Origin of the sequence: Bradyrhizobium sp. 147 (assembly GCF_023073935.1) — a bacterium.
Lineage (GTDB): Bacteria > Pseudomonadota > Alphaproteobacteria > Rhizobiales > Xanthobacteraceae > Bradyrhizobium.
This window is the reverse complement of sequence record NZ_JADPKL010000117.1, coordinates 1-55,837: the sequence shown is the minus strand read 5'-3', so window position 1 is coordinate 55,837 and position 55,837 is coordinate 1. Positions and strand designations below refer to the sequence as shown.

At 64.6% G+C, this 55,837-nt stretch carries 52 protein-coding genes and 2 pseudogenes (1 of these 54 cut by a window edge); 28 read left to right on the top strand and 26 right to left on the bottom strand.

The features are described from left to right. Positions 1-175, bottom strand: the 5' portion of a protein-coding gene (locus IVA87_RS28640; protein WP_247336244.1) for a hypothetical protein. 44 nt of this gene lie to the left of the window's left edge; 175 of the gene's 219 nt are visible here — the first part of the coding sequence; its start codon is at positions 173-175; its stop codon lies off the left edge, out of view. Positions 176-393: 218 nt separating this feature from the next. On the opposite strand from IVA87_RS28640, the gene glmS reads away from it, so the two are divergent. From glmS to IVA87_RS28625, 3 genes are all read left to right on the top strand, one after another. Then, on the top strand, positions 394-2,220 hold the full coding sequence (glmS, locus tag IVA87_RS28635) for a glutamine--fructose-6-phosphate transaminase (isomerizing) (RefSeq protein WP_247336242.1): 1,827 nt from the start codon (positions 394-396) through the stop codon (positions 2,218-2,220). 84 nt (positions 2,221-2,304) lie between these two features. After that, on the top strand, positions 2,305-3,069 hold the full coding sequence (locus tag IVA87_RS28630; protein ID WP_247295140.1) for a DUF502 domain-containing protein: 765 nt from the start codon (positions 2,305-2,307) through the stop codon (positions 3,067-3,069). 103 nt (positions 3,070-3,172) lie between these two features. Further along, positions 3,173-4,027: an NAD(P)-dependent oxidoreductase gene (locus IVA87_RS28625; protein ID WP_247336237.1), complete on the top strand. Its 855-nt coding sequence runs from the start codon at positions 3,173-3,175 to the stop codon at positions 4,025-4,027. A 28-nt stretch (positions 4,028-4,055) separates the two neighbouring features. Here the strand turns inward: IVA87_RS28625 and IVA87_RS28620 are convergent, their stop codons facing one another. The 3 genes from IVA87_RS28620 to recG form a co-directional block, all read right to left on the bottom strand. Next, positions 4,056-4,205, bottom strand: a complete 150-nt coding sequence (locus tag IVA87_RS28620; protein ID WP_247336235.1) for a hypothetical protein — start codon at positions 4,203-4,205, stop codon at positions 4,056-4,058. Further along, positions 4,205-4,576: a hypothetical protein gene (locus tag IVA87_RS28615; RefSeq protein ID WP_247336232.1), complete on the bottom strand. Its 372-nt coding sequence runs from the start codon at positions 4,574-4,576 to the stop codon at positions 4,205-4,207. The genes IVA87_RS28620 and IVA87_RS28615 overlap by 1 nt, the downstream gene beginning before the upstream one ends. A 150-nt stretch (positions 4,577-4,726) precedes the next feature. Then, positions 4,727-6,835: an ATP-dependent DNA helicase RecG gene (recG, locus tag IVA87_RS28610; protein ID WP_247336230.1), complete on the bottom strand. Its 2,109-nt coding sequence runs from the start codon at positions 6,833-6,835 to the stop codon at positions 4,727-4,729. A 192-nt stretch (positions 6,836-7,027) separates the two neighbouring features. On the opposite strand from recG, the gene IVA87_RS28605 reads away from it, so the two are divergent. Then, complete coding sequence (locus IVA87_RS28605) at positions 7,028-7,318, top strand: succinate dehydrogenase assembly factor 2 (RefSeq protein ID WP_247295132.1); 291 nt, start codon at positions 7,028-7,030, stop codon at positions 7,316-7,318. Beyond that, positions 7,315-10,833, top strand: a complete 3,519-nt coding sequence (gene mfd, locus IVA87_RS28600) for a transcription-repair coupling factor (protein ID WP_247336228.1) — start codon at positions 7,315-7,317, stop codon at positions 10,831-10,833. Before IVA87_RS28605 ends, mfd begins: the two co-directional genes overlap by 4 nt. A 151-nt stretch (positions 10,834-10,984) precedes the next feature. Here mfd and IVA87_RS28595 read toward each other — a convergent pair. The 3 genes and pseudogenes from IVA87_RS28595 to IVA87_RS28585 all read right to left on the bottom strand — a co-directional run bounded on the left by IVA87_RS28595 (position 10,985) and on the right by IVA87_RS28585 (position 15,648). After that, a pseudogene (locus IVA87_RS28595) lies at positions 10,985-12,207 on the bottom strand (GGDEF domain-containing protein). A gap of 83 nt (positions 12,208-12,290) precedes the next feature. Continuing rightward, positions 12,291-13,793 carry a class I adenylate-forming enzyme family protein gene (locus IVA87_RS28590; protein ID WP_247295125.1) on the bottom strand — a complete coding sequence of 501 codons (1,503 nt, stop codon included), beginning with the start codon at positions 13,791-13,793 and terminating at the stop codon, positions 12,291-12,293. A 4-nt stretch (positions 13,794-13,797) separates the two neighbouring features. Next, complete coding sequence (locus IVA87_RS28585) at positions 13,798-15,648, bottom strand: extracellular solute-binding protein (protein WP_247336226.1); 1,851 nt, start codon at positions 15,646-15,648, stop codon at positions 13,798-13,800. Between IVA87_RS28585 and IVA87_RS28580 the strand changes: the two genes are divergently transcribed. Beyond that, a complete protein-coding gene (locus tag IVA87_RS28580) occupies positions 15,532-15,831 on the top strand; it encodes a hypothetical protein (protein WP_247295422.1) in 300 nt (99 codons plus the stop codon). The two genes, IVA87_RS28585 and IVA87_RS28580, sit on opposite strands and share 117 nt — an antisense overlap. 84 nt (positions 15,832-15,915) lie before the next feature. Beyond that, entirely contained in the window at positions 15,916-16,737 is an 822-nt protein-coding gene (locus IVA87_RS28575; RefSeq protein ID WP_247295120.1) for an invasion associated locus B family protein, read from the top strand. A gap of 76 nt (positions 16,738-16,813) precedes the next feature. Here IVA87_RS28575 and hspQ read toward each other — a convergent pair whose 3' ends face one another. Beyond that, complete coding sequence (gene hspQ / locus IVA87_RS28570) at positions 16,814-17,146, bottom strand: heat shock protein HspQ (RefSeq protein WP_008564941.1); 333 nt, start codon at positions 17,144-17,146, stop codon at positions 16,814-16,816. Positions 17,147-17,251: 105 nt separating this feature from the next. Here hspQ and IVA87_RS28565 point away from each other — a divergent pair, with 105 nt between their 5' ends. Then, positions 17,252-18,205 (top strand): AEC family transporter, encoded by a 954-nt coding sequence (locus tag IVA87_RS28565; RefSeq protein ID WP_247295118.1) that lies wholly within the window; start codon positions 17,252-17,254, stop codon positions 18,203-18,205. Between the two features lie 6 nt (positions 18,206-18,211). Here the strand turns inward: IVA87_RS28565 and IVA87_RS28560 are convergent, their stop codons facing one another. Continuing rightward, the gene (locus IVA87_RS28560) at positions 18,212-19,396 is read right to left on the bottom strand and encodes a UbiH/UbiF family hydroxylase (protein WP_247295116.1); all 1,185 of its coding nucleotides are present in this window, start codon (positions 19,394-19,396) and stop codon (positions 18,212-18,214) included. A gap of 86 nt (positions 19,397-19,482) precedes the next feature. On the opposite strand from IVA87_RS28560, the gene pcsA reads away from it, so the two are divergent. The 3 genes from pcsA (at position 19,483) to IVA87_RS28545 (ending at position 22,031) form a co-directional block, all read left to right on the top strand. After that, positions 19,483-20,250, top strand: a complete 768-nt coding sequence (gene pcsA / locus IVA87_RS28555) for a phosphatidylcholine synthase (RefSeq protein ID WP_247336222.1) — start codon at positions 19,483-19,485, stop codon at positions 20,248-20,250. Next, a complete protein-coding gene (locus IVA87_RS28550; RefSeq protein WP_247295112.1) occupies positions 20,247-20,981 on the top strand; it encodes a TerC family protein in 735 nt (244 codons plus the stop codon). The genes pcsA and IVA87_RS28550 overlap by 4 nt, the downstream gene beginning before the upstream one ends. A 75-nt stretch (positions 20,982-21,056) precedes the next feature. Next, positions 21,057-22,031, top strand: a complete 975-nt coding sequence (locus IVA87_RS28545) for a quinone oxidoreductase (protein ID WP_247275650.1) — start codon at positions 21,057-21,059, stop codon at positions 22,029-22,031. Between the two features lie 167 nt (positions 22,032-22,198). Here the strand turns inward: IVA87_RS28545 and IVA87_RS28540 are convergent, their stop codons facing one another. Further along, positions 22,199-23,395, bottom strand: a complete 1,197-nt coding sequence (locus IVA87_RS28540) for an acetylornithine transaminase (RefSeq protein WP_247336219.1) — start codon at positions 23,393-23,395, stop codon at positions 22,199-22,201. Positions 23,396-23,724: 329 nt separating this feature from the next. Next, a pseudogene (rimO, locus tag IVA87_RS28535) lies at positions 23,725-25,043 on the bottom strand (30S ribosomal protein S12 methylthiotransferase RimO). Between the two features lie 115 nt (positions 25,044-25,158). On the opposite strand from rimO, the gene IVA87_RS28530 reads away from it, so the two are divergent. The 6 genes from IVA87_RS28530 to IVA87_RS28505 all read left to right on the top strand — a co-directional run bounded on the left by IVA87_RS28530 (position 25,159) and on the right by IVA87_RS28505 (position 31,765). Further along, a complete protein-coding gene (locus tag IVA87_RS28530; protein WP_247336216.1) occupies positions 25,159-25,692 on the top strand; it encodes an Imm21 family immunity protein in 534 nt (177 codons plus the stop codon). 183 nt (positions 25,693-25,875) lie between these two features. Further along, complete coding sequence (locus IVA87_RS28525) at positions 25,876-26,466, top strand: ANTAR domain-containing protein (protein WP_008564898.1); 591 nt, start codon at positions 25,876-25,878, stop codon at positions 26,464-26,466. Further along, on the top strand, positions 26,463-27,626 hold the full coding sequence (locus tag IVA87_RS28520) for a CmpA/NrtA family ABC transporter substrate-binding protein (RefSeq protein ID WP_247295104.1): 1,164 nt from the start codon (positions 26,463-26,465) through the stop codon (positions 27,624-27,626). The genes IVA87_RS28525 and IVA87_RS28520 overlap by 4 nt, the downstream gene beginning before the upstream one ends. Before the next feature lie 337 nt (positions 27,627-27,963). Continuing rightward, a complete protein-coding gene (locus tag IVA87_RS28515; protein ID WP_247295102.1) occupies positions 27,964-29,745 on the top strand; it encodes a NirA family protein in 1,782 nt (593 codons plus the stop codon). After that, positions 29,742-31,352, top strand: coding sequence for a sulfite reductase subunit alpha (locus IVA87_RS28510; RefSeq protein ID WP_247336211.1), 1,611 nt, complete (start codon positions 29,742-29,744; stop codon positions 31,350-31,352). The genes IVA87_RS28515 and IVA87_RS28510 overlap by 4 nt, the downstream gene beginning before the upstream one ends. Positions 31,353-31,612: 260 nt before the next feature. Next, a complete protein-coding gene (locus tag IVA87_RS28505) occupies positions 31,613-31,765 on the top strand; it encodes a hypothetical protein (RefSeq protein ID WP_247295099.1) in 153 nt (50 codons plus the stop codon). Here IVA87_RS28505 and IVA87_RS28500 read toward each other — a convergent pair whose 3' ends face one another. The 3 genes from IVA87_RS28500 to pxpB are packed head-to-tail and all read right to left on the bottom strand — an operon-like array spanning position 31,766 to position 34,334. Next, on the bottom strand, positions 31,766-32,536 hold the full coding sequence (locus tag IVA87_RS28500; protein WP_247295097.1) for a 5-oxoprolinase subunit PxpA: 771 nt from the start codon (positions 32,534-32,536) through the stop codon (positions 31,766-31,768). Positions 32,537-32,568: 32 nt separating this feature from the next. After that, entirely contained in the window at positions 32,569-33,606 is a 1,038-nt protein-coding gene (locus IVA87_RS28495; protein ID WP_247336209.1) for a biotin-dependent carboxyltransferase family protein, read from the bottom strand. Further along, a complete protein-coding gene (gene pxpB / locus IVA87_RS28490; RefSeq protein WP_247295093.1) occupies positions 33,603-34,334 on the bottom strand; it encodes a 5-oxoprolinase subunit PxpB in 732 nt (243 codons plus the stop codon). The genes IVA87_RS28495 and pxpB overlap by 4 nt, the downstream gene beginning before the upstream one ends. Before the next feature lie 248 nt (positions 34,335-34,582). Here pxpB and IVA87_RS28485 point away from each other — a divergent pair, with 248 nt between their 5' ends. Together IVA87_RS28485 and IVA87_RS28480 are read left to right on the top strand one after the other, a co-directional pair. Continuing rightward, a complete protein-coding gene (locus IVA87_RS28485; protein WP_036012452.1) occupies positions 34,583-35,281 on the top strand; it encodes a ribonuclease activity regulator RraA in 699 nt (232 codons plus the stop codon). A 23-nt stretch (positions 35,282-35,304) separates the two neighbouring features. Continuing rightward, positions 35,305-35,709, top strand: a complete 405-nt coding sequence (locus IVA87_RS28480) for a cupin domain-containing protein (protein ID WP_027573427.1) — start codon at positions 35,305-35,307, stop codon at positions 35,707-35,709. A gap of 159 nt (positions 35,710-35,868) precedes the next feature. Here IVA87_RS28480 and IVA87_RS28475 read toward each other — a convergent pair whose 3' ends face one another. Both IVA87_RS28475 and IVA87_RS28470 read right to left on the bottom strand, forming a co-directional pair. After that, positions 35,869-36,225 (bottom strand): hypothetical protein, encoded by a 357-nt coding sequence (locus tag IVA87_RS28475; RefSeq protein ID WP_247336206.1) that lies wholly within the window; start codon positions 36,223-36,225, stop codon positions 35,869-35,871. 174 nt (positions 36,226-36,399) lie between these two features. Then, a complete protein-coding gene (locus tag IVA87_RS28470; RefSeq protein ID WP_247336203.1) occupies positions 36,400-37,272 on the bottom strand; it encodes a DUF2147 domain-containing protein in 873 nt (290 codons plus the stop codon). A gap of 226 nt (positions 37,273-37,498) precedes the next feature. Between IVA87_RS28470 and IVA87_RS28465 the strand changes: the two genes are divergently transcribed. Further along, positions 37,499-38,485, top strand: coding sequence for a dienelactone hydrolase (locus IVA87_RS28465; protein ID WP_247336200.1), 987 nt, complete (start codon positions 37,499-37,501; stop codon positions 38,483-38,485). A 35-nt stretch (positions 38,486-38,520) separates the two neighbouring features. Here the strand turns inward: IVA87_RS28465 and IVA87_RS28460 are convergent, their stop codons facing one another. Beyond that, on the bottom strand, positions 38,521-39,300 hold the full coding sequence (locus IVA87_RS28460; RefSeq protein ID WP_247295084.1) for a transporter substrate-binding domain-containing protein: 780 nt from the start codon (positions 39,298-39,300) through the stop codon (positions 38,521-38,523). 105 nt (positions 39,301-39,405) lie between these two features. On the opposite strand from IVA87_RS28460, the gene IVA87_RS28455 reads away from it, so the two are divergent. Continuing rightward, positions 39,406-39,903 (top strand): DUF1993 domain-containing protein, encoded by a 498-nt coding sequence (locus IVA87_RS28455; protein ID WP_247295410.1) that lies wholly within the window; start codon positions 39,406-39,408, stop codon positions 39,901-39,903. 64 nt (positions 39,904-39,967) lie between these two features. On the opposite strand, the gene IVA87_RS28450 is transcribed toward IVA87_RS28455, so the two are convergent. The 6 genes from IVA87_RS28450 to IVA87_RS28425 form a co-directional block, all read right to left on the bottom strand. Next, positions 39,968-40,441: a hypothetical protein gene (locus IVA87_RS28450; RefSeq protein ID WP_247336198.1), complete on the bottom strand. Its 474-nt coding sequence runs from the start codon at positions 40,439-40,441 to the stop codon at positions 39,968-39,970. Positions 40,442-40,609: 168 nt separating this feature from the next. Then, positions 40,610-41,599 (bottom strand): hydroxyacid dehydrogenase, encoded by a 990-nt coding sequence (locus IVA87_RS28445; RefSeq protein ID WP_247295080.1) that lies wholly within the window; start codon positions 41,597-41,599, stop codon positions 40,610-40,612. Positions 41,600-41,633: 34 nt separating this feature from the next. After that, positions 41,634-42,734, bottom strand: coding sequence for a sn-glycerol-3-phosphate ABC transporter ATP-binding protein UgpC (gene ugpC / locus IVA87_RS28440; RefSeq protein WP_247275634.1), 1,101 nt, complete (start codon positions 42,732-42,734; stop codon positions 41,634-41,636). A 20-nt stretch (positions 42,735-42,754) separates the two neighbouring features. Beyond that, positions 42,755-43,666, bottom strand: a complete 912-nt coding sequence (locus IVA87_RS28435; RefSeq protein ID WP_247295077.1) for a carbohydrate ABC transporter permease — start codon at positions 43,664-43,666, stop codon at positions 42,755-42,757. Next, complete coding sequence (locus tag IVA87_RS28430; RefSeq protein ID WP_247295076.1) at positions 43,666-44,604, bottom strand: sugar ABC transporter permease; 939 nt, start codon at positions 44,602-44,604, stop codon at positions 43,666-43,668. Before IVA87_RS28430 ends, IVA87_RS28435 begins: the two co-directional genes overlap by 1 nt. Before the next feature lie 148 nt (positions 44,605-44,752). After that, the gene (locus tag IVA87_RS28425) at positions 44,753-46,093 is read right to left on the bottom strand and encodes an extracellular solute-binding protein (protein WP_247295074.1); all 1,341 of its coding nucleotides are present in this window, start codon (positions 46,091-46,093) and stop codon (positions 44,753-44,755) included. A gap of 481 nt (positions 46,094-46,574) precedes the next feature. On the opposite strand from IVA87_RS28425, the gene IVA87_RS28420 reads away from it, so the two are divergent. After that, positions 46,575-47,375, top strand: a complete 801-nt coding sequence (locus IVA87_RS28420; RefSeq protein ID WP_247295072.1) for a Spy/CpxP family protein refolding chaperone — start codon at positions 46,575-46,577, stop codon at positions 47,373-47,375. Between the two features lie 112 nt (positions 47,376-47,487). Then, on the top strand, positions 47,488-47,865 hold the full coding sequence (locus tag IVA87_RS28415; protein ID WP_247275629.1) for a response regulator: 378 nt from the start codon (positions 47,488-47,490) through the stop codon (positions 47,863-47,865). Between the two features lie 109 nt (positions 47,866-47,974). Here IVA87_RS28415 and IVA87_RS28410 read toward each other — a convergent pair whose 3' ends face one another. The 3 genes from IVA87_RS28410 to glk form a co-directional block, all read right to left on the bottom strand. Next, complete coding sequence (locus tag IVA87_RS28410; RefSeq protein WP_247336195.1) at positions 47,975-48,130, bottom strand: hypothetical protein; 156 nt, start codon at positions 48,128-48,130, stop codon at positions 47,975-47,977. 149 nt (positions 48,131-48,279) lie between these two features. Further along, positions 48,280-48,483, bottom strand: coding sequence for a hypothetical protein (locus IVA87_RS28405; protein WP_247295068.1), 204 nt, complete (start codon positions 48,481-48,483; stop codon positions 48,280-48,282). 99 nt (positions 48,484-48,582) lie between these two features. Beyond that, positions 48,583-49,620, bottom strand: coding sequence for a glucokinase (gene glk / locus IVA87_RS28400; protein ID WP_247336338.1), 1,038 nt, complete (start codon positions 49,618-49,620; stop codon positions 48,583-48,585). Positions 49,621-49,887: 267 nt separating this feature from the next. On the opposite strand from glk, the gene pncA reads away from it, so the two are divergent. The 5 genes from pncA (at position 49,888) to IVA87_RS28375 (ending at position 55,585) form a co-directional block, all read left to right on the top strand. Further along, a complete protein-coding gene (gene pncA, locus IVA87_RS28395) occupies positions 49,888-50,472 on the top strand; it encodes a bifunctional nicotinamidase/pyrazinamidase (RefSeq protein ID WP_247336192.1) in 585 nt (194 codons plus the stop codon). 33 nt (positions 50,473-50,505) lie between these two features. Then, entirely contained in the window at positions 50,506-51,621 is a 1,116-nt protein-coding gene (locus IVA87_RS28390; protein ID WP_247336189.1) for an alpha/beta fold hydrolase, read from the top strand. Positions 51,622-51,782: 161 nt separating this feature from the next. Continuing rightward, positions 51,783-53,816: an NAD(+) synthase gene (locus tag IVA87_RS28385; RefSeq protein ID WP_247295062.1), complete on the top strand. Its 2,034-nt coding sequence runs from the start codon at positions 51,783-51,785 to the stop codon at positions 53,814-53,816. 35 nt (positions 53,817-53,851) lie between these two features. Continuing rightward, positions 53,852-54,229, top strand: a complete 378-nt coding sequence (locus IVA87_RS28380; protein WP_247275624.1) for a GrlR family regulatory protein — start codon at positions 53,852-53,854, stop codon at positions 54,227-54,229. A gap of 132 nt (positions 54,230-54,361) precedes the next feature. After that, positions 54,362-55,585: a DUF1236 domain-containing protein gene (locus tag IVA87_RS28375; protein WP_247295059.1), complete on the top strand. Its 1,224-nt coding sequence runs from the start codon at positions 54,362-54,364 to the stop codon at positions 55,583-55,585. Positions 55,586-55,837 lie beyond the last annotated feature (252 nt).

The window sequence follows — 55,837 nt, the reverse complement described above, 5'->3', positions numbered from 1 at the left end:
GCCAGCCGCGCGGCTTGGCGCGCTTGGCCGGCTCGCCCTCGGGATGCTTGATGAAAAGCGGCTTGTTCTCCTTGCCGCGCAGCGGCGGCGGCCAATGCGCAAGGTGCGTGCCCGAGGTCTCGCTGGCGCGCAGATACATCGACGACCGGCCTTTGCGGCCGGATGAGCTTCTCATGGCCGTCTCTCCCGGGCGGGAATCGTTGGCCAAACATGTTGACAGTGAGTTAACGTGCGAGGTTAAAGGCCGGCCAAATCGACGCCGGCGGGGGCTCGGTGTGATCGGTGCTGTCTCAATCAGCAATAATTATTGAGTACCTGGTTCCGTAGGAGTTTCGCTAAAACGAACCGCGTCGTTTAGGCGATTTTTCGGCGATTTGGGGGATAGTGATCCGCATGTGCGGGATTGTCGGCATTCTCGGGCGCGAACCGGTTGCAGAGCAATTGGTGGATTCGCTCAAACGTCTCGAATATCGCGGCTATGATTCCGCGGGCGTCGCCACACTCGAAGGCAAGCACCTGGAGCGCCGCCGCGCCGAGGGCAAGCTGAAGAACCTGGAGAAGCGGCTCGAGGCGGAGCCGTTGCAGGGTACCACCGGCATCGGTCACACCCGCTGGGCCACCCATGGCAAGCCGACCGTCAACAACGCGCATCCGCACGCGACGGAACGCGTCGCCGTCGTTCACAACGGCATCATCGAGAATTTCCGCGAGCTGCGCGAGGAGCTCGAGACGAAGGGCACGGTATTCCACACCGAGACCGACACCGAGATCGTGGTGCACCTCGTCGACGATCTGCTCGCGCGCGGCAACAAGCCGGTCGAGGCGGTCAAGCTGACGCTGGCGCGCTTACGCGGCGCCTTCGCCCTCGGCTTCATCTTCGCCGGCGACGACGACCTCATGATCGGCGCCCGCAACGGCCCGCCGCTTGCGATCGGCTATGGTGACGGCGAGATGTATCTCGGCTCCGACGCCATCGCGCTCGGCCCCTTCACCGACACGATCAGCTATCTCGAAGACGGCGACTGGGTCGTGCTCACACGTAACAGCGCGGATATCTTCGACAAGGACGGTCACCCCGTCCAGCGCGACAAGATCAGGCACGCGGCCTCGACCTCGCTGGTCGACAAGGCCAACTACCGCCACTTCATGGCGAAGGAGATCCACGAGCAGCCCGAAGTGGTTGGCCACACCCTCGCGCGCTATGTCGACATGGCAACCGAGCACGTCGCGCTGCCGGTCAAGCTGCCGTTCGACTTCAAATCGATCCAGCGCATCAACATCACGGCCTGCGGCACCGCGAGCTATGCCGGCTACGTTGCAAAGTACTGGTTCGAGCGTTTTGCGCGCGTGCCGGTCGAGGTCGATGTCGCCTCCGAATTCCGCTACCGCGAAGCGCCCTTGCGCAAGGGTGATCTCGCCATCTTCATCTCGCAATCCGGCGAGACTGCCGACACGCTGGCGGCGCTGCGCTATGCCAAGGCCGCGGGCGTGCACACGGTCGCCGTCGTCAACGTGGCGACCTCGACGATCGCGCGCGAGAGCGAGACCGTGCTGCAAACGCTTGCCGGTCCCGAGATTGGCGTCGCCTCGACCAAAGCCTTCACCTGCCAGTTGATGGTACTGGCAAACCTTGCCATTGCGGCCGGCAAGGCTCGCGGCGAATTGTCCGACGAGGACGAGACCAAGCTCGTCCATGGCCTCGTCGAGATCCCGCGCTTGATGTCGGATGCGCTCACCACCGAGGTGGAGATCGAGCGTCTGGCCCGCGAGATCGCAAAGTCGCGCGACGTGCTCTATCTCGGCCGCGGTACCAGTTTTCCCCTAGCGCTCGAAGGCGCGCTGAAGCTGAAAGAAATATCCTACATCCACGCCGAAGGCTACGCTGCCGGCGAGCTGAAGCACGGACCCATCGCGCTGATCGACGAAGCCATGCCCGTCGTCGTCATCGCGCCGTATGACCAGGTGTTCGAAAAGACCGTCTCGAACATGCAGGAGGTCGCCGCGCGCGGCGGCAAAATCATTCTGATGACCGACGCCAAGGGCGCGGCGGAGGCGACCGTCGATTCTCTCGTCACCATCGTCATGCCTGACATGGCGGCGGCGTTCACGCCGATGGTCTATGCCGTTCCGGTGCAGCTGCTCGCCTATCACACGGCCGTGGTGATGGGCACCGACGTGGACCAGCCGCGCAACCTCGCAAAATCGGTGACCGTGGAATAGGCACAAGGGATATCGGTTGGTCGCAGTCTTCCCAAACCTGCTAGAAGACCCTAGCTTGTGTGCTGCGACCTACCTGGAACCCGAATGACCCCCCGCGACGACGCGCCTGCGCCACTTGATCCCGTCCCGGAACCGCATACCGGCCTGATCGGCCGTTTCCGCAATTATTTTCTGACCGGCCTCGTCGTGACGGGGCCTATCGCGATCACGCTCTATCTGGTCTGGTGGTTCGTGACCTGGGTCGACGGCGTGGTGCGGCCGTTCGTGCCGCTAGCCTATCGGCCTGAAACATATCTGCCCTACGTCATTCCGGGCTGGGGACTGGTTGTCGCGTTTTTCACGCTGACGCTGGTCGGTTTCCTCGCGGCCAACCTGATCGGCCGGACGCTGGTCGATGTGGGCGAGACCTTTCTCGGCCGGATCCCGGCCGTGCGCGCCATCTACCGCGGCCTCAAGCAGGTGTTCGAGACACTGTTCTCGGGCAAGGGCTCGAGCTTCCGGAAAGTCGGCCTGGTCGAGTTTCCTTCGCCCGGCATGTGGTCGATCGTGCTGATCTCGCAATCGCCGAACGAAGACATTGCGCGCAGCCTGCCCGGACAGGAGGAACACGTCTCGGTATTCCTGCCGTGCTCGCCGAATCCGACCACCGGTTTCTTCTTCTATGTCCCCAAAAGCAAGATCATCGAGGTCGATCTCACCGCTGAGGACGCGGCCACGCTGATCATGTCGGCCGGCGTGGTTCAGCCGGGCTCGGCGCCAGATCCGAAGAAGGCCGCCGCGCTCGCGGGCGTCGCCAACGCCGCACGCATCGCGAATGCGTCTGCGCTCCAACCTGCGAAAGTGGAGTAGGGCCATTCCCGCGCGGGATGGCCACGTTCACGCAGGCATTCGCGTCCTCTGCTAGTGTCCCGTCGACTGAGCGTATCGTTCGGAATTCGACCTGGAGTGCATGATGTCCAAAACCATTGCGGTCCTCGCGCCGGGTGCCATGGGCAGTGCCGTAGCTCGCCGCCTCAGCGAGAATGGCGCACGCGTGCTGACGTCCCTGAAAGGGCGAAGTGAGGCCACACTGAAGCGCGCGGCGGATGCTGGCATGGTCGGCGCCGAGGACGACGCGCTTGCTGAAGCCGACATCGTCCTCTCGATTGTGCCTCCGGGCGAAGCAGTGGCGCTGGCTGAACGGCTGGCCGCGCTGATCGTCCGGCGCGAGAAGAAACCGGTTGTGGTCGACTGCAACGCCGTCAATGTCGACACCGTGCAAAGGATCGCGGAGATCATCGGCTCTGCGGGGGCGCCATTCGTCGATGCCGGGATCATCGGCTTTCCGCCGCAGCCGGGGGGCAAGAGCCCGGCGTTCTACATGTCCGGCGAGTACGCCAAGGACGTCACCGTTCTGAACGACCTTGGTCTCGACGTGCGGATCGTTGAAGGCCCGGTCGGCGCAGCCTCTGCGCTCAAGATGTCCTACGCCGGAATCGTCAAGGGTCTCGCCGGCATCGGCGCGGCCATGGTAATCGCGGCAACGAAAGCGGGCGCGGCCGAGGCGCTGCGCGACGAACTCGCGCTCAGCCAGCCCGCGATCCTGGCGCGGCTCGAGGTCGCGCTGCCCGACATGATCCCGAAAGCCTATCGCTGGGTCGCGGAAATGCGGGAGATTTCCGGATTCCTCGGCCCCGATCATCCGGCCAGCCAGATCTACGAGGGCTTTGCGCGGTGGTTCGAGCATCTCGCGGAGGACGCGAAGGGCGAGGCGGTTGATGCGGAGCTGATGAAGGCGCTCGCTGCGCGTATCGCGAAGAAATCCTGATCGCCTGATCTCACGTCACCACAATCATTCACTCGCCGTGCGCTGAAATGGATTCCAGAAAGCCCTGGATATCCCGGTCGCGTCTCAGGCGCACGACCGGGACATCAGCGCCATGTTGGATGCGCTCGGCCTCGATGGCGGGCACGCGCTCCGTGTTGTAGCGCCACGCCTCCTTCATCAGTGTCCAGTCGAACTGTTCCGGACATCCCTCGGGCAAATCGGGCCGTGCGGTAGCGCGGTCGAAAGCCGAGCGCCAGAGAATGCGCCATTGGCAAGCCAGCGCGGACGGTCGATAACGACCAGCGTATCGGCGCGCGCGAGCGTGAGATCGAAAGCCAGCCCCGAGAAGCTGCCGTCGACGACCCACGCATCGCCCGCGATTGCCTCAGCGACGCGCGAGCGAAAGCTTGCCTTGTCGGATGGCTTCCAGCCCGGCCGCCAGTAGAGCACGTCGAGATGGACCACCGGCAGATCGAGCTTTCGCCCGAGCTTCAGGGCGAGGCTCGTCTTTCCGCTTCCCTGGGAGCCAACGACGATGATCCGACGCATGGCCGAAGGGTTTCACGAAATCGCCCGCAACGAAAGATAGCACTCTTTGGCCGAGACCGAGGTGGCCGCATCCTTGGCTGCCGCGAGACGATTGGTCGAGATGCGCAGGTCTGTATCCATGACGGGGAGGAGGCGCGCCCCGGCTGTAGCTCAGCCCGCCCCGATCAGCGGAATCGCCTCGTCCCGCTCATACAGATACAGCAGGCACCGCAACGCTTCGCCGCGCTCGCCCTTCAGCTTCGGATCGTCCTTCAGGATGCGCAGCGCCTCGTCGCGCGCCTGGGTGATGAGCTGGCCGTGAACTTCCGAACGCGCGATGCGGTAGCCGGGCAGGCCGCTCTGGCGCACGCCCAGCACGTCGCCTTCGCCGCGCAGCTTTAAATCTTCCTCGGCAATGCGGAATCCGTCGGTGGTTTCGCGGATCACCTTCAGTCGCGCCTTCGACATCTCGCCGAGCGGCTCCGAATAGAGCAGCAGGCAGGTCGAGGCCTCCGAGCCGCGCCCGATCCGGCCGCGCAGCTGATGCAATTGGGCAAGACCAAATCGTTCCGCGTTCTCGATCACCATGATGGTCGCGGCCGGCACGTCGACGCCGACTTCGACCACGGTGGTCGCGACCAGAAGCCCGATCTCGTGGGCGGCGAACTGGCCCATCACACGGTCCTTCTCGGTGCCCTTCATCTGGCCGTGGACGAGGCCGACGCGCTCACCGAAGCGTTTTTGCAGGCTTTCGAAACGCTTCGTCGCATTGGTCAGGTGCTCGGTGCCCTCGGCCTCGGATTCCTCGACCAGCGGGCAGATCCAGTAGACCAGCTTGCCGGATTGGAGCGCGCGGCCGATGCCGTCCATGACCTCCTCGATTCGGCTCATCGGCACTGCGCGGGTGTCGATCGGCTGGCGGCCGGCCGGCTTTTCGCGCAGCTCGGAGATGTCCATGTCGCCGAAATAGGTCAGCACCAGCGTGCGCGGGATCGGCGTTGCACTCAGCACCAGCACATCGACGGATTCGCCCTTCGAGGTCAGCGCGAGGCGTTCGCGCACGCCAAAGCGGTGCTGCTCGTCGACGATGGCGAGCGCGAGGTCCTTGAAGATGACATCGTCCTGGATCAGCGCATGCGTGCCGACGAGGAGGTCGATCTCGCCGGCTTCAAGCTGCGCCAACAGCTCCCGACGCTCCTTGCCCTTTTCGCGGCCGGTGAGGATCGCAACCCGCATGCCGGCGCGCTCGGCGAGCGGGGCGATGGTCTTGATGTGCTGGCGCGCCAGGATCTCGGTCGGGGCCATCAGCGCGGCCTGTTTGCCGACCTCGGCGACCGCGGCGGCAGCTAACAGCGCCACCACGGTCTTGCCAGACCCGACGTCGCCCTGGAGCAGGCGCAGCATGCGCACGGGCTGTTTCAGGTCCTCGGCGATGGCCGCGGCGGCGCTGCGCTGCGAGGGCGTGAGCGCGTAGGGCAAGGCGTCGATGACGTTGTTGCGCAGGTGCCCGTCGCCGGCATTGCGCACGCCGGCGGGGCGGCGCAATTGCGCGCGGATCAGGCCGAGTGCGAGCTGGCCGGCGAGCAGTTCGTCGAAGGCGAGACGCGACCAGAACGGCTGGTCCGGCAGAACGTCCGTAAGCTCGACCGGCTGGTGCACGCGCGTGAGCGCCTCGGTGACCGGCGGAAAATTGCAGCGACGCATCACCTCCGGACTGATCCACTCCGGCAGGGCTGGCAGCTTTTGAAGGGCCTGCGCGATCGCGCGGCGCAGCGAGCCGAGCGCGAGGCCCTCGGTCAGCGGATACACCGGATCGATGCCAGAGAGCTTTGCAATCGCCTCTTCGTCGAGCACGCGATCGGGATGCACGATCTGCGGGATACCGTCATACATCTGCAGCGTGCCGGAGACGTAGCGCTTCTCGCCTACCGGCAGCAGCTTTTCGACATAGCCGGGCTTGGCGCGGAAGAAGGTCAGGACGACCTCGCCGGTGTCGTCGCTGGCGTAGACGAGATAGGGCGCGCGCGTGTTGCGCGGCGGGGGCGGGCGATGGCGGTCGACGGTGACCTCCAGCGTCACCATGGTTCCCTGGACGGCGTCGCGGATTTTTGGCCGGGCCCGGCGGTCGATAACGTGGCTCGGCAGGTGCAGCAGCAGATCGACAAGCCGCGGCGTCTCGTTGCGGCTGAGCAGGTACTGCAACAGCTTGTCCTGCTTCGGACCGACGCCGGGCAGGCTGGTCACGGGAGCAAACAGCGGATTGAGCAGGCTGGGGCGCATTCTCGCAACAATCGTCACGCGCGGGCTCAACCCGCGCATCCATGTATTCAAGAGGATGGATTGCCTGGTCAAGCCCGGCAATGACGACCACAAACAATTGCAACAACAAAGGGCTGACACGGCCGGTCCGAGTGGCTATATCCCCCCCCGCCCGGCACGTCCGGGCTTTCTGCGTTTGATTGGATTTGAGACATGACGGGAACGACACGATCGAGCAGCGGGCTGGACGACCGCCGCAAGCGGCTTCTGTTCCGCTGCTGGCACCGCGGCACGCGCGAGATGGACCTGATCCTCGGCCGCTTTGCGGATGCCGAGATCGGCAATTTGTCCGAGCCTGAATTGATCGAGCTCGAGCGCTTGCTCGAGGTCAACGATCCCGATCTCTATGCCGCGGTCACCGGCGACAAGGTGCTTCCGGCCGATGTCCCCGGCGCGCTGTTTGCCCGCATCAAGGCATTCCCGATCGCGGACCGCGACGCATGAAGCAGGGCATGAAATCACCGGCCGAGCTGCTGACGGCCGGCCGCGCGCTGACGCTTGCCAATGTCGCCGAGGGCGCCGAAGGCCTCGTCGTCTCCGATCTCGCCCGTGCCATCGCGGCGCGGCCGAAGAAGCCGGCGGTCAGCCTTGCGGTGGTCTGCCGCGACGGTCCGCGCATGCAGCAGCTCGAACGCGCACTGCAATTCTTCGCGCCCGATCTGCCGGTGCTGACCTTCCCGGCCTGGGACTGCCAGCCCTATGACCGCGTCTCGCCGCATGGCGGCATTTTGGCGCAACGCCTGACGACGCTGGCGCGACTGGCTTCGCTCACTGGCAGCGACAAGCCGCTGATCGTGCTGACCACGGTGAACGCCGTGGTGCAGCGCGTGCCCGCGCGCGACCTCGTCGCGGCGCAGGCGCTGTCGGTGGCGCCGGGCAACGTGGTGCCGATGGACACCATCGTCGCCTGGCTCGAGCACAACGGCTACAACCGCTCCTCGACCGTGCGCGAGCCCGGTGAATACGCCGTGCGCGGCGGCATCCTGGACCTGTTTCCGGCCGGCCTCGATCAGCCCGTGCGCTTCGACTTCTTCGGCGACAGCCTGGAGTCGATCCGCTCATTCGACGCCGAGACCCAGCGCACGCTGCTCGACATGCGCGCGCTCGACCTCGTGCCGATCTCGGAATTTCAGCTCGTCACCGATACCATCCGCCGTTTTCGCATGGGCTATGTCGCCGAGTTCGGCGCGCCCGAGCGCGACGACGCGCTGTACGAGGCGGTCAGTGAAGGCCGCCGTCATCCCGGCATGGAGCACTGGCTGCCGCTGTTCCAGGATCGGATGGACACGCTGTTCGACTATCTGCAAGGCGCGGCCGTCGCGATCGAGCCGCAGGCCGAGGATGCCGTCCGCGAGCGCTTCAAGCAGATCCTCGACTATTACGAGGCCAGACGCGAGGCGCTGGAGCATCCCGGTGGCGGCGCCATCTACAAGCCGCTGCCGCCCGACCGGCTCTATCTGACCGAAGAGGAGTGGGGCAAACGCCTTGGCGACGTCCCGTTGGCGCGGCTGACGCCGTTCTCAGTGCCGACCGACGGCACGAGTGTCGTCGATGCCGGCGCGCGCAAGGGCCGCGACTTCGCGCCGGAACGCAATGACACCACCGTGAATGTGTTCGAGTCCGTCGTCGCGCATGTGATGGCCTTGCAGGCCCAGCGCAAGAAGGTCGTGATCGCGCTGTGGACCGAAGGCTCGCGCGACCGCATGACCTCGATGCTGCGCGACCACAAGCTGGCCCACACAACCAGCGTCAACAGCTGGCGGACGGTGCAGGCGACGCCGCGAAACGAGACCATGCTCGCCGTGCTCGGCCTCGAAAGCGGCTTCGAGACCGACGAGATCGCACTGATCAGCGAGCAGGACATCCTCGGCGACCGTCTGGTGCGGCCGCGCAAGGCGAGCCGCAAGCTCGATAATTTCATCTCGGAAGTGACGAGCCTCGCCGCCGGCGACATCGTCGTCCACGTCGATCACGGCATCGGCCGCTTCATCGGCCTGCAGACCCTCGACGTCGCGGGCGCGCCGCACGACTGTCTCGAGCTGCATTATGCCGCCGAGACCAAGCTGTTCCTGCCCGTCGAGAACATCGAGCTGTTGTCGCGCTACGGCTCCGACCAGACCAGTGTCGAGCTCGATCGCCTCGGCGGTTCGGGCTGGCAAACCCGCAAGGCCAAGCTGAAGAACCGCATCCGCGAGATCGCTGGCGAGCTGATCAAGATCGCGGCCGAACGCATGCTGCACGAGGCGCCGAAGCTGCCGGTGCAGCAGGGCCTCTACGACGAGTTCTGCGCCCGCTTTCCCTATGACGAGACCGAGGACCAGCTGGGCGCGATCGAGTCCACCCTGAAGGACCTCGAAAAGGGCCGCCCGATGGACCGCCTGATCTGCGGCGACGTCGGCTTCGGCAAGACCGAGGTGGCGCTGCGCGCGGCCTTCGCCGTGGCACTCGACGGCAAGCAGGTTGCGGTCGTGGTGCCGACCACGCTGCTCGCCCGTCAGCACCACAAGACTTTCTCCGAGCGGTTCAAGGGCTTTCCGGTCAACGTGGCGCAGGCCTCACGCCTCGTCCCGACCAAGCAGCTTAACCAGGTCAAGAAGGGCCTCGCCGACGGCTCCGTCGACATCGTCGTCGGCACCCATGCGCTGCTCGGCAAGGCGATCAAATTTCGCGACCTCGGCCTGCTCATCGTCGACGAGGAGCAGCATTTCGGTGTCAGCCACAAGGAGCGGCTGAAGGCGCTTCGCGCCGAGGTACACGTGCTGACGTTATCGGCGACTCCGATCCCGCGCACCCTGCAATTGGCGCTCACCGGCGTACGCGAGCTCTCGATCATCGCCTCGCCCCCGGTCGATCGGCTCGCGGTCCGCACCTTCGTCGCCCCGCACGATCCCTTGATGATCCGCGAGGCGCTGCTGCGCGAGCGTTATCGCGGCGGCCAGGCGTTCTACGTGGTGCCGCGCATCGACGACCTCGCCGAGGTCAAGGATTTCCTCGACAAGAACGTGCCGGAGATGAAGGTCGCGGTCGCGCACGGCCAGATGCCGCCCGCCGTGATCGAGGACATCATGACGGCATTCTACGACGGCAAGTTCGACATCCTGCTGTCGACCACGATCGTGGAATCCGGCCTCGATATCCCCAACGCCAACACGCTGATCGTGCACCGCGCCGACATGTTTGGCCTGGCCCAGCTCTACCAGCTCCGCGGCCGCGTCGGCCGCTCCAAGCTGCGGGCGTACGCGCTGTTCACGCTGCCGGCGCAGCAGAAGATCACCGCGCAGGCCGAGCGCCGGCTCACCGTGCTGCAATCGCTGGAGACCCTCGGCGCCGGCTTCCAGCTTGCCTCGCACGATCTCGACATCCGCGGCGCCGGGAACCTGCTCGGCGAGGAGCAGTCCGGCCACATCAAGGAGGTCGGCTTCGAGCTGTATCAATCGATGCTGGAGGAGGCGATCGTCAACCTCAAGGCCGGCGTCTCCGAGCCCGCCGCCGACCGCTGGTCGCCATCGATCACGATCGGCATGCCCGTGCTCATTCCGGAGGACTATGTCAGCGACCTCTCGGTGCGGCTGTCGCTGTATCGGCGCCTCGCCGATCTCGACACCGAGGAGGAAATCGAGAATTTTGGCGCCGAGATGCGCGACCGCTTCGGCGTCTTGCCCGACGAAGTCCGCTATCTGTTCAAGGTCGCCGGGATCAAGGCGTTCTGCCGCCGGGCCAATGTCGAGAAGATCGATGCAGGTCCCAAGGGCGCCGTCATCGCCTTCCGCGACAATTCCTTCGCCTATCCCGATCGCCTGGTGACGTTCATCCGCAGCCACGGCCAGGCCGCGAAGGTGCGGCCCGACATGAAGGTGGTATTCCTCCAGGACTGGGAGACGCCCGAAGAGCGTCTCGCCGGCACCACGGAGATCATGCGCCAGCTGGCGCAGCTCGCGCAGAGCAAGAAGGCGGCGTAGGGGTTATCGTGTCCCGGACAAGCGTAGCGCAGAGCCGGGACCCAGTTCTTGCTTCGGCGAGGTGATGGGCCCCCGTTCTGCAACGCACCGCTCCCGGACGATGCTTCGCATCGCCTCGAGGGGCGCTGCGCTGCGCCCGCGGAACGAGACGCTACGACGCCGCCCGCGACGCATCGGCGGACAGCCGCCCAAGGAGCGAGCGCGCCGTATCGGATGCCGAGAGCGAATCCACGCTGACCACGGGATCGCTGCGCATCTCGTGCTTGCCGTTCGCGGTGTGCCGCATCACCGCCGACAGACGACGCGCGATCATATGGGCGGTGCGGAAGTCGGTCTCCGCGAACACCACGATCACCGAACCGTCCTTCTGCGCCGCGCCAAAATCCATCGCCGCATCAGGCGGCTCAGGATCCGCGCGGCATCGAGCTGGGCACGGGGATTATTGGGATCGAAGGCGAAGCGGGCGACAGAGAGGCCGCCGCCGCGGGCCAAGGTCTGTTCGACCGCCTTGGCAAAATCTCGGGCGAAGGCTTCCACGGTGAGTAGGCCGCTGCGCGGATCGATCCAGCCACCGGCGTCGATCGAGCGCAGCGTGCGGCTCAGCTGTGCTTCCATCGCATGCTGGCGGATTAGTGGCAGTGCATTGGCGGCGACCTTCACCGGCTCGCCGGAGATCAGCTCGAGATTGGCCAAATCGTAACTTTGCGCGAGCTGGTGTGCGGTGACGACCACGGGCAGGTTACGGAAGCGGGTGTCCTCGGCGAACACCGTCAGGAAGGCATCGGTGACGCGCGCCGTAAAGCCTTCGGCGAGCACGACGCCATCGAGGTCGCGGGTGTTGAGATGCTTGGCAGCGGCTTCGATCGAGAGCGCGCCGATGACGCCGATGCGTTCGCCGAGCGCAACCGACAGCGCAGGATAGGCCGCGCCGCGGCCGATCAGAAGCACGGTGGCATCGCGCGCGGGATCGGCCGCCGGCAACGGGACCGTCGCTTCCGGCAGCCGGCGCAGCACGGTGGCGTGAAGGGTGCGCACACGCAGCGCAGCGCGGAGCCGCGCGATCAGGCGGTCGGGATTGCCGCCGCGTGAGGCGAAGGGCAGGGCGTTATGCGGCAGCGTGCCCGCGGCATCCATGGCCACGAAGGGAAGGTAGGGTGATTGGCTCGCAATCTTCTTCGCGAGCGGAGCCATGTGCGGCTCGTGTCCGGGATGCATCGCCGCGAGAACGGCGGCCGGCTGCACCTGCTCGACCGCGCGTGCGGCGCTGGCCCAGTCGGTGTCGACCACGGGAAAGAGCCGGGCCTCGTCCAGCGCCGCAATGAAGGGCGGCCGTTCGGCATTGGACACAAACAGGATCGGGCCCGCCTGGGACATTGCAAACTCTGATCACGCAACAGATGCCGCGCAATCTAGTTTGGCCGCCTTAATGCAGCGTCAACGGAACGGGTCAACCTGGGCTAGACCTGCCCCGAGCGGTCGCGAAAAGCCTCGACCATCAGGGGGTTGAGCCCGAGCTCGCTGAGCGCCTCGCGGGCGCGGGCGTTGTCCTGGGCCCGGCCTGCCAGACGGTGGCCGGAGAGGCGGTCGGGCAGCGCGGTGAGCAGGGCACCCTGACCGAGGCGGCGCGCCCATTCCTGCAGATCGTTGGAGAGGAAGCGGTAGCCGCCGACAGCCATGATGCCGGAGGGCGGCGCGGTGATGCAGATCGCGCCGCTCGGACGGTCCAGCCGCGCGGCATAGCCGGTATCGACATAGTCGCGCGGCGGCTGCGCGACCAGCGTGTCGCCGACCGGCTGCGGCGGCGCGTAGGCTGCGATCGGCACCATCGGCCCGCGCAGGCCGAGCGTGCCCTTCGGGGTCAGCAGGATCTCGCCCGCGATGGAGGAGCCGGACTGCTCGCGCGGGGCGCCGTGCGGCCCCGGCATCACCGCGACAGGCATGCCGTCCTCGCCGCGGCGGGCGCCGAACAGGCCAGCCTCGCCGAACAGATAGACATCCGTCAGCCGCGCATGCGGCGCGATCCAGGCATCGCTTGCGGCGACCTGCTCGGGCGCGCGCCAGAGGCCGATGACGTTGCGCAAGGTCGGCATCCGCGCGGCGAGATCGGAATCGCCGAGGCGCAGCGCGAGCTGGGCAGGCGCGATCAGCACCTCGCATTCGTGCTGGTTGATCTGCTGCTCCAGCACCTCGCTCTCGAAGGGATGATGCAGCGCCAGCGTGCCGCCCGAGAGCAGCCAGACCGCCAGCGAAGAGGCTAGCCCCGCGAACGACATCGGCGCGAACGCCGCCATCACGGTCGCGCCCTGCTTGACGTCGGCCTCGAGCGACATCGCGAGGCCACCGGCGATCAGGCTGAAATGCGGCCGCGGCACCGGGCGAAAACCTTCCGCGGTGACGTCGAAAGAGATCATCGCCGCCTTGCGGCCGTCCTGGATCACGGTGCGCGTGGTGCCGGGCGGGCGGGCCAGCACGTCGTCGAGCGAAGCCATGCCCTCGGGCAGATCGGTGCCGAAGCCGCAGACGTGACGGATCGAGAATGCTTCTGCCGCTGCATGCATCGCCAGGTCGGCATAGCTGACGCCATCAACCGTGCTCATGGTCACGATGGTGCGCGCCGCGGTGCGGTTGAGCGCGGCGGTCAGTTCCGCATGCCGCCACAGCAGCGGCAGCACGGCGACGACGAGGCCGGCGCGATGGGCGGCGAGCACCGTCAGCACGAACTCGACCGTGTTGGGCAGCTGGATCGCGATGACGGAATTGGCCGGCAGGCCCGATTCGACGAAATGCGCCGACAGCGCCTCGATCGCCGCATCGGCCTCGGCGTAGGACATCCGCCGCGGCTGGTGCCCGGTCACGCGCGTCTTGTTGAGGGGATCGAGCAGAGCCGGCGCGTGCGGCTGCCGGGCCAGCGTGCGCTGAAACAGCGTGTCGAGCGTCGGCGATATTGCTGGCTGGTTCACGGCGTCACTTTGCTTGATGAGCTTGCGGCTGCCCCTTCGACCACCAGGTCTCCGGCAGATAGCCGGACAGGGAAGTGGCCTTGGGCCGTTCTATCCGATTCCAGCGCGCGATCCATTGCTCGGATACGTTAAACAGGGGGATTGTGTAGAAGCCCGCGACCAAGGCGCGGTCGAGCGCGCGCACCGCCGAGACGAAATCCGTATGTTCACGGGCCTCCAGCAGAGCGGCGATCATGGCATCGATCGCGGGATCCCTGGCGCCCATGTAGTTGCGGGTCCCCGAATTGTCGGCGGCAGCGCTGCCCCAATAAAAATACTGCTCGTTGCCGGGCGACAGCGACTGGTCCCAGCGGTTCTGGATCATGTCGAACTCGTAAGCGAGTCGACGCTGATCGAACTGCACGGGATCGACCGAGCGCACGGTCGACTCGATGCCGGCGCGCTTGAGGTCGCGCTGGAAGGCGAGCGCGATGCGCTCCTGGTCGCGGGTTGTGACCATGATTTCGAAGGTGAAGGGCGCCTTGGTTGCGCGGTTGCGCAGCACGGTTCCGTCGAGATCGTAGCCGGCCTCCGACAACAGTTTCAGCGCGGCGCGCAGTGTCGCGCGGTCGCGACCCGAGCCGTCGGTGACCGGCAGGCGGTAGCTGCCGTCCATGATGTCGGGCGGGATCCCGGCGGCGAAGGGTTTCAGCAGCTCACGCTCACGCGCATCCGCAGGGCGGCCGTAGGCCGATAGTTCCGAGCCGGCGAAATAGCCGGCGACGCGCGAATAGAGGCCGAAGAAATAATTGCGGTTGACCAACTCGAAATCGAACAGCAGCGTCAGCGCCTTGCGCACGCGGATGTCGGCGAAGATGGGTCGGCGGGTGTTGAACACCAGGAATTCGGAAGGCTGCGGCACCCCCGGCTTGACGGTATCGCGGATCACTTCACCGCTTCGTGCAGCGGGAAAATCATAGCCGTCGTGCCAGCGCAGCGGCTCGTGCTCGACACGAAAATCATAGAGGCCGCGCTTGAAGGCCTCGAACTGGCCGTTGGCCTCGCGAAAATAGTCGAGCCTGATCTCGTCGAAATTGTACAACCCGCGATTGATCGGCAAATCACGGCCCCAATAGTCGGGATTGCGGGTCAGCGTCACGCTGGCGCCGGGCCTCACCGCCGTGACGCGATAGGGGCCCGAGCCGATCGGGCCTGTCAGCGTCGTCTCCTCGAAGCTGGCGACGTCCACCACATGCTTTGGCAGGATTGGCATCAGGCCGAGGATCAGTGGCAACTCGCGGTCATTGGCGCCAGAGAGGTCGAAGCGGACGGTGAGGGGGTCGGGCGCCTCGGCCTTTGCGACCTTGGCGTAATATTGCCGATGATTGGGACGGCCGTGGTCGCGCAGGAGCTGCCAGGAGAACAGCACGTCTTCAGCCAGCACGGGTGTGCCGTCGGAGAAGCGGGCGCGCGGATCGAGGTGGAACGTGACAAAGGTCCTGTCGTCGTTGGTTTCGACGGTCCTGGCGAGCAGGCCATAGAGCGTGAACGGCTCGTCCTGGCCGCGCGCGAGCAGACTCTCGACCACGTAGCTCCGCACCTGCTGCACAGCCAACCCCTTCACGATGAAAGGATTGAGGCTGTCGAAGGTGCCGAGAACGCCCCACGTCATGCGTCCGCCTTTGGGCGCATCCGGATTGACGTAGGGCATGTGGGTGAAATCGGCAGGTATCGCCGGCTTGCCGTGCATGGCAATGGCATGAGCTTCCTCGGCACGCACGCCATCTGTCGACCATCCGACGGAGAGGGCCAAAACGAGGACCGCGGCGAGACGGCAAAGGCGGAGTCCGGGGCCCTCGAAGAGGCGCTGGAACATGAACATCGGCACACGTTGATTCGAGGACCGGCAGGCCTGAATCCTATCACAGGGAATTTCCCCTGGGCGCAGCTGCGGGTGTGGCCAAAGATGGCTGTCGGCATTGATCTTTTCGTCGGCCACGTTAAGAAGGCGGTCAATCGCGCAAGAGCGCCGAGTCCGTCACTTATCCGCCTCAATTGACGGGAAGAGAGCCGCGCCCAAGGCGGCCAGGTTCGGCGCTTCGGAGCGGTTCGGGCACTTCCCGTTCAGAAAGGGTTTTCCGCAATGAATTTCCGTTACTTGGCCGCGTCCGTCCGGCCGCGCGGGCGACTTCTCGCCCTGTTGACGGCGACGGCGTTGGCCGTTCCGTTTGCCGCTGAGGCCCAGGCTCCCGCACCGGCTCCCGGCGCGCCCGCGCCAAAGGCGACTCCGGCCCCGAAAGCCGCGCCGAAGGCTGCCCCCAAGGCTCCGGCGCCGGCGGCCTCACCGCAGGCCCAGCAGGCTCCGGCGCAGGGCGGCCAGCAGCAGGGCGCAGCCCAGCCGGCCGATCAGCAGATCCAACTGATCTATGCCCCCTGGACCAAGTTCTGCCTGAAGGGTCAGGACGCCAACGCCAAGCAGGTCTGCTTCACCGGCAAGGACGGTCGCATCGAGTCGGGCCAGCCGGTCATCGCCGCCGTGATCATCGAGCCCGAAGGCGAACCCAAGAAGATTCTGCGCGTGACGCTACCGCTCGGCATGCAGCTGGTGCACGGCACCCGCATCATCGTGGACAGCAACGCGCCGCTGCAGCAGCCCTATGTGATCTGCTTCCAGAACGGCTGCATGTCCGATTACGAGGCCACGCCCGAACTCATCAACAGCATGAAGAAGGGCCAGAACCTCGTTGTCCAGGCGATCAATGCCAATGGCGCGCCGCTGACTCTGCCGCTGCCGCTCGCCGGCGAATTCCAGAAGGCCTATGACGGTCCGCCGACCGACCCGAAGGTGTTCGAGGAAACCCAGAAGAAGCTTCAGGAAGAGCTTCAGAAGAAGGCCGAGGAGCAGCGCAAGAAGCTTGAGCAGCAGGGCACGCCTCCCGGCACAGCTGCGGCTGGTCAGAAGTAATCGGAACCACATCCAAACATGAAAAAGGCGCTCGGTTTGAGCGCCTTTTTTGCGGGCTGCTTGCTGGCGGCGAATTTCAGTTCAGCGACGGATTGCGCGGGCGATAGCCGCCGGCCTTGTCCTTGATGAAGATCTCGGCAACCTGTGAATGCCGGACCGGCTCGCCGGAATCGTCGGGCAACAGATTCTGCTCCGAGACATAGGCGACGTATTCCGATTCCGCGTTCTCCGCGAGTAGGTGATAGAACGGCTGGTCCTTGTGGGGCCGCACCTCCTCGGGAATCGAGAGCCACCACTCCTCGGTGTTGTTGAATTCCGGATCGATGTCGAAGATCACGCCCCGGAACGAGAAGATCCGGTGGCGCACGACCTGTCCGATCTGGAATTTGGCGGTCCGCGCTTTAATCATCCCCCGTCGATAGACCAGGATTGTGGCCGATGCTAGTGGCCTTACCGGAATTAACCTTCGCGTCAGGGGTGGATAGCCCCCAAGTCTTCAGAAAACACTTCATCAATGGTCAATATCCTCAATCTGGCCCTACCTTATTTCGGCTTGATCTTCGTCGGATTCGCCTGCGGAAAGGCCAAGTCCCTGCCGGAATCGGGCCTCGCCTGGATGAACTTCTTCCTGCTCTACGTCTCGCTGCCGGCGCTGCTGTTCGCGATCATGTCAAAGACGCCGTTTGCGGAGCTGAACAATCCGCCGTTCCTGGTGGCGACCACGCTGGCGACGGTTGCGGCGTTCACGCTTGCGCTGGCCGTCGGCAAGGGTCTCGGCCGGCTGACGCTGCGCGAGGCGACGCTTGCGGGCCTCTCCGGCGGCTACGGCAATATCGGCTATATGGGGCCGGGCCTGGCGCTCGCAGTGCTCGGGCCGAAGGCGTCGGCGCCGACTGCGCTGATCTTCTGCTGCGACAGCATCTTCCTGTTCACGATCGTGCCGCTCTTGATCGAGCTGTCCGACCGCGACCATCCCTCGCTCGTCCACGCCTTGGGCGTCGTGCTGAAGCAGATCGTGCTCAACCCGCTGATCATGTCGGCCTGTTTTGGCGCAGCGGTTGCAGCGCTGCATATCGAGCTGCCGGTTGCACTCGACCGCACCATCACCTTCCTCCAGAACGCAGCTGCGCCGACCGCGCTGTTCGTGCTCGGCGTGACCGTGGCGCTGCGCCCATTCGACCGCGTGCCCTGGGAGGTGCCGGGCGTGATCGCGGTCAAGCTCCTGATCCATCCGCTCACGGCATTCGGCCTGATGCTGGCGTTCGGTCCGTTTGCGCAGCCCTGGGCCGCGACCGCCGTACTGATGGCCTCACTGCCACCGGCACTGAATGTGTTCGTGATCGCTCGGCAGAACGATGCCTGGATCGAATCCGCCTCCGTTGCGGTGCTGCTCGGCACCTTCGCATCGGTGGTCACGCTGACCAGCGTGATGTGGGCGATCCAGAGCGGCCGGCTGGCGTTTCCGTAAGTCGGCTTACCTTCGCCACGTCGGCGTCAGGCCCTCGCGCATCGCAAAGCGACGGAGCGGGCCGATGGCACCGAGCAGGTGCATGCCAAGGGCGCGGACCGGCTGCAGCGGCAGGAAATCGTTGAGCAGGGAGCGGTTGGCCATGTCGATTGCAAAGGTCCGGCTCAAGACGTCCGGACGCCGCGCCCGGTCGTAGCGCTTGAGCACGTCGCTCGCGCCCGGATCCCGGCCTGCTGCGAGAGCCTCGCCCGCGACCCGGGCGATGTCGGCGGCATCGCGCAGGCCGAGATTGAGGCCCTGGGCACCGATCGGGGGAACCACATGGGCCGCCTCTCCGACGAGCGCGATACGGTCATGGCCGAAGGATCTTGGACGCTCGATCGCCAGTGGGAACAGGTTGCGGCCGGGCTCGACCGTCATGCGTCCCAGAATCGAATGCGACTGCTTCTCGATCGCGGCGGACAACTCCTCGTCACTCAGGCCGCGAAGCCGCTCAGCCTCCGCCGGCGCCGCGACCCAGACGATGCTGGAGCGATCGCCGGGCAGGGGCACGAACACGCAGGGACCGTGCGGCGTGTGGAACTCGGTCGAGACATTGCGATGCGGCCGTGCATGGCAGACGTTGAAGGTTAGCGCGGTTTGCGTCAGCTCGCGCCGCGTCACCGCGATGCCGGCAGCCTCGCGGCACAGCGAATGCCGACCATCGGCGCCGACCACGAGCCGGGCCGAGAGGAATTGCGCCGAGGCCGTGCGGATGGCGACGGCGTCGGATTCGATCAAGACGCTTTCCGCCTCGTCGTCGAAACGGACGAGGTGGGGGAGTTCGGCCGCGCGTTCTTCGAGCGCCAGCATCAGCGAACGATTGTCGATGTTGTAGCCGAACGCGTCGAGACCGATTTCGTGACAGGAGAAGCGGACCTCCGGGGCACGGAAAAGCCGGCCGGTGTCGTCGACGAGGCGCATTACCTCGAGCGCGGCCGCCTTGTCCTTGCAGCGCGACCAGACGCCGAGGCTCTCCAGAAGATCGACGGAGGCCCCCAACAGCGCGGTGGTGCGGTTGTCTGCATAGGGCACGCGGCGCGCCACGAGCGCGGTCCGCGCACCCGCCTGCGCCAATGCGATCGCCGCTGCAAGTCCTGCCGGTCCGCCGCCGATCACGGCGGCGTCATGGAGTGTCGATGCGTCTGTCATGGAAGGACAATTGACACGCTCCGCGGCAAATTCAAGCCCGCTGATTTTGCCTGATTTTATGACGAATTGCGCAAGGGCGCGCCGCAATGGCGGATGTGCAAATCGGTCTCATTCTGGTAGCAGAAGCCATGGACAGCCAAGAGGATTCCCTGAAGCCCAGCCCCGCGATCCGCGCCGCGGCGTTCTCGGTGCACATCTTCACCGCGTTCGGTGCGGCGATCGCGCTGTTGGCGATGCTGGAGGCCGTGCGCGAGCACTGGGCAGCGATGTTTCAGTGGCTGGGCGTTGCTCTGATGATCGACGCGATCGACGGTCCGATCGCGCGCCGGCTCGACGTCAAGAAGGTGCAGCCGAACTGGTCGGGCGACGTGCTCGATCTCGTGGTCGACTTCGTCACCTATGTCTTCGTGCCGGCTTACGCGATCGTCGCCAGCGGGCTGTTGCTGCCGGTCGCAGCTCCCTTGCTCGGCGTCGCCATCATCGTCACCAGCGCATTATATTTCGCCGATCTGCGCATGAAGGCGGACGACAATCATTTCCGCGGCTTCCCGGCACTGTGGAATGCGGCGGCGTTCTATTTGTTCCTGCTGCACTGGCCGCCGCTCTGGTCGACGTTGCTGATCGCCGTGCTCGTGGTGCTGACCTTCGTGCCGTTTCACGTGCTGCATCCGGTGCGCGTCGTGCGGCTGCGCTGGCTGACGATGTCGTTGATTGCTATCTGGGCGCTGCTCGGCCTCTACGTGCTGCAGATGGATTTCCGCGTCGGCACCGGTGTGACAATCGTGCTTTGTGCCATCGCGCTCTGGATCAGCTTCAGCGATGCCCTGATACGACTGGTAAGATCCTTCGCATGATCGATCTGCTCACCAGTCCCGAAGCCTGGGCCGCGCTGCTGACATTGACGGCGCTCGAGATCGTGCTCGGCATCGACAACGTCATCTTCCTGTCGGTGATCGTCTCGCGCATTCCGGAGACGCAGGCGCATCGCGCCCGCCAGATCGGGCTGGCGCTGGCGCTGCTGTTCCGCATCATCCTGCTCAGCCTCCTGGTCTGGCTGATCGGCCTGACCGCGCCGGTGTTCGCCGTCAAGGGTTACGCCTTCTCTTGGCGCGATCTCATCCTGATCGCCGGCGGCCTGTTCCTGATCGCCAAGGCGACGCACGAGATTCACGGCGAGGTCGAAGCCGATGACCGCGAGGGCGACGAGAGGTCCGCCGGCAACGCCTTCTTCTGGGTGATCGTCCAGATCGTGATCATCGATATCGTGTTCTCGCTGGACTCGATCATCACCGCGATCGGCATGGCGCAGGACATCGAGATCATGATCGCGGCCGTCGTGATCGCCTGCGTGATCATGTACATTTCGTCGGGGCCGGTGTCGCGATTCGTCGCGGAGCATCCGACCACCAAGATGCTGGCGCTCGCGTTCCTGGTGCTGATCGGCGTCGCGCTGGTCGCGGACGGATTCCAATTCCACATTCCGCGTGGCTACATCTATTTCGCGATTGCGTTCTCGGCGGCGGTCGAATTCTTCAACGTGCTGGCCAAGCGCAACCGCAGGAAAGCCGGCACGCCGTCCGTCTAGCCGTTCCTAACTGGGTCGAGTTGACAAGGCGGGCGCGATGCCGTTCGCTGAGCCGCGAGAAGAGGAGGTCAGGTGATGACCAAAGCCGTCCGTGTGCACAAGGTCGGAGGCCCCGAGGCCCTGGTCTATGAGAGCGTCGACGTGCCGGCGCCCGGGCCCGGCGAGGTGCGCATCCGCCAGCACGCGGTCGGCCTGAACTTCATCGACGTCTATTACCGTACCGGCCTCTACAAGGCGCCGGGATTGCCCTTCATCGCCGGCAACGAGGCCTCGGGCGAGGTCGTCGCGGTGGGACCGGGCGTCACCAATTTCCATCCCGGTGACCGCGTGGCCTATTATCACAATCTCGGTGCCTATACCGGCGAGCGCAACATCCCCTGGGAGAAGCTGGTCAAGCTGCCCGACCACATCACCCACGAGCAGGGCGCCGTGCTGATGCTGAAGGGGCTCACGGTCTGGTATCTCTTGCATAAGACCTTCAAGGTCGAGCCGCATCATCGCGTGCTGATCCACGCTGCCGCCGGCGGCATCGGCTTGCTTGCCTGTCAATGGGCGAGGGCGCTCGGGGCCCACGTCATCGGCACGGTGGGTTCGCGCGAGAAGGCCGAGCTTGCGGAGGCCAATGGCTGCGACCACGTCATCCTCTACAACGAGGAAGACTTCGTCGCGCGCGTCAAGCAGATCAGCCGCAACGAGGGTTGCGACGTGGTCTATGACGGCGTCGGCAAAGCGACCTTCCCGGGCTCGCTGTCCTGCCTGAAGCCCCGCGGCATGTTCGTCTCGTTCGGCAATGCCTCCGGTCCCGTGCCGCCGTTCTCGATCGCCGAGCTCAACAATCACGGCTCGCTGTTTGCGACGCGGCCGAAGCTCAACGACTATGTCGGCAAGCGCTCGGAATTGCTGGAAGGCGCCGACACGCTGTTCGCCGCCGTCATTAATGGCAAGCTGCACGTGCCGATCAACCACGCCTACGCGCTCAAGGACGCCGCGAAGGCGCATATCGAGCTGGAAAGCCGCAGGACGACGGGCGCGTCGATCTTAAAGCCGTAGGTTCTTCCGTCGTCACCCGCTCCGGTGTCTCGGACAAGCTGCAGCGCGCAAGCGCTGCGCGGCGTAGAGCCGGGACCCAAATGCGCACCGTGCAGAGAGATGGGGCCCCGGCTCTGCAGCGCACCGCCGAAGGGGCGCTGCGCTGCGTCCGGGGCACGAGACGCGTCTTACGCCACCCGCCGTGCCGCGCCGGCCTTGGTCAGAATCCCGTCGAGACAATCGATCATCTCGGCGATCTCGGCCCGCGTGACGTTCAGCGCCGGCATGAAGCGCAGCGTGTCGACCTGCGGCGCGTTCAGGAGCACGCCGGCCTCGAACGCCTGCGCGACGATCCCAGGCGCGATCGGCAGCTTGAGGTCGAGCGCCAGCAGCAAGCCTCGGCCCCGCACGCCGCCAAGCCCATGCCGGGCGGAGACTTTCTGCAGCTCGCTTTCGAGCAGCAGACCGGTCTCGGTGACCGACTTCAAAAAGTCCGGCTTGCTGACCGCTTCCAGCACCGCAAGCCCCGCCGCGCACATGATCGGGTTGCCATTGAACGTGCCGCCCTGATCGCCATGCGCGAAGCAGGAGGCGCGTTCGGTCGCAAGCAGGGCGGCGAGCGGCACGCCGCCGCCGATACCTTTGCCGAGCGTCATGATGTCGGGTGAAATCCCGGTGTGCTCGTAGTGGAAGAGTTTTCCGGTCCGGCCCATGCCGGTCTGAATATCGTCGAAGATCAGCAGAAGGCCGTGCGACTCGGCGAGCGCGCGCAGCTCTTGCAGGAACCGATCGCTCGCCGGCCACACGCCGGATTCGCCCTGGATCGGCTCGAGCATCACAGCGACGGTGTTGTCGTTGATCAGCTTCTCGACCGAGGCAATGTCGTTGAGCTTGGCCTTCTTGAAGCCAGCGACTTTTGGCTCGAACAGCGGCTCGAACGCCTTCTTGCCCGAGGCCGACATCGTCGCCAGCGTCCTTCCGTGGAAGCTGCCTTCGAAGCTGACGATCTCGAACGCGCCGCCCTTGTGGAGGCTGCCGTATTTGCGCGCCAGCTTGATGGCGCCCTCGTTGGCTTCCGCGCCTGAATTGGCGAAGAACACCTGGTCGAAAGCGCTGCCTTCGACCAGAGCCTGGGCGAGCTTGAGGCTCGGCTCGTTGTAGAAGGCCGGGCTGGGCGTCAGCAGCCGCTTGGCCTGCGCGGCGAGCGCATCGGCGATCGCGGGCGGCGCATGGCCAAGGCAGTTCACGGCCCAGCCCTGCACGAAATCGAGATAGCGCTTGCGGCTGTCGTCCCAGAGGTAGGAGCCGGCGCCGCGGACGAACACGGCCTTGGGTCGTGCCGTGATGTCCATCAGCGCGTCATACGGATGGGTGGCGGTGGTCATGTCGAACTCCTCTGGAGGCGGATGGAAAAGACGCGCGAAAAACAAGAAGGCCGCACTTTGCGGGTGCGGCCTTCTCGAAAACTCTGCTGAATTCAGGCGATCAGCGGCGTCGTCGGACATGGCGCAACCCATCATCGTCGCGGGTGCGACGACGGAAAGCTGCGCGGCGGTGGGTCCGAGAGTTGATCATGGGGCGCGTCCCTACAGCCGAACGGGAGGGCTTGTCAAGCGGACGTTTTAGAAAGCACGCGCCTGGCGTGTGTCAGTCAGGTACGAAGCGCGGCTTCCTCGGTGTCTTCGCCGGATGCAGGTCAAGTTTTGACGAGCCGTCAGAATCCCGCGACGCTGCCGTGCAGATCGTATGCGTCGGCGCGCTCGATCTTGGCGGTGACGATCTCGCCGACGCGCAAGGGGCGGCGGCTGGAGAGATAGACGGCACCGTCGATCTCGGGCGCATCCGCCTTGGAGCGGCCCTTTGCCACCGTCGGGCCGACCTCGTCGATGATGATCTGCTGGCGTGTGCCGACCTTGCGCTTCAGCCGCCGTGCCGAGATCTTCTGTTGGCGGGCCATCAGCGCATTGTAGCGCTCCTGCTTAATCTCTTCCGGGACCGGGTTCTCGATCGCATTCGACGTGGCGCCCGCGACCGGCTCGTATTTGAAGCAGCCGACGCGGTCGATCTACGCTTCATCCAGCCAGTCGAGCAGATAGGCGAAATTGGAATCAGTCTCGCCGGGGAAGCCGACGATGAAGGTGGAGCGCAAGGCGAGATCGGGACATTCCTCACGCCAGCGCTTGATGCGCGCCAGGGTCTTGTCCTGCGCGGCCGGGCGCTTCATCGTCTTCAGCACCTCGGGGCTCGCATGCTGGAACGGGATGTCGAGATAGGGCAGCACCTTGCCCTCGTTCATCAGCGCGATGACCTCATCGACATGCGGGTAGGGGTAGACATATTGCAGCCGGACCCAGGCTCCGAGCTCGCCGAGCTCGCGCGCGAGATCGAGGAATTTGGCACGGACCTGGCGATCCTTCCACGGGCTCTCGGCGTATTTGAGATCGATGCCGTAAGCGGACGTGTCCTGCGAGATCACCAGCAGCTCCTTGACGCCGGCGCCGACCAGGCGCTCGGCCTCGCGCAGCACGTCATTGGCAGGGCGCGAGACGAGGTCGCCGCGCAGCTTCGGGATGATGCAGAAGGTGCAGCGATTGTTGCAGCCTTCCGAAATCTTCAAATAGGCGTAGTGGCGCGGGGTCAGCTTGATGCCCTGCGGCGGCACCAGGTCGAGATGCGGATTATGGGCCGGCGGCAGCGCGCGATGCACGGCGTCGAGCACGCTCTCATATTGCTGCGGGCCGGTGATGGAGAGCACGCCCGGATAGGCCTGCTCGATCTGCTCGGGTTCCGCGCCCATGCAGCCTGTTACGATCACCTTGCCGTTCTCGGCCATGGCCTCGCCGATCGCCGAGAGCGATTCCTGCTTGGCGCTTCAAGGAAGCCGCAGGTGTTGACGATGACGATGTCCGCCCCGTCATGCTTGCGGGCGAGCTCGTAGCCCTCGGCGCGCAGGCGCGTGATGATGCGCTCGGAATCCACCAATGCCTTGGGACACCCTAGGCTGGTAAAAGAAATGCGCGGCGCTCTTTCCATGAAGCTCGGATCGGGTTTGTTGGGATCAAGCGCTTCAAGTAATTGATGCTATAGCAAAATTCAACCGCCGGACGTCTCCCGGCGATTAGAAAGTTCCTTGTGCTATGAGATGCGCATGATCCAAACACGCAGCTGGATAGCGACGAGCGGCGGTCCTCACCTGCTGATTGCCGATGAACAGCTCTCGCATTGGCGGGGTCTTGAGGGATGGCACGATCATACAGCTGACCAGAGCGACTATGCCCGCGCGTGCAGAGTAACGACGTGGTTGGGGTCAATTGCCTGCCACCATGGCAAAGCCGTTGTGTTGTCTGGTGATGCCGGCGACATCGCATGGTACTCCAACGATCATGCCGACGGCGGTTTTCTCGTTCAATGGATTGGCGTTGATGATGAACGACTCATCGAACCTGCATTGCGCACCCCACAATTGCGTGACCTTTTGGAAGGCTCAGCCGCTGAGCAACTTGAATGGGAGACAGCTGCGTCCGGCAAGATGTGGCTGATTGATGCAGCAGATCGAGGCTGTGATCTGAGCGGCAACCATCAAGCTCTCGCGTTGCTGCCAGGCAGCTATCTCGCGAAGGCTGCGTATTACCGTTCTTCCGGGCTGTCGATGGTCGTTCGGGAAGTCTGCCGGTCTCGCTGAAGTTCGAGAACAGGCGCTGCTCGGGCGCACCCGAGTGACACGAAGCTGACCTTGGGCGCAGCCGTCTGATCCATATCTGAACTGCCTGATTGACGGCCTGAGCTAGTCCCAATTGCCCACAATTACAACCCTTTGCAGGGCGTTCCGGCGTGCTATGGATGAATCACCTGCCGTGAGTGAGCTATGAGCGCCGAACAGTCGCCCAAAATCGTGATCGTCGACGAAAGCCCGATCCGGGCTGCGATCCTGGAGGAAGGATTGCGGGAGGCCGGCTTTACGCAGGTCGTCCATATCCGCGAGATGCAGAGCCTGCTTGCCCGTATTTATGCGGTCGACCCCGACATCATCCTGATCGATCTGGAGAACCCCAGCCGCGACGTGCTGGAGGCGATGTTCCAGGTGAGCCGCGCCGTGAAGCGGCCGATCGCGATGTTCGTCGACCAGAGCGATTCCGCCTCGATCCAGGCCTCGGTCGAGGCGGGGGTGTCCGCCTACATCGTCGACGGGCTGAAGAAGGAGCGCATCAAGCCGATCCTCGACCTCTGCGTGTCGCGTTTCAACGCCTTCGCCAAGCTCCAGGAGGAGCTGGAACGCACCAAATCGCAGCTCGAGGACCGCAAGATCATCGAACGCGCCAAGGGCATCCTGATGAAGGTGAAGGGCCTCACCGAAGACGAAGCCTATGTGCTGCTGCGCTCCACCGCGATGCGCGAGAAGAAGAAAATCGGCGAGATCGCGCAGTCGATCATCACCGCGTCGGAGATGCTGAAATGACCGCGCCCCTTCGCATCGGGTTCATTCCGCTGGTTGATGCCGCCGCCCTGATCGTCGCCGTCGACAAGGGCTTTGCCGCTGCCGAAGGGCTCGAGGTCGAGCTGGTGCGCGAGGTGTCCTGGTCCAACGTCCGCGACAAGCTCAATATCGGCCTGTTCGACGCTGCGCATCTGCTCGCGCCGGTCGCGATCGCGTCCTCGCTCGGGCTCGGCCACGTCAAGGTGCCGATCGCCGCGCCCTTCAATCTCGGCATCAACGGCAACGCGATCACGGTGTCGCCGGCGCTCCACGCCGCGCTGATGGAGGAGATCGACGGCGACCGCTTCGATCCGCTTGTCACCGCCAAGGCGCTGGCGCGAGTGGTCGCCAAACGCCGCAAGGCCGGCGCCGATCCGCTCACCTTCGGCATGACATTCCCGTTCTCGACCCACAATTACCAATTGCGGTTCTGGATGGCGGCGGCCGGCGTCGATCCTGATGAGGACGTGCGCCTCGTCGTGCTGCCGCCGCCCTACATGGTCGACAGTCTCAAGAGCGGGCACGTCGACGCATTCTGCGTCGGTGCGCCCTGGAACTCGATCGCGGTCGATCTCGGCATCGGCCATATCCTGCATTTCGTTTCCGACATTCTGGTGCGGGCGGCGGAGAAGGTCCTCGCCGTCCGCCAGGTCTGGGCCGACAAGCATCCCGACCTGGTCGCCAGCCTCGTGCGGGCGGCGGTGAACGCGGCCGAGTTCATCGAGCATCCGGAAAACCGGATCGAAGCGGCGCGGATTCTGGCGCAACCGGAGCGGATCGGCGTCGATGCCGAAGTCATCCAGCGCACCCTCACAGGACGTCTGAAGATTTCGCCGGACGGGACGTTCCGCGAGAGCGGCCGCTACCTGCTGGTCGGGCGCGAGGAGGCTGGGCGTCCCGATCCGGTCCAGGCCGCCTGGCTCTATGCGCAGATGGTACGTTGGGGGCAGGCGGCGTTGAGCCCGGACGGCGCCAAGACGGCGATGGCGGTGTTCAGGCCCGACCTTTACGATGCCGCCCTCGGCCGCCGCCAGCCCGACGAAGCCCCGGCGGCATTTGGGGCCTTTGCCGGGCCGGCATTCGATGCTGACAACATCCTGCAACATCTAGAGGCCTTCAACGTGGGGCGTTGGAAGGCCTGATCGTCTCTGCATAATTTTCAGGCAGTCCAGCTCATCGACTATATTTTGAGCTGACTGCTCGAATTTCATGAGGTGATCCGCGACCGGAATGTTCCGGAGCTGCTGCTAAGTGATTGAATTCTCCATTTTTCTTATTTCGTCGAAGCTGGCACGCAACTTGAATGTTGCACTGCGGCCAGCTTGTCACAGGTGCCTGCTGAGCCGAAACCCGCAGCAACGAAGCTGATCGGACCGTTGGGTAACGAGGCCGGCTCTTGGAGCCAGCCGAGATACCTCGCGGGTCGTGCCAATTTCCATCGATACCACCTCGGTGGCCGCAGGAGCTTCGTTACCGACCATGAAAATCGATACGCTCGCAGTCGACTTTACCGACGAGCAGAAACGCTATCTCGAAGGCTTCACGACCGGTCTGCAGATCAGCCGCGTCGGTCGCGGTCTCGGCGGCGGCGCCGCCAAGGCGAGCGCCGAGCCCACCGGTCCCGATGCCGTGCACATCAAGGCGCAGGACAAGGTGATCGCGTCGGGCAAGAAGCTTGCCGACCAGGAGAAGTTCAAGCGCGAGGAACATCCTTTCGATGCCTATCCGCGCCTACGTCAGCAGGCGCTCGACAACGCGCCGCCGAGCCCGGCGGACAATTTCCGCTGGCGCTATTACGGCATCTTCTATGTCGCGCCGACGCAGGATTCCTACATGAGCCGTTTGCGGATTCCTAACGGCATCATGAAGCACTGGCAGCTGTCCGGCCTTGCCGATCTCGCCGACGAACTCTGCGGCCCTTACAGCCACGTCACCACGCGCGCGAATCTCCAGCTCCGCGAGATTCCGCCGAAGAACGCGGTGAAGCTGATCGAGGGCATCCAGGACCTCGGCCTGTGCTCGCGCGGCTCCGGCGCCGACAACATCCGCAACGTGACGGGAACGCCGACGGCGGGAATCGATCCGCAGGAGCTGATCGACACGCGGCCCTATGCGCGCGAGTGGCACTATCACATCCTCAATGACCGCTCGCTCTACGGCTTGCCGCGCAAGTTCAACGTTGCCTTCGATGGTGCCGGCAGGATCGCGGTACTCGAGGAGACCAACGACATCGCATTCACCGCGTACGAGGTGAAAGACGGTTTCGGCGTCGAGCCCGGAGTCTGGTTCCGTCTCGGTCTCGGCGGCATCACCGGCCACAAGGATTTCGCCAAATATTCCGGCATCATCGTCAAGCCGGAGCAGGCGACCGCGGTCGCCGACGCGATCGTGCGCGTGTTCATCGACCACGGTGACCGCACCAACCGCAACAAGGCGCGTCTGAAATACGTGCTCGACAGCATGGGCCATGACGGCTTCCTCAAGCTGGTCGAGGAGCGATTGAAGACGCCGTTCACGCGCGTGCCCGAAGAGGCCTTTGCGCCTCGGCCGGCCGCGGACCGCATGGCGCATGTCGGCGTGCACAAGCAGAAGCAGGACGGTCTCAACTGGATCGGCGTATCGCTGACGCTCGGCAAGCTCACCTGCGATCAGATGCGCGGCCTTGCCAAGATCGCACGGGATCTCGGCGACGGCGAGATCCGCCTCACGGTCTGGCAGAACCTGCTGATCTCGGGCGTGCGCAACGAGAATGTCGAGCTTGCCATCGCGGCGATCAAGCAGATCGGGCTCGCGGTCGAGGCCTCGCATATCCGCGCCGGCCTGATCGCCTGCACCGGCAATGCGGGCTGCCGCTTCGCCGCGGCGAACACCAAGCGCCATGCCGAGGAGATCGGTGACTGGTGCGAGCCGCGCGTTCCGATGGACAAGCCGGTCAACATCCATGTCACCGGCTGCCACCATTCCTGCGCCCAGCACTACATCAGCGACATCGGTCTGATCGGGGCGCGCGTGCCTGTCAACGAGGAGGACACGGTCGAGGGCTATCACCTCTTCACCGGCGGCGGGTTCGGCCCTGACGCGGAGGTCGGGCAGGAGGTCTATCACGACCTCAAGGCCGAAGATGCGCCGAAGACGGTCGAAGGACTGCTCAAGGCCTATATCGCCCATCGTTCGTCTCCCGATGAAACCTTCCTGTCCTTTGCGCGCCGCCATGACGGCGAAACACTGCGCAAGCTCGCCGATGCACAGGTGTCCGCATGAACCAGATCACGCCTCCGCCGAAACTCGACATCATTCCCGCCAGCGCACCGTTCTCCGATGCGCAGCGTTCCTGGCTGAACGGCTTCTTTGCCGGCCTGTTGTCGCCTGACGCCGCCGCGCCGCTGTCGGCAGAGCAGGGCGCCGCCGTCATGCAAGGCGCCGCCGGTGACGGCGACGACGGCGAAGCGCCGTGGCACGACCAGACCATGCCGATTGCCGAGCGGATGAAGCTCGCCGAGGGCCGTCCCCTGCGCCGCAAGATGATGGCGGCGATGGCGCAGCAGGATTGCGGCCAGTGCGGCTACAATTGCCACGATTATTCGGAAGCCATCGCGAGCCGCAGCGAAGCACGGCTCAACCTCTGCGTTCCCGGCGGCAAGGAAACCGCGCGAATGCTGAAGTCGCTGTACGAGGAGCTCGACAAGGCACCGGCGGCCAAAGCGGCGGACAAGCCGGACACGGCCGCGCCAGCCGTGACCGTGACCATCGCAGAGCCGGGCCGCTCGCGCGACAACCCCGTGCCCGCGACTTTCCTGTCGCGCCGTCTTCTCAACAAGGGAAAGTCGGAAAAGGAGACCTACCACATCGAGTTCGATCTCTCCGAGAGCAGGCTCGACTACGTCGTCGGCGACTCCTTTGGTGTGTTCGCACGCAACGATGTCGGCCTCGTCGACCAGATCATCGCGCTGCTCGGCGCCTCCCACACCACCAAAGTCAACGGCAAGACGTTGCGCGAGGTGCTGATCGAGGATGCCTCGCTGTCGCCGGCGCCGGACACGCTGTTCGAACTGATCTCCTTCATCACCGGCGGCGCGGCGCGCGAGAAGGCGCGGGCGCTGGCGCAGGGGGAGGATCCCGATGGCGATGCGGCGACGCTCGACGTCATGGCCGCGCTCCAGAAGTTTTCGGGCACGCGGCCGCATCCGGAGGCCTTCGTCGAGGCGCTGGAGCCGCTTCAGCCGCGGCTCTATTCGATCTCGTCCTCGCACAACGCGACGCCCGGAAAGCTGTCGCTGACGGTCGATTCGGTGCGCTACGTTGTCGGCAAGCGCAAGCGCCTCGGCGTCGCCTCGACCTTCCTCGGCGAGCGTATCAACGAGGGCGAGAAGCTCAATGTCTATGTGCAGAAGGCACACGCCTTCGGCCTGCCACAGGACCCGAAGACGCCGATCATCATGGTCGGCCCCGGCACCGGCATCGCGCCGTTCCGCGCCTTCCTGCTCGACCGCAAGGCTACCGGCGCGCCCGGCAAGAACTGGCTGTTCTTCGGACACCAGCGCAGCGATTGCGACTTCTTCTACCAGGAGGAACTCAACGCAATGAAGACCTCGGGTCTGCTCACGCGCCTGTCGCTGGCCTGGTCGCGCGACGGTGAGAAGAAGTTTTATGTGCAGGACCGCATGCGCGAGGTCGGCCGTGAGGTCTGGACGTGGCTTGCCGAAGGTGCGCATTTCTATATCTGCGGCGATGCCAAGCGCATGGCCAAGGACGTCGAGCGCGCGCTGGTCGACATCGTCGCCCAGTTCGGCGCACGTTCGACCGACGAAGCCGTCAGTTTCGTCGCCGAGCTCAAGAAGACCGGCCGCTTCCAGGCTGACGTTTATTAAAACGCCAGAACATCGGGATGAGTCGTCCGATTGATCGGACGGCCTTCCCAGGGTTTGGCCTGGCCGTCATCTTTGCCATCCGAGCCGGTTCCGGCTGCCTCGGAATTTAACGAATGAGATTCTTGGAACCTGCGCTTGCGGAGAATATGTATCCGCAATGGGCCTCCTATGAAGAAGCTCATCGCTTTTTCTGCCGGCGTCTTGCCGGCACCCCGGGTTGATCCTCCATAATCCCACAAATGGGGCGTTGGAGATCGACCATGCGCGAACTATCGGCGGAAGCCAGGCTGCACTTCTACGCGCGTTCGCTCTCGCGTCGGACCAGGACGAGCATGCATCATGTCGCGCTCTATAGCGCGTTTGCCGTCATCGCGGCGATCGTGTTCGGCACGTTGTCGGTGCATCCGTTCTGATCACGCCCCGCGCTTGAACGGCGCGACCTCGATCCCCGCATTGTTCAGCGCCTGACGCACACCGCGCGCGATCTCGACTGCGCCAGGCGTATCGCCGTGGATGCAGACCGTATCCGTGCGCATCTTGATCACCTTGCCGGTAACCGAGACCACCGCGCCATCCTGCACCATGCGCACTACGCGATCGGCGATCGCCGTGGCATCGTGCAGCACCGCGCCGGGTTTCTTGCGCGAAACGAGATTGCCGTCGTCCTCATAGGCGCGGTCGGCGAACACCTCGTGCACCATCGGCAGATTGGCCGCTTCGCCGGCCTTCACCAGCTTCGAGTTCGCGAGCACGACGAAGATCAGGCTGGGATCGACCGCCTTGATGCCGGCGGCGATCGCCTTCGCCGTCATGTCGTCCTCGCAGGCGACGTTGGAAAGCGCGCCATGCGCCTTCACATGGGTCACCTTGTACCCGGCTGCGGTCGCGATCGCCTGCAACGCGCCGATCTGGTAGGCGACGAGGTTCTCGATTTCGGATGCTTTCAGCCCCGCGATCGGATGCCGGCCAAAGCCGTGCAGATCGCGATAGCCGGGATGCGCGCCGACCGAGACCCCGCGCGCTTTCGCGAGCTCCACCGTCCGGCGCATGATGTCAGGGTCGCCGGCGTGGAAGCCGCAGGCGACGTTGACCGAGCTTGCCAGCTCGATCATCGCCGCGTCATTGCCCATCTCCCACGCGCCAAAACCTTCGCCGAGGTCGCAATTGAGATCGACTGTCTTCATGGGGTGCACTCCGCCTCTGGTCTTGTTGCCGTTCACGGTTCCGCGGCGACCTGCCACGTCCCGGCATCGACGGCGCTCACGGCATAGCCCGCAACATTAGCATCGCTGAGCGCCTCGATGTTGAGCGAGATGGTGTCGGCAGAGCGCAGGCGATCGGGCAGGCTGCGGATCAGTTGCGCGAACTTGCGCGCCTCGTCCTGCGCCTCGGCCATGCTGACCGCCTTGAAACGGAACGCGGTTCCCGCCGAAGTCTGCGCGAGCCGGCCGATATCGGCCGTGATGACGGTTGCGATCTTCGGATAACCGCCGGAGGTGCCGCGATCCATCATCAGCACGATTGGTGCGCCGTTGCCGGGCACTTGGATGCTGCCATTGACCGTGCCATCGGAGACGATGTTGTGGCCGTGCAGATGCTTGATGGCGGGGCCCTCGAGACGGTAGCCCATCCGGTCGGAGGTCGCCGAGATCTTCCACTCGCTGTCCAGAAACAGCGTCTTGTTGACGTCGTCGAATTCATCGTCCTGCGGGCCCATCAGAACACGGATCGGGCCGCTCACGGGCTTCGGCAACTCGATCCGCAGCTCGCTCGCGCCGCTCGCGGCATCAACGTTGAATTCGTCGCCGGCCTGGAGCGGGCGCGGGTAGGGGCTGCCGAGGCCCGCGCGCGCATTCACGGCGAGGCTGCCGAACACCGGCTCGCCCTTGATGGCGCCCTCGATCGCGAGATAGGTGAAGGCGCTGCCGCGGGCAAAGCCCAGCGTCAGAGTCTTGCCATCCTTCAAGGTCACCGATGTGTCCATGGCGATCGGATTTCCGGCGACGTCCGCATTGCGCGGCGCGCCCGATATCGCGACGCGCACGGCGCCATCACGTGCGGTGAAAGAGGCGCCGAACGGGCCGATCTCGACGGCGGCCGCAAACGGCCCGTTGCCGACAAGCGTGTTCGCCGCAGCAAGCGACAGCCGGTCCATCGCCCCGCTCACCGTCAGTCCATAGCGCTGCGCGCCGTGGCGGCCGCCATCCTGAACGGAGCTTGCGGGCCCGATGCTGGTGACGACGAGCCGGCTCATGCGACCACCTGGTCGGCGACGATTTCGCCGGCTTCAGCAGCGCGGTCCAGTTCCTCGAACGACTTGTGGTCGATGGCGTAAAACGTCACGCGATCACCGGGTTCGGTGAGGAAGGTCGGATTGCGGTGGAGCTGATAGGTCCGCACCGGCGTGCGGCCCAGAAGGTGCCAGCCGCTCGGGGCGGCCAGGCATTGGATTCCGGCCTGGACGCCGCCGATCGAGATCGTGCCGGCGGGCGTCAGCACGCGCGGATTCTGTCGCCGCGACATGTGGAGAAATTTATCGAGCCCGCTGAGATAGGACCAGCCCGGCGTAAAGCCGATCATGGCGACCTTGTAGTCGCCGGCGACGTGACGGGCGACGATGTCGTCGGGGGTGGTGTTGAGGGCCTTGGCGACATCCTCGAGGTCGATGCCGTGCTCGCCGCCATAGGCGACGGGAATGCGCCAGCGGCGAGCCTTGGTTGCCGGCGGCAGCTTCTGGCTCGCGAGCGCGAGCAGCTTCTCGCCGAGCGCGTCGAAACCGATCTTGCCGGGATCGTAGTGCACCAGCAGCGAGCGATAGGTCGGTACGGCCTCAGTGATTCCGTCGATCGGGTTTGCTGCAAGCGCCTTGTCGAGCGCCAGCACGCGCTGGTTGGCATCATCGTCGATGGTGCGGCTGAACTCGACCGTGACGGCGCTGTCGCCACTGGGCAGAAGGCGGGGCGGGGGAAGCGTCGAGGCCATGAGCTGTCGAAATCGGACTTCTGAAGAATGCGGTCCCCAGCGTTCGAGTTCCGCTTCGTCCTGCTTCGCGTAAATGCGCCCGCAAGTCCAATAAATTAATGCAAGGGGAAGCGATAAAGCCTTGTTATCGCATCGCATAATAGCCCGGCGGCCCTGCGTTATTGCTAGCCTCTTGGCCCTTGACGCAAGGGCTGCGGCTCGCAAGATGCGCGCGTTCTTTCCCGCCCATCCGGAGCTCGTCTGTTTCCATGTCGCTGTCCCCCGAAGCCCGCAAGACCCTCGCCGGCATCACCACCGCCACCATCACCACGGTCCTGCTGAAGAAGGGCCTGCGCAATGTGTGGATGCGCGGCGCGCGTCCGTTGCGCCCGGGCCTGCCGCGCCTGGTGGGCCCGGCCTTCACCCTGCGCTTCGTGCCCGCACGCGAGGATCTGGCGACGCCGGAATCCTGGTCATCGCCGATCTCGACCCGCACCGCGATCGAGGCAATGCCCGAAGGCTGCATCGCCGTGGTCGATGCCATGGGCATTACCGATGCCGGCATCTTCGGCGACATCCTCTGCGCCCGCATGGTCAAGCGCGGCGTGACCGCGCTCGTCACCGACGGCGTGGTGCGTGACGTCGAGGGCGTGCTTGGCACCAATCTTCCGGTCTGGTGCGACGGCTATGCCGCGCCGCCGTCGGTTGCGGGCCTCACCTTTGTCGGCTGGGGCGAGCCGATCGGCTGCGGCGGTGTCGCGGTGTTTCCCAACGACATCGTGGTCGCCGACCAGGACGGTTGCGTGCTGATTCCGCAGGCGATGCTCGATCACGTGCTCAACGAGGGCGTCGAGCAGGAGCGGATGGAAGCCTGGATCGTCAACGAGGTGAACAACGGCGCCGTGCTGCCTGGCCTCTATCCCATGAACGCCGAGACCAAGGCGCGCTACGCCGCTAGCAAGAAGTAACCGGGAGGAGCGAGGTAATCCCCATGGAGATCACTGTTGCAGGCACGCGGCCGACCCGCCGTGCGCCCAAGGAAAACTTCACCGGCACCGTGTGGCAGGATCCGGTCATCATGGCGCCCGCGCCGGCACGGTTGAACTGCTCGCGCGTCGCGTTCGAGCCGGGCGCGCGCACCAACTGGCACCATCATCCGCTCGGCCAGACGCTCTACGTCATCTCCGGCGTTGGGCGCGTGCAGTCCAAGGGCGGCCCGATCCGCGAGATCCGCCCGGGCGACACCGTCTGGATTCCGCCGGGCGAATTGCACTGGCACGGAGCATCGCCGACCAACGGCATGTGCCACATCGCCATGCAGGAAGCGCTCGACGGCGTCTATTCGACCTGGCTGGAGCCGGTCACCGACGCCGAATATGGGGCAGCGGTCGGCTAAGACGCTCGCGTGCGGGACAAGGTGCATCGCCCCAGGGCGGTGCATCGCCGATCCCGGGACGCAGAAATTTGGGACTACGCGAGCGCTGGGTCCCGACTCTGCGCAGAAACGCCGTCAGCGCGTTTACGGGCGTCTTCGCTGCTTGTCCCCGCGGCACCATCACATTCTTTCCGCCGTCCACGTCCCCGTGCACATGGCACCACGCCAGGTGCCGGAGCCGGAGGTGCCGTTGAGCCGGCCAAAACCGACGGCGCGCTTGATGCCGGTGCTCAGCATGACGTTGATGTTGCCGGCATCGGCGACGCGGCCCGACGCCCTCACCGCGGCGCTGCTCGATGCAATCTGCCCATTGTTGATTCCGATCGAGACGGTCGCGCCGTCGCCGCAGGCCTGGATCGAGGAGGCGATGCGGACATTCCATGCACCGTCGAAGGTGGAGCCCGCAGCATCGGCCTGCGCCAGCGGGAAGGCGATAGCGACAATGGTGGCGAAGAGAGCCTTGCGAAAGCCGTTCATGACACGCCCCTGTGGTTGACCGTTCGGGGATCGTGACATGGACCCGGAACCGGCGATGTGAGGGCTGTCACATGCGCAGGAGGTTGTGTGAGTTTGCGCACCTCGCAACCGAAGGGCGCGTAAAAACAAAGGGACCCGCCTCGGGCCCCCTTGCATTGGTCAATCAGCCCGATCTCAGTTCACCCGCGTCCAGGTCTGGCCGCCGCAGAACATGCCGCCGAAGGCGCAGCCCTGCACGCGCAAGCGGTCGGTGCCCTTCATCGCGATCGTCGAGTCGTAGGTCGAGCCGGAATTGGGGTCGAGGATGCGGCCTGACCATTTCTGATCTTTGCCGGGCTTCATGTTGATCAGGACCTGCTCGCCGTTCTGGTTCGATTTCGAATCGACCGAATAGCCGCAGAGATTGGTGCCGCATTGCTCGATGCGGACCTTGCCTTCCTTCTCCTCCGTGAGCCAAACGCCGAGCGGCGAATTCAGATCGCGCGTGGGCGCGGCTGCCGGAGGAGGCGTGGCTGCAGCCGCCTGAACGGGAGCGGGGGCAGGCGCCGGCGCGGGTGGCGGAGGCGGCGCCGGTGGTGCGGCAGCCACGGTCGGGGCGGGCGGTGGCGTCACAGCGGGCGCCGCCTGCTGCTCGACGGGAGCAGGGGCCGGAGGCGGCGCAGGCGGCGGCGCCACGGCCGTGTCGGCAGGCGTGTTGTTGGCGGTGGCCGGTGGCGGAGCGGGTGGTTGCGGCGCTGCGGGCGGCGTTGCTGCGGCGGCGGGTGCAGGCGCCTGCACGGCTGCGGGCGGCGCGGCGGCGGGAGCGGGGGCCGGTGCCGGAGCAGCAGCCGGCGCTTGCGGATCCACCGTGGCCTGCTGCGGCGCCTGCTCGTTCTTCTTGACCTTCTTGGCCTTGCCCTGGCCGGTGTTGTCGTACACGCCGGGGATCTGCACCGTGCCGCGGTCGGGATCGATGCGGATGGTGCGCCCGCCATATTCGAAGGTGTATTGTGCCTGAGCAGCCGTGCTCGCCAACAGGAATGCGGCCGTAGCCAACAGCTTCCTCATTTCGCATCTCCTGAACAGATGGTCCCCGGACCGACGCTTACACGCCGGCTCGACCGCGAAAAGTGATCTAGATCACTGTTCTCGGTATGAGTCGCCTTCCCCTCGATCCTGGTTCAATAAGATCGAAGTCGGTCCAGAGTTGGACGGGGATGCGCCGCGCCTCTGGACCGGTCACAGCATGGACATGTACAACCGTTGTGGTTGAATGATCCGAAAGCACACGCTCATGTCACAGCTACGATTTGGCGCAATCATTCTGACTGCCGTCTATTGCCTTGCTGCGACGCCGGCACAAGCAGCCGGGCTCCGGTTTCTCGAAGTGCCCGCGGATGCCGCCGGGCCCGCGCTCAAGGGCATGGTGTGGACTCCATGCGCCGCCCAGCTATCCGAAATCGCCTTGGGCGGTGGTATCACCCTGGCAGGCGTGAAGGACTGTCCGGTAGCGGGCAATCGACTGCCGCTGATCGTTTTCTCGCACGGGCGGCGCGGCTCGTTTTTGAGCCACAACGATACTGCTGCGATACTGGCGGATGCCGGCTTCGTAGTCGCCGCGATCAACCATCCGGGTGACACCGCAAGGGACAGTAGCCGGACCGATGAGTTTTCCGTGCTGGTTGAGCGTCCCCGCGACATGAAGCGGCTCACAGATTTCATGCTTCGTACCTGGACGGAGGCTGCGGTCCTGGACTCCAAGCGGATTGGCCTGTTCGGATTCTCGCGGGGCGCCTATACCGGTCTCGTCGTGATTGGCGGCAACCCCGATTTCGGCGCGCTTGCTCCGCTCTGCGAGAAGGAGCGGGGGGCGACGCCGAAATGCCAGGACGTTCGCGATGGCCGCGCGCCAACCGAGCCGGCCGTGCATGATCCCCGCATCAAAGCGGCTATCTTGGCGGATCCGCCACTTTTCGAAGGCCTCTTTAATCGCGAGCGGCTAGCCGACGTGAATATCCCAATTCTCTTGTGGCGTTCGGCGCTCGGAGGCGATGGCGTCGTGCCTGATACCATTGATGCGCTGGAACAGCTGCTTCCGAAACGCCCCGACTACCGGATCGTGCCGAACTCGGCGCATTTCTCCTTTATCGCGCCATGTCCACCCAAGTTGACCGAGGCCGCTCCGATCCTGTGCACCGATCCTCCTGGCTTCGATCGGAAGGCGTTCCACGACGCCTTCAACAGCGCGGCCGCGACCTTTTTCCGCACGCATTTGGAGTGACGGAAGACGGATACGACCAGGCGTCGCGATAGTCGCTAGTCGAACCAAGCGTTGTAGATTTTCCTGTAGCTGCCGTCTTCCATGGAAATATGCAGCCATTGGTCGACGAAGGCCTTCAGCGCCATGTCGCGCTGCAGCCAATAGGCCTTCTCCGAAAAATCGAACGGCTTTTCAGGGTGCACCGCGCAGAGCACGCCGGCATGCTGCTTCTGCTGGTATCGCGTCTCGGAGGCGTCGGTCATCATCAGATCGGCGTTGCCCTTGGCGATCTCGTCGAAGATCACGGTGTTGTCGGCGAAGACAGTGATCTCGGCATCCTTGATGTTGGCGCGCGCGAAGCGTTCGTTGGTGCCGCCGGGATTGACGATGATTCGGGTGCCCTTCTTGTCGATGTCGGCGATGCTCTGGTACTTGGCCGTGTCGGCGCAGCGCGCGATCGGCGTCTTGCCCTCGCGCATGATCGGCGTGGAGAAGAAGCCTTTCTTCTGCCGGTCGAGCGTGACGGAGACGCCGCCCATGGCGATATCGAACTGGTCGGCCTCGAAATCCTTCATCAGCTTCGGCCAGGCCGTCGGCACGAATTCGACCTTGACGCCGAGCGCGTTGCCAAGGGCCTGCGCCATGTCGACGTCGAAGCCGCTGAATTGCTGCGTGGTCTTGTCCAGATAGGTGAAGGGCTTGTAGTCGCCGGTCATGCCGACGCGCAAGGTGCCGCGCTTGACTATCTCGTCGAGGCGCGAGGGCGCCTGCTGCGCATGCGCCGAGACATTCACCAGCAACGCCACGGCCAAAGCTGCCCAGATTCGAACGATCATCTCTTTTCCACCCGTGCCCGAACTGTCATTGTGCGGAGTGGATTTAGACCAGATGCCCGTCGCTGGCGAGGCGGAATTGAAGGGAATTCAGAGGTGACGATCTCGATGTACGAGGCCTCGGTTGGCCTCTTCGTGCCGTACTTGCGCAACCTGTCCGGATTGCTCGACAAGGGCGTGGCCTATGCCGAGACCCGCAAGTTCAATCCGGCGGTTCTGCTCGGTATGCGCCTGGCGCCGAACATGTACGATCTGGCGCAGCAGGTCGGCGAGGCCTGCCGCCATGCCGTGGTCGCCCCGGCCTTGCTGGCGGAGCGCGAACCGATCACGCTGCCGGTGCTGGAGCACGACATGGCCGGACTTCAGGCACGCATCGCGACGTCGATCGAGTTCATCGAAAGCCTGCCGCGTGCCGAGATAGACGCGTCGGCCGAACGCAATGTTTTCTTCAAGCTGAAGAACGGCACCGAGCTGCCCTTCACCGGACGAACGCTGCTGCTGACCTTCAGCGTCCCGCAGTTCTTCTTTCACGTGACGACGGCCTACGACCTGTTGCGGCACGCCGGCGTCGAGCTGGTGAAGAAGGATTATTTGGGAAGGAAGTAGATGCTCGGCCTCCACCTCTCCCCGGCGGGGAGAGGTGTATAGCGACGTCCGAACGCACGTAAACCTACGCTTCGCCCTTGCGCTCGAATTCGGCGAGCGAGCTGCGGCCGGCAATTTCGCTGCGCAGCTCTTCGAAGTGCCGATGCGCTTCGTGCTCCTGCGCGTCGACGAAATGCACGGCGGCTTCGCTCGTCATCGGGCCGCTAACCACGGGCGCCGACTGCTCGCCGATGGTCTCGTGGACGTAGAATTGGCCGTCGTCGCCGCGATGGACCGTCCATTTGAGGCGGATCGCCACCATCGGGCCCGGGCCGACCTTGCTGTAGCCGTCCGCATCAGTGTGCTCCGGCACCAGCGGCTGCTCCTCGACCACCGGATGCTCGTTGACAATTGGCTGCTCGTCGGCGGCGATGTGCTCACGTTCACCAGCGACCACCATTTCGGTCTCGGTCTCACGTACGGCGAGAACGGGCTCGGGGTGCTCTAAAATGCTGGCGATGGTCGCCAGCGCGTGGTCGGTCGGGTCGATCTCTGCCAAGGGTCCATCCTCCAGCTCGACGCGGCCGGCTGGTCTGTCCCACTGCCGGTGCGCCCTGGCTCATTACGCGCGTTTGATTAAGGCTGAGTTGGGGCTCGATCTGCACCAAAATGGGACGGTTTTTGGTCGTCCCAAGCGAGCGCCTGCGCCGCCCGCCCGGAGTTCGGCTCAGCCCAGCACGTCCTGATTGATGACGTTCTGCCGGATCGGATCGCCGTCCAGCGCACTCAGGATGTTGCGCGCGGTCTGCTCGCTCATGCGGCTCACGGCCTCGACGGTAACGCCGGCAACATGCGGGGCCATGATGACGTTGGGCAGCGCAAACAGTGCGTTGCTGAGCGGCGGCGGCTCCACCTCGAACACATCGATACCGGCACCGGCGAGCTTGCCGGAGACCAGCGCGTCATAGAGCGCGGCCTCGTTCACGATACCGCCGCGCGCGGTGTTGATGAGATAGGATTTCGGCTTCATCCGACCGATCCGTGCCGCATCGAACAGGCCGACCGTCTCCGGCGTCTTCGGACAATGGATGGTGACGAAATCGGCATGAGGCAGCGCGGCATCGAAATCGGCGACGGGCTCGCAGCCGGCAGCCTTGATATCGGCAGCCGGCTTGTAGGGATCATAGACCTGTACCTTCATCTCCATCGCCAGGCAGCGCTTGGCGGTGCGACTGCCGATACGGCCGAAGCCGATGATCAGCACGGTCTTGCCGTAGAGATCGAACGGCAGCATGCCGAGCCGGTCGGCCCATTTGCCGTCCTTGACGCAAGCGTGCAATTCCTGCGCGCGCTTGGCCAGCGTCAGCATCATAAACAGCGCGGCTTCCGCGACCGAGGGCGAGTTGGCACTGCCAGCGACCATCAGCGGCACCTTGCGGCGGGAGAGGGCGGGCACGTCGACGGCGTCGTAGCCGACGCCGATGCGGGTCACCACCTTCATGTCTTTTGCGGCTTCGAGCTCGGTCTCGCCAAAGGCGGTGGCGCCGAGCGCGACGCCATGGACCGGTGCATGGCTCTTGAGCAGAGCCTCGAAGTCCTTGGCGGAGATCAGGTTCGGAAACTCGACGAGCTCGATATCGTCCCGCTGGGTGAGGAGGGCGCGTGCCCCTTGCGACAAAGTTTGCGTAACGAAAATCTTCTTCTTGTTGGTCGCCATCGTCTCCTGCCTGCGCGAGTTTCTTGGACCGGCATCACAACACGACGCCGGACGCCTCGTTTAGCAGGTGCATGTTGTTGAGGTCCATCGCCAAACGCATGGGTGCCCCGTCCTTGGCGCCGGCATTGGGATCGACGCGGCCGCAGACCGGCGTGCCGTCGAGCCCGAAATAGACCAGCGTCTCCATCCCCATCGGTTCGGTTACGTCGAGCACGGTCTCGAAGGTTTCGACGCCGGGCGCGAGATGCGCATGCGACTCGGTGAGGTGCTCGGGGCGAAGGCCCAGCAGCAGCTTCTCGGTGCGCGGCAGAGTCTTGTAGCGTGCGGCGCGGGCTGGCGGCAGCGGGAAAGCGATGCGGTCGGTGAGACGGATCTGGAGCGTGCCGCCGACGTCCTCGAGCCGGCACGGAATGAAGTTCATCGCGGGCGAGCCGATGAAGCCCGCGACGAAGCGTGTCGCCGGTTTGTGGTAGAGCTCGTTCGGCGTGCCGATCTGCTCGATACATCCCTTGTTCATCACAACGACGCGGTCGGCCAGCGTCATCGCCTCGACCTGGTCGTGGGTGACGTAGACCGTGGTGGTGCGCACCTTCTGGTGCACCTTCTTGATCTCGATCCGCATCTGCACGCGCAGCTTGGCGTCGAGATTGGACAGCGGCTCGTCGAACAGGAACACCTTCGGATTGCGTACGATGGCCCGGCCCATCGCAACGCGCTGGCGCTGGCCGCCGGATAGCTGCTTCGGCTTGCGATCGATCAGGTCGGTGATGTCGAGGAGCCGGGCGGCCTCGGTCACTCGCGCCTTGATCTCGGCCTTGGGATAGTGCTTCAGGCGCAGGCCGAACGACATGTTCTCCGCGACCGTCATGTGCGGATAGAGCGCGTAATTCTGGAACACCATGGCGATGTCGCGGTCCTTCGGCGGCACGTCGTTGACCACGTCGCCGCCGATCATGATGTCACCGTCGGTGATGTCCTCGAGCCCTGCGATCATGCGCAGCGTCGTCGACTTGCCGCAGCCGGAGGGGCCCACCAGCACGATGAATTCATGATCGGAGATATCGAGATCGATGCCGCGCACGGCTTCGACATCGTCGTAACGCTTGATCACCTTACGCAGGGAAACGTCGGCCATTGCACTTCAACCCCTCGATTTCAACCCTTCGTCGCGCCGGCGGTCAGGCCGGCAATGTAATAGTCCATCAGGAAGGCGTAGATGATCAGCGGCGGCGCGGCGCCAAGCAGCGCCCCGGTCATGATCTGTCCCCAGTTGAAGACGTCGCCCTTGATCAGTGTGGTGGTGATGCCGACCGGCAGCACGAGCTGATCGATCGAGGTCGTGAACACCAGCGGATAGAGGAACTGGGCCCAGGACACCGTGAAGGCGAAGATGGTCGCCGCGATCAGCCCGGGCAATGCAACGGGAATGAAGATCCGGGTCAAGGTCTGGAGCCACGAGGCGCCATCGATGAGGGCGGCTTCATCGAGCTCCTTCGGGATCGAGGCGAAATAGCCGATCATGATCCAGGTGCAGAACGGCACCGTCAACGTCGGATAGATGAACAGCAGCACGTACCATCGGTTGAGCAGCGTGATGCCGGTGTAGTCTTGGACGACCCCGAGCATCTTGAACAGCGGGATGAAGAGAAGACTGTCCGGGATCAGGTAGGTAAGAAAGACGCCGGTGGCCAGCGTCGCTGAGCCCCAGAACTTCATCCGCGCCAGCGCAAAGGCCGCGGGGATGCTGATCAGCATCGTGATGATCACGACCACGATCGACACGATCGACGAGTTCCAGAAGAAGCGCAGAAACTGGTTCGAGCTCAGCAGCTCGACATAGTTCGACAGCGTCGGGTGGAATACCCACCAGGGATTGGTTGCCGCCGATATCTCCGCGCTGCTCTTGAGCGAGGTGATCAGCATATAGATCGGCGGCGTCAGGAAGAAGATCGCGAACAGCACCAGGAAGAAGTAGGACCAGCGCAGCGCCCAGGCGCGGTCGCGGCTCATGCTGCCATACTTGACCTTGCGGGAGGGGCCGGCCTTGTCGATTGCGAGCGTGCTCATCAGGCTTCGTTTCCGCGTTTGTTGACATCGCGCAGGATGAAGATCGCAGCGACCGCCAGGATCGGCACCATGAACAGCGAGACACAGGCGCCGAGCGGGATGTCGCTGCTCTGGATGCCGACCTGGAACGCCCAGGTGGCGAACAGATGCGTCGTATCCAGCGGACCGCCTGAGGTCAGGATGCGCACGATGTCGAAATTGGCGAAGGTGACGATCAGCGAGAACAGCGTGGTGATGGCGATGATATTGCGCATCATCGGCAAGGTGACGTACCAGATCCGCTGCCACCAATTGGCGCCATCGATCGCGGCGGCCTCGTAGAGTTGATCGGGGACGGATTTCAGCGCGGCCAGATACATGATCATGAAGAAAGGCGCGCCGTACCAGATGTTGACGAGGATGACGGAGAAGCGTGCCCAGAAGGTGTCGCCGAGCCAGGGGATCGGGCCGACGCCGAAGAAGGACAGCGTGTAGTTGAAGGCGCTGTAGGAAGGGTCGAACAGCCACAGCCAGGCCAGCGTACTCATTGCCGGTGGGATCACCCAGGGCACCAGCAGCATGCCGCGCCATTTGCGCTGGCCCTTGGCCGGAATGTTGTGGACGAAATGCGCGACGATGAATCCGATCAGCGCTTTGAAGATCACGGCCGTGATCGCGAAGATGCAGGACTGCTGCACCACCATCCAGAACGTCTCGCGCTTGAACAGGAAGGTCAAGTTGCCGAAGCCGACGAACTTCGTCATCGACTTGTTCAGCGTGGCCAGATGAACGGAATAGAAGGCGGGGTAGAGCACGAGCAGCGCGATCAGGAGGATCAGCGGCAGCGTCAGGAAAAACGCGACCGTCGATTTGCGCCCGAGCGCATTGCGCAGGCTCGTTCCCCTGCGGGCGCCCGCCGCACGGGCGATGCGACCTCGCTCAACGACGACATCGGCCATATCAGAATCCTTGGGTCAGTCTTTCTGTATGCTCTTATGCTGTCCAACCGTGAGGCCGGCGAGGCGGCTCCACCGTCAAGCAGATTGAAGCACGGAGCCAGGGCGGCTCACGCAGGTGACGCGAGCCGCCCTGTCAGCAGGCCCCGGCCTAGCTCCGCATGAAGCCTTCGCACTCGCCCTCGGCCCAGGCGAGCGCCTGCTCCAACGTTTCGCCTCGCGCATAACGCAGTGCCATCTTGGTCAGCGTCGCCTGGAAGTAGATCTGCTGTGCGATCTTGGGCGGCGCTGGCGATGCCGCGATCGACAGCGTCTGATGCTTGTACGGGTCAGGATAGTGAAAGAGCGTTCCCTTCGGCGGCCCTTCTTCCGCCCAGGTCTTGAACTTGGTCATGTTCGCATAGGCCGGCAGGTCATAGCCGCCGCTCACCGCGACGAACTTCTCGATCGATGACGGCGCGGACAAGTGAACGAGCAGGCTCTTGGCCGCCTCCTTGTTCTTGCCGAAGCTCCAGACGCCCCAGAAGTACGGCAGGTACGGCGCAAACCGGCCCTTCGGACCGGACGGGAAGCCGTGCGTCCAGCACTGCTCGGCGACCTGCGGCGCATCGCGCTTGGCAACAGCCCAGGCGCTCGGCGGATTCAGGATCATCGCGCCACGGCCGGAGATCAGCCATTTGTTGTTCGAGGCATCGTCCCAGGAGGGTGCATCCGGCGGCAGAAACGCGATCAGCTTCTTGTAGAATTCCATGGCCTGGCGAACCTGATCGGTCTTCACCGTGATATCGCCCTTGGCGTTGACGAGCTCGGCGCCGAAGGACTGAAAGATCGCGCCGGCGGTATCCACGCTGTCGGTGGTCTCGCCGAGGCCGATGCCGAATGCAAAGCCGGCCTTCTGGCAAGCCTCGGCTGCCTTCAGGAAGGTCTCCACGGTCCAATTGTCCGCTTTGGGCGGGCTGCCGGCCGGGTACATCTCCTGTACGTCGATGCCGGCGTGCTGCTTCATCAAATCGATGCGGGAGCAGGGCCCCTTGATCTGGCTGCCGGGGGTCGCGGGCACTGCGAGCCATTTGCCGCCCGAATTCCCGAGATATTTGACGGTGCCGTTCACCTCGCCATTCTGCTTGAGGAGCGGCTCCATGACGTCGTTGAGCGGCTCGAGGTTCTCGGCATAGGCCTGCGGCCACCAGCTCGGCATCTGAAGAATGTCATGACCCGACTTGGCCTGGGCTTCGGCCGCGGCGGTCAGCTCGATCTTCTTGTTGTTGCTGGTGATGTAGTCGATGGAGACTTCCACCTTCTCCTTCGCGGCCCATTCGTTGACGAGATCGGTCGAGGCTTTGTTGGCGCCGGGCACCCAATGGTCCCAGAAGCCGATTGAGAGCTTGCCGGCGGCATAAGCGCCCCTGACATAAGGCGCCGTGATCAGCGCCGCGGAGGACATTGCAGTGGCAGCCACAAATTGACGTCGCGTCAGTGTCTTGCGTGACATCTCGTTTCCTCGCTTGGGTGTTGTTGTTGGAGTTTCCTCTGAGAGACTTCTTTCTTGAGTTCTCGTTGTTGGATTTTCTTATTGGTGCCGTCGGCTCGCGGTATTCACGCGAGATCGCAGCAAATTGGTAGCGCGATCAGATCATGATTGATCGCATCTGTCGAGAAAGCCGAACGGCTCCTCGTCTAGAACTAATGGTGTGCCCCGGCAGCGCCGCGAGCGCATTCACGACCGTGTGTTGCAGGCAAACCGCGGACGTTCATTTTGCGACGCACACTTGGCGCTAACGAGCCCTCGAACGATCCGTGCGCAATTACGCCGCAGTTTCGAATAAGCCTGCATAACCGCTTCGCGCGAAAGACTTTTCGGGCGTGGACGGCGATTGGTGGCGTCTGGACCTCGGCGCGGCGGAAACGATAGAGTTGCAATTGCCATGGGCCTTTCGCCCGACAGGCCAGCCAGATCGACGATGGAGACGAGAATGATCAAACCGGTGCTGCCAGCGCGGCTTCACCTGCGACGATGGTTGGCGCTGGGGTCCGTGCTCGCGCTGCTGCTGGGCGTCGCCGCGGTGGCGAACGCCCAAGGTCTGGTCAAAGGCGTTCAGGAGGGCGCGGCGGCCGGAAACAAGGCGGCAGGTCCGGTCGGCGGCGTGCTCGGCGGCGCCATCGGCGGCGTGGTGGGCGTCTTCACCGGCGTGCTCGGCGTCGGCAACAATGGCAATCAGGCGCCGCCGCCCAAGGAGGCCAGCAAGGATGCAAGCAAGGATGCCAAGCAGCCGGGCGGCAAGGACAAGGACGCCAAGAGCGCCAAGGCGGGGAAGGGCACCAAAGCGAGCAAGGAAGCGAAGAACGCCCCGCAAAATGGCAAGGACAATAAAGAAAATAAGGATGTGACGGTTCTCACCCAGACCGGCGCTCCGCAGCAGAGCGCGGAACAGATCGTTGCCAACAGCGATGCCTATATCGAGCGGATCAAGACCGAACTGAACCTCACGCCCGATCAGGAGAAGCACTGGTACGGCTTCTCGAGCGCCATGCACTACCTCGGGCATAATGGTGCAGAGCGGCTCAACCTTCGGGTCGCGCGCGCCAAGCGCGATCCGCCCGACGATATCATCGAGCAGATGCGCAACGAGGCGCAGTTCCTGATCGACCGGGCGGCCGACCAGCGCAACGTCGCCGACGCGGCCGAGCCGCTCTATTCAAGCCTCGATGACAAGCAGAAGCAGGTCTTCATTCAGGAGATGGTGCGCCTGAGCCACGAGCGAGGATTGGATTGATCAAGTTGAATCGGATCGGGCGCGTCTGAATTAAGGGCGCCGGCCACGAATTCGTGTATCCTCTCCGCAATTCGGTTATGGTTAGCTTCGTAAGGCTGACTGCGGGGTTGATATGGCGGACGGACTCTCCGTTTTCCTGGTCGAAGACGAGGCGTTGATCCGGATGATGATCGCCGACATGGTGGAGGAGCTCGGCCACCGCGTCGTTGCGGAAGCGGACAATGTCCGCGATGCCAGCGCCTTTGCCATGACCGCGCAGTACGATCTGGCCATCCTCGACATCAATCTGATGGGCGTCTACGTCGATCCCGTCGCCGACCTGATCGAGCGACGCGGAAAACCGTTTCTGTTCGCGACGGGTTATGGACCGGAGCTGCTGCCGTCCTTGCTGCGGCGCAGGCCGATCCTGCGAAAGCCGATCGCGATGGATCAGCTCAAGGCGATGATCGATTCGATGTTTCCGGAAGCCACAGAGAAGGCGCCGCATTGAATGCCGGCCTAGACGCCGCACTGGTGACGGCGAGACGCCGCACTGAGATCACCAACGAAAATGGCCGCCCGTCGGGGACGGCCATTTGGCGAAAGAGCTCGGCGCGCTGTCAGATCAGGCCGGCGCTGAGATCGATGCCACGCGCGATCAGGCCGAACGAGACGGCCAGGCCGGTGCAGCAGAACAGCAAGATGGTCTTGAACGAAGAAACGGCGAACCGCGGTTCGACGGCGGCCGGCATTACGGCGAGCGAGATCATGCTCATGTTTACTTCCCCCCTTTATTGGTTATTGGCCCTGATTTGCCTCAGGTGGGGGAAGTCTTAGAGCAAAAAGTTTGACGTCAGATTGCGAGGCATCGTTAACGAAGTCGCAATCGCCCGTGTTCTCCCGCGCCGGGACGAGCTCGCAAGCCTCAGTTGCGACCCTTTCTCAGCACCGTGGCAATGGTATGCGCCGTCATGGCGGCGCGATCCGAAGCGCGCTGGGCGGCCAGCCGGTCCCTTGCCTTTTCCTCGATCAGGAGCTCGATCAAGGCCAGCCGCTTGTCTTCGTTATCCGCCTCGCGCAGCAGGCGGTGATAGCGGTGATAGTCGAAACCGAAATCCTGTTTACGCATGCCACGCCCCCGAACTACGCCACACACAGGACAGGATTGTTTCGCATGCCAAACGCGCAGGCAAGCACGATCCTGCGTGAAATCCGGTGTACGCTGCAATCAGCTGTGAATTGCTGGACCCGCGAGCGGGCGCTTCGTCCGCTCAATTTGGTCAATTGGATTGTGCTGGGCGAACATCTTGAGGCCGACGAAGCTCGCATCGGGCTTGATCACCAGCCTGGTCGGGATGTTGCGCAAGTAATCCTGGAAGCGTCCCTTGGCCTCGAAGCGTGCTCGGAATGCGGACGCCGCGAGGAACTCGGGAAAACGCGGCACGATCCCGCCGGCGATATAGACGCCGCCGCGGGCGCCGAAGGTCACGGCGAGATTGCCCGCGACCGAGCCGAGGATGGCGCAGAACATGTCGAGCGTCGCGCGGCTGACGAGGCAAGTGCCCTCCAGCGCGGCCTTTGTGATGGCGGCAGGATCCCGATGCGGTACTTGGGCGCCATCGACCTCCGCCAGGGCCTCGTAGAGGCTTTGCAGGCCGGAACCCGAGAGCGCGCCGCGCTCGATGGAGACATGGCCGAGGCGCTTGCGCAGACAGGCGATCACGCGTTCCTCGCGCTCGTTCTCCGCCGGCAGGGTGGCGTGACCGGCCTCGGTCACGACCGCCAGCCGTGCGCCATGGCGCTCGACCAAACAGGACACCCCAAAGCCGGTTCCGGGCCCAACCACCAGCAAGGGCTCTCCGGGCAGGCCATTCTGGCCGCCAAGCGGAATGAGGTCGGCAGGCTGCAAGGCGGGAAGGGACCAGGCCACCACCTCGAAGTCGTTGAGCACGTGGACGCTGTCGAAGCCGAGCGCAGCTTGCAGCTCGTTGCCGTCGATGACCCACGGACTGTTGGTCATGACGCAGCGATTGTTGGTGACGGGGCCCGCCACCGCCAGCACGGCTCTTCCGGGCTGCCCGCCGGAGGACCTGCGAGCGAGAACATCGACGATGGCCTCCCGAACGGTCGGGAAGTCGGCGACCTTGACGTAGTCGATCGGTCCGGTCGGATCGCCGTTACTCGATTCAGCCTGGCTCAGCGCGAAGCGCGCATTGGTGCCGCCGATATCGGCGAGAAGAATCTGTCCTGTCTTGCCGATCCTCATGGCCATATGGCTGCCGCAGCCGCACGGGCTGCGGGAACCGCTTCCTCCGCTCTCTGATCGCAAATTGCGAACGGCTGTCAGAATCCGTCCTTGGGTGCAGCTAGTCAACACGGTTGACGTCAAACCGTTGCACCCTGTGCGCCCTTCCGCCGACCAATTCGCGGGTGCTTCCTCACGGACCAACGGTTGCGCAGCAGCGCGGGAAGGCGGACACTAGGGGAGCGCGCCTGGCGCCTTCGCGCCGGCGCAGATGCAACGAGACCAGCGATGAAGATTTCCGACCGCGACGTGCTGCTGGCGATTGACGTACAGAACGACTTCTGCACCGGCGGGGCGCTCGCCGTTCCCGGCGGCGAAAAGGTCGTCCCCGCCATCAACCGAATCGCCCAAAAATTCGCCAATGTGGTGTTGACCCAGGACTGGCATCCGCGTGATCACGTGTCATTCGCGGCCAACCATGCCGGCAAGCAGCCGTTCCAGACCATCGAGCTCGACTACGGCACCCAGGTTCTCTGGCCCTCTCATTGCGTGCAGGGTACGACGGGCGCTGAATTCCACCGGGAGCTCGACGTTGTCAGGGCGAGCCTGGTGGTGCGCAAGGGCTTTCGCCGCGGCATCGGTTCTTATTCGGCGCTATTCGAGAACGACCATAAGACGCCGACCGGACTGCTCGGTTACTTGCGCGAACGCGAGCTGAAGACCGTCTTCGTCGCCGGTCTGGCGCTGGATTTCTGTGTTCGCTTCTCGGCGGAGGACGCTCGCACGGCAGGTTTCGAGGTCGCCGTCGTCGAGGACGCCTGTCGCGGCATCGATCTCGACGGCTCCGTAAGGATCGCGGCATTTCGGTCGTGAGCCTCGAGGCGTTCCTGTGAGGATGAGATAGCCATGGTGGAGAAGGCCGGCAGACAGCCAGGCGGATCAGGCCATGCGCCGGATGACCCGCTGCTGTGGCCGTTTGCGGCGGCGCGACTGGCCATGGACGCCTGTTTCTGGTGGCTGGAACGTGGAGCTGCGGAGCAGGGCGAGAGCAGCCTGCTGTGGACGACGCCCAGCACGGTCGCGCTGGAGCTTGCGACCATGCGCCTGCGCGATTTCACGCAGACGCGGTCCGGGCAGCCGGCGCTGGTCTGCGCGCCCTATGCGCTGCATCGGGCCCTGATCGCCGACTTCGCGCCTGGCCACAGCGTGGTGCAGTCGCTGCAAAATGGCGGCATCGACCGCGTCTATCTCACCGACTGGCGGTCAGCCACGCCGGAGATGCGCTATCTCTCGATCGACAGCTATCTGACCGATCTCAACGTCGCCATCGACGAGATCGGCGCGCCGGTCGATCTCGTCGGGTTGTGCCAGGGCGGCTGGCTGTCGCTGCTCTACGCGGCGCGCTTTCCGACCAAGGTGCGGCGGCTGGTCCTGGTCGGCGCTCCGGTCGATCTGTCGATCGACTCGGCGCTGTCGCGGCTCGCCCGCAACGCGCCCGAGCTGGTCTACGACCAGCTCGTCGCTCGCGGCGGCGGCAATGTCAGGGGCGAGGAGATGCTGCGCTTCTGGTCCAAGGCGCCTGACAGCGACGATATCGCAGTGGCGTTGCAGAGGGGACTCTCGGACGAGGAGGGCGCGACCCTGCTCGCGCGCTTCGACCGCTGGAATAGCGAGACGCTCGATTTGCCCGGCACTTATTACCTTCAGATCGTCAACTGGATTTTCCGGGAGAACCGGATTGCCGGCGGCAAATTCGTCGCGCTCGGCCGCCCGGTTGACCTGAAGGACGTCAAGGCGCCGATCTTCCTGCTGGCCGGGCTGGACGACGACGTCGTGCCGGCTGTGCAGGCGCTCGCCACCGCTGATCTCGTCGGCACGCCGCCGGCTTTCATTGCGGCAGCTTCCGAGCCGAGCGGTCATCTCGGCCTTTTCATGGGGGCGCGGACCCACGCCCATGCCTGGCCTCGGATAGCCGAATGGCTCCGCGACGACCTGTCCGGGGTCTTGGCGCGCAGCGCCTGACGTCGCGGGCGCCGGCTGGCCGACATGCAAATCGGTTATGCATGACGGCGGATGGTCTGCACGGGCGCCGGTCGATGGGCTACATATGATGCGGTGCTGGCGGCTGCGGCTAGTGGCGCAAGTGATTGAAGAGATTGCAAGGATTGAAGGTACAGCGCTTGATGTCTTTCCACTCGATCTATGCCCATGGATTTGCGCGCGTAGGGGCCTGCGTCACCACCTCCCGCGTGGCCGACCCCTCGGCCAATGCGAAGGCCGTCCTGGTGGCGGCCAATGCCTGCCACGAACAATCGGTGGCAGTTGCCGTGTTTCCCGAGCTGTGCCTGTCCGGCTACGCGATCGAAGACCTGGTCAAGCAGGATCCGCTGCTCGATGCGGTCGAGCGCGGGCTCGCTGCGATCGCCGAGGCCTCCGCGGCACTGATGACAGTCCTGATCGTCGGCGCACCGCTGCGCTTTGGCCATCGCATTTATAATTGTGCGGTCGTCATCCATCGCGGCAACGTGCTCGGCGTTGTGCCCAAGAGCTATCTGCCGACCTATCGCGAATTCTACGAAGGACGGCATTTCGCCTCCGGCGCGGGCATCGCCGGAGAGACGATCTCCTTTGGCGGGCTGCATGCGCCGTTCGGCGTCGACCTTCTGTTCTCGGCCGAGGACGTTCCGGGCCTCACCATCGGCGTCGAGATCTGCGAGGACATGTGGATTCCGGTGACGCCGGCATCCGAGCTCGCCCTCGCGGGCGCCAGCGTGCTGATCAACCTCTCGGGCAGCCCGATCACGATCGGCCGGGCACGCTCGCGCGCGCTGCTGTGCCAATCGACATCGGCGCGCTGCCTCGCAGCCTACGTCTATTCCGCCGCCGGAGCAGGGGAATCGACCACCGATCTGGCCTGGGACGGCCAGACCTCGATCTACGAGAATGGCGTGCTGCTGGCCGAGGGCGAGCGGTTCCGCCAGGACGGCCAGATTACGCTGGCCGACGTCGATCTCGACCTGCTCAGGCAGGAGCGCGCGCTGATGGGCACGTTCGACGACAATCGCCGGCAGCGAGAGGCGTTTTTCCGCAAGGTGACATTCGCGCTGAAGCCGCCGGCCGCCGACATCGGCTTCCTGCGCAAGGTCGAGCGGTTTCCGTTCGTGCCGAGCGACGAGAGCCTGCTCGAGCAGGATTGCTACGAGGCCTACAACATCCAGGTCGCCGGCCTCGTTCAGCGGATGCGCGCCACCGGCACCAAGCGCGTCGTGATCGGCGTCTCCGGCGGGCTCGATTCCACGCACGCCCTGATCGTCGCCGCCAAGGCAGTCGATCTCCTCGGCCTGCCGCGCGAAAACATCCTGGCTTACACGATGCCGGGCTTTGCGACCGGCAGCGAGAGCAAGACCCACGCGCTGGCGCTGATGAAGGCGTTGCAGACGAGCTGGCAAGAGCTCGACATCCGCGCCACGGCCACGCAAATGCTGAAGGATATCGGCCACCCCTTTGGCAAGGGCCAGAAGGTCTACGACGTCACCTTCGAGAATGTGCAGGCTGGCCTGCGCACGGACTATCTGTTCCGCCTCGCCAACCATCACGGCGGCATCGTTATCGGCACGGGCGATCTCTCTGAACTCGCGCTCGGCTGGTGCACCTATGGCGTCGGCGACCAGATGGCGCATTACAACGTCAATGCCGGCGTGCCGAAGACGCTGATCCAGCATCTCATCCGCTGGGTGATCTCATCGAACCAGTTCAGCGACAACGTCAACCGCACGCTTGGCGCGATCCTCGCTGCCGAAATCTCTCCAGAGCTGGTGCCGGTGCAGCCGGGCGAGAAGCCGCAGAGCACGGAAGCGTCGGTCGGGCCCTACGAGCTGCAGGATTTCAACCTGTTCTACACGCTGCGCTTCGGCATGCGTCCCTCCAAGATCGCCTTCATGGCGCAGCACGCCTGGAAGGACGTCGCCACGGGCGAATGGCCGCCGGCCTTCCCGAGCGACCGGCGCAGGGCCTACGATCTTCCCGAGATCCGGCGCTGGCTCGAGGTATTCCTGCGTCGCTTCTTCGCTTTCAGCCAGTTCAAGCGCTCGGCGATGCCGAATGGACCGAAGGTCTCGGCGGGTGGGTCATTGTCGCCGCGCGGCGACTGGCGAGCCCCGTCGGATGCGAGCGCGGCGGCATGGCTTGAGGATCTTGAACGGAACGTGCCGAACTGATCGGCGCGGCGCATGGACATTGAGGGGACGATCGGATGCCAGTCGGAGAGGGGGCGGGTGAGGAAGCCAAGGTCGTCAACGGCCTCTACATCTTCGATATCGAAATGCGCGACGGCAAACGCGGTCAGGCCAGGGGCGTGGTCGTGCTCTGCGACGGGCGCATCATGGGCGGCGACAGCTATTTCTATTACACCGGCAGCTACACGTTCCGGAACGGCAAGTGGCGCGGCGACATGATCGTCAATCAGCATACCGAAGCCATCGGCAAGACCCTCGCATTCGGCGGCAGGGAGGTCACCTGCGGTTTCTCGGGCGACTACTCGGCCGGCGGCGCCGAGGTCGAAGGCATGGCGCTGGTCGGCAAGACCACCGTGACATTCACGGCCCGCCTCACGTTGAAGGACGCAATGTAAGCCGCGTGATCTGCTCCCGTTCCTTGGCAGGAACCTTCGTACCCGCAGAACGTTCGCGTCTGTTGCTGTGAATTGTCGAGGAGAGGGACTATGCGCAAGCACTTGATGTTATCGACCGCGGCCGTCGGACTGATGCTCGCCTCCGGCTTCGCCTACGCCCAGGCGCCCGGTGAGCGGAAAGACGAGCCGAAACGGACCGAGGAACCGGCCAAAGGCGCTGCGCCGCAGCGCGGGGGCGCAGCCCAAGGCGCTCAAGAGCGGGTTCAGGAGCGCACGCAGGGCGCTCAGGAGAGACTCCAGGGGGCCGGTCGCGAAGAGAAAGGCGGCGCGGCCAAGCGCGAGGCCAACGAAGACAAGCGCCAGCCAGCTACAGCCGCCGAACGTGATCAACCGAAGGCGAAGGATCGGGCACAAGAATCTCGCGAACCTTCGCGCGATCGCAACCGCGAGGCCGAGACCGCCAAACCTGGGCGCGACAGCAGCAAGAGCAGCGCAGAGACGAAGCAGGACAAGTCCGCGCCGCAGAAATCAACTGCCGAGTCCGAAAAATCCAAGACCGGCCCTGCGGGCCAGCAGAACGAGCGCAGTGGAGCTGCGGCCAACCAGAACGAGCGCAACCAGACCCAGCCGCCGCGCAACGCCGCCGAACAACAGCCGCCGGCGCAACAGAACAACCGCCCGGCTACCGCGACCGACACGAACCGGACGGCGCCAACCAACAATGCACAGACTGCGCCGGCGACGGGCACGCAGACCAATCAAGCCAATCAGACCACGCAGACCAACACGCAGGTCAATCAGCAGACCAGCATGACGTCTGAACGGCAGGTGCGGATCTCTGAAACGGTAAGCCGCGCGCGCCTGGCGCCACCAGAGCGCAACCTGAGCATCGCGATCCGGGTGGGTGAGACGATCCCTTCGCGCGTCCGTCTGCATCGGCTGCCGCCTGAGATCGTGTCGATCGAGCCGCAATATCGCGACTATGAGTATTTCGCGACGGATGACGACGTCGTCATCGTCGAGCCGCGCACGCATCGCATTGTCAGCCAGGTTCCGCGGGATCCGTCGCGCGCTCGTGCGCAGATGGGCGGCAGCGCCGGCCAGAGCATGGCGGCCGCCGGCGCCCGCAATGTGAACTGCCGGATCATGCGGCGCGATGCCTCGGGGAACGTGGCCGAAGCAGAGCCGTCAACCGTCGGCTCGACCGCGCGCACGGATTCGCTGAGCGTGACGGTCCAGATGCCCGGCGGCGGCTCGTCCGCGCCGATTGCCCTGGGCGCTCCCGCGGGTGACATCGTGGTCGCAACGCAAGGGCAGGGCGACTGCACGGTGACGATCGAGCCGCAGACGCGCTAAAGCATGATCCGGAAAAGTGCGAAGCGGTTTTCCGAAAAGATCATGCTTAAACAGCCGCCTGAAGCGCGATGACGATTCATCGCGCTTTAGGCGCCGGGCCGAACGACGACGCTGAAACGCGAACGCGCCGCCCGGCTGAACAGCCGGACGGCGCGCATCGCGTTCAATCTGAAAAGTTTCGAGGTCCGGAGTGCCTAGGAGTCCGGACCTCGTCACCTTGCCCCAGCCTTCAATCCCCCGCCCCATGTGGTC

Coding starts and splice junctions, on each gene's coding strand:
- ugpC (WP_247275634.1), bottom strand. CDS start 42,734: ATGGCCGACGTTTCCCTGCGTAAGGTGATCAAGCGTTACGACGATGTC.
- hspQ (WP_008564941.1), bottom strand. CDS start 17,146: ATGATTAAAGCGCGGACCGCCAAATTCCAGATCGGACAGGTCGTGCGC.
- IVA87_RS28500 (WP_247295097.1), bottom strand. CDS start 32,536: ATGAAGACAGTCGATCTCAATTGCGACCTCGGCGAAGGTTTTGGCGCG.
- IVA87_RS28575 (WP_247295120.1), top strand. CDS start 15,916: ATGAATTTCCGTTACTTGGCCGCGTCCGTCCGGCCGCGCGGGCGACTT.
- mfd (WP_247336228.1), top strand. CDS start 7,315: ATGAAGCAGGGCATGAAATCACCGGCCGAGCTGCTGACGGCCGGCCGC.
- IVA87_RS28505 (WP_247295099.1), top strand. CDS start 31,613: ATGCGCGAACTATCGGCGGAAGCCAGGCTGCACTTCTACGCGCGTTCG.
- IVA87_RS28510 (WP_247336211.1), top strand. CDS start 29,742: ATGAACCAGATCACGCCTCCGCCGAAACTCGACATCATTCCCGCCAGC.
- IVA87_RS28460 (WP_247295084.1), bottom strand. CDS start 39,300: ATGATCGTTCGAATCTGGGCAGCTTTGGCCGTGGCGTTGCTGGTGAAT.
- IVA87_RS28550 (WP_247295112.1), top strand. CDS start 20,247: ATGATCGATCTGCTCACCAGTCCCGAAGCCTGGGCCGCGCTGCTGACA.
- pcsA (WP_247336222.1), top strand. CDS start 19,483: ATGGCGGATGTGCAAATCGGTCTCATTCTGGTAGCAGAAGCCATGGAC.
- IVA87_RS28585 (WP_247336226.1), bottom strand. CDS start 15,648: ATGTTCCAGCGCCTCTTCGAGGGCCCCGGACTCCGCCTTTGCCGTCTC.
- IVA87_RS28470 (WP_247336203.1), bottom strand. CDS start 37,272: ATGAGGAAGCTGTTGGCTACGGCCGCATTCCTGTTGGCGAGCACGGCT.
- IVA87_RS28475 (WP_247336206.1), bottom strand. CDS start 36,225: ATGAACGGCTTTCGCAAGGCTCTCTTCGCCACCATTGTCGCTATCGCC.
- IVA87_RS28390 (WP_247336189.1), top strand. CDS start 50,506: ATGGTGGAGAAGGCCGGCAGACAGCCAGGCGGATCAGGCCATGCGCCG.
- IVA87_RS28540 (WP_247336219.1), bottom strand. CDS start 23,395: ATGACCACCGCCACCCATCCGTATGACGCGCTGATGGACATCACGGCA.
- IVA87_RS28515 (WP_247295102.1), top strand. CDS start 27,964: ATGAAAATCGATACGCTCGCAGTCGACTTTACCGACGAGCAGAAACGC.
- IVA87_RS28425 (WP_247295074.1), bottom strand. CDS start 46,093: ATGTCACGCAAGACACTGACGCGACGTCAATTTGTGGCTGCCACTGCA.
- IVA87_RS28375 (WP_247295059.1), top strand. CDS start 54,362: ATGCTCGCCTCCGGCTTCGCCTACGCCCAGGCGCCCGGTGAGCGGAAA.
- IVA87_RS28380 (WP_247275624.1), top strand. CDS start 53,852: ATGCCAGTCGGAGAGGGGGCGGGTGAGGAAGCCAAGGTCGTCAACGGC.
- IVA87_RS28580 (WP_247295422.1), top strand. CDS start 15,532: ATGAGCTTCCTCGGCACGCACGCCATCTGTCGACCATCCGACGGAGAG.
- IVA87_RS28485 (WP_036012452.1), top strand. CDS start 34,583: ATGTCGCTGTCCCCCGAAGCCCGCAAGACCCTCGCCGGCATCACCACC.
- pncA (WP_247336192.1), top strand. CDS start 49,888: ATGAAGATTTCCGACCGCGACGTGCTGCTGGCGATTGACGTACAGAAC.
- IVA87_RS28430 (WP_247295076.1), bottom strand. CDS start 44,604: ATGGCCGATGTCGTCGTTGAGCGAGGTCGCATCGCCCGTGCGGCGGGC.
- IVA87_RS28545 (WP_247275650.1), top strand. CDS start 21,057: ATGACCAAAGCCGTCCGTGTGCACAAGGTCGGAGGCCCCGAGGCCCTG.
- glmS (WP_247336242.1), top strand. CDS start 394: ATGTGCGGGATTGTCGGCATTCTCGGGCGCGAACCGGTTGCAGAGCAA.
- IVA87_RS28560 (WP_247295116.1), bottom strand. CDS start 19,396: ATGACAGACGCATCGACACTCCATGACGCCGCCGTGATCGGCGGCGGA.
- IVA87_RS28465 (WP_247336200.1), top strand. CDS start 37,499: ATGTCACAGCTACGATTTGGCGCAATCATTCTGACTGCCGTCTATTGC.
- recG (WP_247336230.1), bottom strand. CDS start 6,835: ATGCGCCCCAGCCTGCTCAATCCGCTGTTTGCTCCCGTGACCAGCCTG.
- IVA87_RS28415 (WP_247275629.1), top strand. CDS start 47,488: ATGGCGGACGGACTCTCCGTTTTCCTGGTCGAAGACGAGGCGTTGATC.
- pxpB (WP_247295093.1), bottom strand. CDS start 34,334: ATGGCCTCGACGCTTCCCCCGCCCCGCCTTCTGCCCAGTGGCGACAGC.
- IVA87_RS28435 (WP_247295077.1), bottom strand. CDS start 43,666: ATGAGCACGCTCGCAATCGACAAGGCCGGCCCCTCCCGCAAGGTCAAG.
- IVA87_RS28620 (WP_247336235.1), bottom strand. CDS start 4,205: ATGAAGGAGGCGTGGCGCTACAACACGGAGCGCGTGCCCGCCATCGAG.
- glk (WP_247336338.1), bottom strand. CDS start 49,620: ATGAGGATCGGCAAGACAGGACAGATTCTTCTCGCCGATATCGGCGGC.
- IVA87_RS28410 (WP_247336195.1), bottom strand. CDS start 48,130: ATGAGCATGATCTCGCTCGCCGTAATGCCGGCCGCCGTCGAACCGCGG.
- IVA87_RS28565 (WP_247295118.1), top strand. CDS start 17,252: ATGGTCAATATCCTCAATCTGGCCCTACCTTATTTCGGCTTGATCTTC.
- IVA87_RS28385 (WP_247295062.1), top strand. CDS start 51,783: ATGTCTTTCCACTCGATCTATGCCCATGGATTTGCGCGCGTAGGGGCC.
- IVA87_RS28530 (WP_247336216.1), top strand. CDS start 25,159: ATGATCCAAACACGCAGCTGGATAGCGACGAGCGGCGGTCCTCACCTG.
- IVA87_RS28630 (WP_247295140.1), top strand. CDS start 2,305: ATGACCCCCCGCGACGACGCGCCTGCGCCACTTGATCCCGTCCCGGAA.
- IVA87_RS28615 (WP_247336232.1), bottom strand. CDS start 4,576: ATGCGTCGGATCATCGTCGTTGGCTCCCAGGGAAGCGGAAAGACGAGC.
- IVA87_RS28455 (WP_247295410.1), top strand. CDS start 39,406: ATGTACGAGGCCTCGGTTGGCCTCTTCGTGCCGTACTTGCGCAACCTG.
- IVA87_RS28495 (WP_247336209.1), bottom strand. CDS start 33,606: ATGAGCCGGCTCGTCGTCACCAGCATCGGGCCCGCAAGCTCCGTTCAG.
- IVA87_RS28445 (WP_247295080.1), bottom strand. CDS start 41,599: ATGGCGACCAACAAGAAGAAGATTTTCGTTACGCAAACTTTGTCGCAA.
- IVA87_RS28605 (WP_247295132.1), top strand. CDS start 7,028: ATGACGGGAACGACACGATCGAGCAGCGGGCTGGACGACCGCCGCAAG.
- IVA87_RS28520 (WP_247295104.1), top strand. CDS start 26,463: ATGACCGCGCCCCTTCGCATCGGGTTCATTCCGCTGGTTGATGCCGCC.
- IVA87_RS28625 (WP_247336237.1), top strand. CDS start 3,173: ATGTCCAAAACCATTGCGGTCCTCGCGCCGGGTGCCATGGGCAGTGCC.
- IVA87_RS28480 (WP_027573427.1), top strand. CDS start 35,305: ATGGAGATCACTGTTGCAGGCACGCGGCCGACCCGCCGTGCGCCCAAG.
- IVA87_RS28420 (WP_247295072.1), top strand. CDS start 46,575: ATGATCAAACCGGTGCTGCCAGCGCGGCTTCACCTGCGACGATGGTTG.
- IVA87_RS28525 (WP_008564898.1), top strand. CDS start 25,876: ATGAGCGCCGAACAGTCGCCCAAAATCGTGATCGTCGACGAAAGCCCG.
- IVA87_RS28405 (WP_247295068.1), bottom strand. CDS start 48,483: ATGCGTAAACAGGATTTCGGTTTCGACTATCACCGCTATCACCGCCTG.